Annotated in this window: 50 protein-coding genes, 1 tRNA gene and 1 pseudogene; 26 read left to right on the top strand and 26 right to left on the bottom strand. The window is 67.6% G+C overall.

Features of this window, described 5'->3' with window-relative positions:
• Positions 1-15: 15 nt before the first annotated feature.
• From NV1_RS00890 to NV1_RS00875, 4 genes are all read right to left on the bottom strand, one after another.
• On the bottom strand, positions 16-1185 hold the full coding sequence (locus NV1_RS00890; RefSeq protein WP_067884478.1) for a glycoside hydrolase family 3 N-terminal domain-containing protein: 1170 nt from the start codon (positions 1183-1185) through the stop codon (positions 16-18).
• A 212-nt stretch (positions 1186-1397) separates the two neighbouring features.
• Complete coding sequence (gene gnd / locus NV1_RS00885) at positions 1398-2426, bottom strand: phosphogluconate dehydrogenase (NAD(+)-dependent, decarboxylating) (RefSeq protein WP_067884476.1); 1029 nt, start codon at positions 2424-2426, stop codon at positions 1398-1400.
• A gap of 293 nt (positions 2427-2719) precedes the next feature.
• The gene (locus NV1_RS00880) at positions 2720-3802 is read right to left on the bottom strand and encodes a glycoside hydrolase family 183 protein (RefSeq protein ID WP_067884474.1); all 1083 of its coding nucleotides are present in this window, start codon (positions 3800-3802) and stop codon (positions 2720-2722) included.
• Positions 3803-4124: 322 nt separating this feature from the next.
• Positions 4125-5987 (bottom strand): acyl-CoA dehydrogenase, encoded by a 1863-nt coding sequence (locus tag NV1_RS00875; RefSeq protein ID WP_067884472.1) that lies wholly within the window; start codon positions 5985-5987, stop codon positions 4125-4127.
• A gap of 619 nt (positions 5988-6606) precedes the next feature.
• On the opposite strand from NV1_RS00875, the gene NV1_RS00870 reads away from it, so the two are divergent.
• Entirely contained in the window at positions 6607-7212 is a 606-nt protein-coding gene (locus tag NV1_RS00870; RefSeq protein WP_067884505.1) for an alpha/beta hydrolase family protein, read from the top strand.
• A 6-nt stretch (positions 7213-7218) separates the two neighbouring features.
• Here NV1_RS00870 and NV1_RS00865 read toward each other — a convergent pair whose 3' ends face one another.
• The 4 genes from NV1_RS00865 to NV1_RS00850 form a co-directional block, all read right to left on the bottom strand.
• The gene (locus NV1_RS00865) at positions 7219-7911 is read right to left on the bottom strand and encodes a class I SAM-dependent methyltransferase (RefSeq protein ID WP_067884470.1); all 693 of its coding nucleotides are present in this window, start codon (positions 7909-7911) and stop codon (positions 7219-7221) included.
• A 249-nt stretch (positions 7912-8160) separates the two neighbouring features.
• Entirely contained in the window at positions 8161-9213 is a 1053-nt protein-coding gene (locus tag NV1_RS00860) for a glycoside hydrolase family 183 protein (RefSeq protein ID WP_373864570.1), read from the bottom strand.
• Between the two features lie 269 nt (positions 9214-9482).
• Entirely contained in the window at positions 9483-10226 is a 744-nt protein-coding gene (locus NV1_RS00855; RefSeq protein WP_067884466.1) for a crotonase/enoyl-CoA hydratase family protein, read from the bottom strand.
• Positions 10223-11008 (bottom strand): alpha/beta fold hydrolase, encoded by a 786-nt coding sequence (locus tag NV1_RS00850; protein WP_245713496.1) that lies wholly within the window; start codon positions 11006-11008, stop codon positions 10223-10225. The genes NV1_RS00855 and NV1_RS00850 overlap by 4 nt, the downstream gene beginning before the upstream one ends.
• A 74-nt stretch (positions 11009-11082) precedes the next feature.
• Here NV1_RS00850 and NV1_RS00845 point away from each other — a divergent pair, with 74 nt between their 5' ends.
• The 5 genes from NV1_RS00845 (at position 11083) to NV1_RS00825 (ending at position 15028) form a co-directional block, all read left to right on the top strand.
• The gene (locus NV1_RS00845; RefSeq protein ID WP_067884464.1) at positions 11083-11307 is read left to right on the top strand and encodes a hypothetical protein; all 225 of its coding nucleotides are present in this window, start codon (positions 11083-11085) and stop codon (positions 11305-11307) included.
• The gene (locus NV1_RS00840; RefSeq protein WP_067884463.1) at positions 11294-11590 is read left to right on the top strand and encodes a hypothetical protein; all 297 of its coding nucleotides are present in this window, start codon (positions 11294-11296) and stop codon (positions 11588-11590) included. The genes NV1_RS00845 and NV1_RS00840 overlap by 14 nt, the downstream gene beginning before the upstream one ends.
• A 117-nt stretch (positions 11591-11707) precedes the next feature.
• Positions 11708-12028 (top strand): hypothetical protein, encoded by a 321-nt coding sequence (locus tag NV1_RS00835; RefSeq protein WP_067884461.1) that lies wholly within the window; start codon positions 11708-11710, stop codon positions 12026-12028.
• A gap of 276 nt (positions 12029-12304) precedes the next feature.
• Positions 12305-13591, top strand: a complete 1287-nt coding sequence (locus NV1_RS00830; RefSeq protein ID WP_067884459.1) for a lipase family protein — start codon at positions 12305-12307, stop codon at positions 13589-13591.
• A gap of 321 nt (positions 13592-13912) precedes the next feature.
• Complete coding sequence (locus tag NV1_RS00825) at positions 13913-15028, top strand: alkane 1-monooxygenase (protein WP_067884457.1); 1116 nt, start codon at positions 13913-13915, stop codon at positions 15026-15028.
• 51 nt (positions 15029-15079) lie between these two features.
• On the opposite strand, the gene NV1_RS00820 is transcribed toward NV1_RS00825, so the two are convergent.
• From NV1_RS00820 to NV1_RS00810, 3 genes are all read right to left on the bottom strand, one after another.
• Positions 15080-15397: a DUF732 domain-containing protein gene (locus NV1_RS00820; protein ID WP_067884455.1), complete on the bottom strand. Its 318-nt coding sequence runs from the start codon at positions 15395-15397 to the stop codon at positions 15080-15082.
• 159 nt (positions 15398-15556) lie between these two features.
• A complete protein-coding gene (gene cutA / locus NV1_RS00815) occupies positions 15557-15883 on the bottom strand; it encodes a divalent-cation tolerance protein CutA (RefSeq protein WP_067884501.1) in 327 nt (108 codons plus the stop codon).
• A gap of 94 nt (positions 15884-15977) precedes the next feature.
• Positions 15978-16048: transfer RNA gene (locus NV1_RS00810), tRNA-Gly, on the bottom strand.
• A gap of 824 nt (positions 16049-16872) precedes the next feature.
• On the opposite strand from NV1_RS00810, the gene NV1_RS00805 reads away from it, so the two are divergent.
• Genes NV1_RS00805 through NV1_RS00780 form a run of 6 tightly spaced genes read left to right on the top strand, consistent with a single transcriptional unit; the run spans position 16873 to position 20356 of the window.
• The gene (locus NV1_RS00805; RefSeq protein WP_067884453.1) at positions 16873-17202 is read left to right on the top strand and encodes a WXG100 family type VII secretion target; all 330 of its coding nucleotides are present in this window, start codon (positions 16873-16875) and stop codon (positions 17200-17202) included.
• Positions 17202-17495: a WXG100 family type VII secretion target gene (locus tag NV1_RS00800; protein ID WP_067884451.1), complete on the top strand. Its 294-nt coding sequence runs from the start codon at positions 17202-17204 to the stop codon at positions 17493-17495. Before NV1_RS00805 ends, NV1_RS00800 begins: the two co-directional genes overlap by 1 nt.
• Entirely contained in the window at positions 17476-18573 is a 1098-nt protein-coding gene (locus NV1_RS00795; RefSeq protein WP_067884448.1) for a hypothetical protein, read from the top strand. Before NV1_RS00800 ends, NV1_RS00795 begins: the two co-directional genes overlap by 20 nt.
• A gap of 37 nt (positions 18574-18610) precedes the next feature.
• Positions 18611-18943: a hypothetical protein gene (locus NV1_RS00790; RefSeq protein WP_169813267.1), complete on the top strand. Its 333-nt coding sequence runs from the start codon at positions 18611-18613 to the stop codon at positions 18941-18943.
• Positions 18944-18989: 46 nt separating this feature from the next.
• Positions 18990-19529, top strand: coding sequence for a hypothetical protein (locus tag NV1_RS00785; RefSeq protein ID WP_067884444.1), 540 nt, complete (start codon positions 18990-18992; stop codon positions 19527-19529).
• 35 nt (positions 19530-19564) lie between these two features.
• Positions 19565-20356 (top strand): hypothetical protein, encoded by a 792-nt coding sequence (locus NV1_RS00780; protein ID WP_157116364.1) that lies wholly within the window; start codon positions 19565-19567, stop codon positions 20354-20356.
• 20 nt (positions 20357-20376) lie between these two features.
• On the opposite strand, the gene NV1_RS00775 is transcribed toward NV1_RS00780, so the two are convergent.
• Together NV1_RS00775 and NV1_RS00770 are read right to left on the bottom strand one after the other, a co-directional pair.
• The gene (locus tag NV1_RS00775) at positions 20377-21189 is read right to left on the bottom strand and encodes a hypothetical protein (protein ID WP_157116363.1); all 813 of its coding nucleotides are present in this window, start codon (positions 21187-21189) and stop codon (positions 20377-20379) included.
• A 70-nt stretch (positions 21190-21259) separates the two neighbouring features.
• The gene (locus tag NV1_RS00770; RefSeq protein WP_067884439.1) at positions 21260-21640 is read right to left on the bottom strand and encodes a hypothetical protein; all 381 of its coding nucleotides are present in this window, start codon (positions 21638-21640) and stop codon (positions 21260-21262) included.
• A 145-nt stretch (positions 21641-21785) separates the two neighbouring features.
• Here NV1_RS00770 and NV1_RS00765 point away from each other — a divergent pair, with 145 nt between their 5' ends.
• The 8 genes from NV1_RS00765 to dcd all read left to right on the top strand — a co-directional run bounded on the left by NV1_RS00765 (position 21786) and on the right by dcd (position 29516).
• The gene (locus NV1_RS00765) at positions 21786-22331 is read left to right on the top strand and encodes an SLATT domain-containing protein (RefSeq protein ID WP_067884437.1); all 546 of its coding nucleotides are present in this window, start codon (positions 21786-21788) and stop codon (positions 22329-22331) included.
• A gap of 75 nt (positions 22332-22406) precedes the next feature.
• A complete protein-coding gene (locus NV1_RS00760; RefSeq protein ID WP_067884436.1) occupies positions 22407-23399 on the top strand; it encodes a ketopantoate reductase family protein in 993 nt (330 codons plus the stop codon).
• A 291-nt stretch (positions 23400-23690) separates the two neighbouring features.
• Complete coding sequence (locus NV1_RS00755; protein ID WP_245713495.1) at positions 23691-24683, top strand: alpha/beta hydrolase; 993 nt, start codon at positions 23691-23693, stop codon at positions 24681-24683.
• A gap of 2 nt (positions 24684-24685) precedes the next feature.
• Positions 24686-25594: an SDR family NAD(P)-dependent oxidoreductase gene (locus tag NV1_RS00750; RefSeq protein WP_067884432.1), complete on the top strand. Its 909-nt coding sequence runs from the start codon at positions 24686-24688 to the stop codon at positions 25592-25594.
• Position 25595: 1 nt separating this feature from the next.
• Positions 25596-26516 (top strand): reductase, encoded by a 921-nt coding sequence (locus tag NV1_RS00745; protein ID WP_067884430.1) that lies wholly within the window; start codon positions 25596-25598, stop codon positions 26514-26516.
• Positions 26513-28051, top strand: a complete 1539-nt coding sequence (locus tag NV1_RS00740) for a flavin-containing monooxygenase (RefSeq protein WP_067884427.1) — start codon at positions 26513-26515, stop codon at positions 28049-28051. Before NV1_RS00745 ends, NV1_RS00740 begins: the two co-directional genes overlap by 4 nt.
• Positions 28052-28133: 82 nt before the next feature.
• Positions 28134-28931 (top strand): MerR family transcriptional regulator, encoded by a 798-nt coding sequence (locus NV1_RS00735; protein WP_067884425.1) that lies wholly within the window; start codon positions 28134-28136, stop codon positions 28929-28931.
• A 9-nt stretch (positions 28932-28940) separates the two neighbouring features.
• Entirely contained in the window at positions 28941-29516 is a 576-nt protein-coding gene (gene dcd / locus NV1_RS00730; protein WP_067884423.1) for a dCTP deaminase, read from the top strand.
• Between the two features lie 9 nt (positions 29517-29525).
• On the opposite strand, the gene NV1_RS00725 is transcribed toward dcd, so the two are convergent.
• Genes NV1_RS00725 through NV1_RS00715 form a run of 3 tightly spaced genes read right to left on the bottom strand, consistent with a single transcriptional unit; the run spans position 29526 to position 31893 of the window.
• The gene (locus NV1_RS00725; protein ID WP_067884421.1) at positions 29526-29723 is read right to left on the bottom strand and encodes a hypothetical protein; all 198 of its coding nucleotides are present in this window, start codon (positions 29721-29723) and stop codon (positions 29526-29528) included.
• Positions 29724-29741: 18 nt separating this feature from the next.
• Positions 29742-30290 carry a YdcF family protein gene (locus tag NV1_RS00720; RefSeq protein WP_067884419.1) on the bottom strand — a complete coding sequence of 183 codons (549 nt, stop codon included), beginning with the start codon at positions 30288-30290 and terminating at the stop codon, positions 29742-29744.
• Between the two features lie 22 nt (positions 30291-30312).
• On the bottom strand, positions 30313-31893 hold the full coding sequence (locus tag NV1_RS00715) for a S53 family peptidase (protein ID WP_067884417.1): 1581 nt from the start codon (positions 31891-31893) through the stop codon (positions 30313-30315).
• Between the two features lie 277 nt (positions 31894-32170).
• Here NV1_RS00715 and NV1_RS00710 point away from each other — a divergent pair, with 277 nt between their 5' ends.
• Positions 32171-33493 (top strand): UDP-glucose dehydrogenase family protein, encoded by a 1323-nt coding sequence (locus NV1_RS00710; RefSeq protein WP_067884415.1) that lies wholly within the window; start codon positions 32171-32173, stop codon positions 33491-33493.
• A 133-nt stretch (positions 33494-33626) separates the two neighbouring features.
• A complete protein-coding gene (locus tag NV1_RS00705; protein ID WP_067884413.1) occupies positions 33627-35018 on the top strand; it encodes a DUF7159 family protein in 1392 nt (463 codons plus the stop codon).
• A gap of 867 nt (positions 35019-35885) precedes the next feature.
• On the opposite strand, the pseudogene NV1_RS45410 reads toward NV1_RS00705, so the two are convergent.
• The 3 genes and pseudogenes from NV1_RS45410 to NV1_RS00690 form a co-directional block, all read right to left on the bottom strand.
• Positions 35886-37145: pseudogene (locus NV1_RS45410) on the bottom strand (YibE/F family protein); the annotation flags it as partial.
• A 344-nt stretch (positions 37146-37489) separates the two neighbouring features.
• A complete protein-coding gene (locus NV1_RS00695) occupies positions 37490-38746 on the bottom strand; it encodes a pyridoxal phosphate-dependent aminotransferase (RefSeq protein ID WP_067884411.1) in 1257 nt (418 codons plus the stop codon).
• 289 nt (positions 38747-39035) lie between these two features.
• Complete coding sequence (locus tag NV1_RS00690; protein ID WP_084524942.1) at positions 39036-40373, bottom strand: helix-turn-helix domain-containing protein; 1338 nt, start codon at positions 40371-40373, stop codon at positions 39036-39038.
• A 254-nt stretch (positions 40374-40627) separates the two neighbouring features.
• On the opposite strand from NV1_RS00690, the gene NV1_RS00685 reads away from it, so the two are divergent.
• A complete protein-coding gene (locus tag NV1_RS00685) occupies positions 40628-41077 on the top strand; it encodes a hypothetical protein (RefSeq protein WP_067884406.1) in 450 nt (149 codons plus the stop codon).
• 300 nt (positions 41078-41377) lie between these two features.
• Here NV1_RS00685 and NV1_RS00680 read toward each other — a convergent pair whose 3' ends face one another.
• Positions 41378-44722, bottom strand: a complete 3345-nt coding sequence (locus tag NV1_RS00680; RefSeq protein ID WP_067884402.1) for a heterodisulfide reductase-related iron-sulfur binding cluster — start codon at positions 44720-44722, stop codon at positions 41378-41380.
• Between the two features lie 578 nt (positions 44723-45300).
• Between NV1_RS00680 and NV1_RS00675 the strand changes: the two genes are divergently transcribed.
• Positions 45301-45897 carry a DUF8020 domain-containing protein gene (locus NV1_RS00675; RefSeq protein WP_245713494.1) on the top strand — a complete coding sequence of 199 codons (597 nt, stop codon included), beginning with the start codon at positions 45301-45303 and terminating at the stop codon, positions 45895-45897.
• A gap of 142 nt (positions 45898-46039) precedes the next feature.
• Positions 46040-46759, top strand: coding sequence for a DUF8020 domain-containing protein (locus NV1_RS00670; protein ID WP_067884395.1), 720 nt, complete (start codon positions 46040-46042; stop codon positions 46757-46759).
• Between the two features lie 11 nt (positions 46760-46770).
• Here the strand turns inward: NV1_RS00670 and NV1_RS00665 are convergent, their stop codons facing one another.
• The 6 genes from NV1_RS00665 to NV1_RS00640 form a co-directional block, all read right to left on the bottom strand.
• Entirely contained in the window at positions 46771-47613 is an 843-nt protein-coding gene (locus tag NV1_RS00665; RefSeq protein ID WP_067884392.1) for an NRDE family protein, read from the bottom strand.
• A 362-nt stretch (positions 47614-47975) separates the two neighbouring features.
• A complete protein-coding gene (locus NV1_RS00660) occupies positions 47976-49325 on the bottom strand; it encodes a S1 family peptidase (RefSeq protein WP_067884389.1) in 1350 nt (449 codons plus the stop codon).
• A 111-nt stretch (positions 49326-49436) separates the two neighbouring features.
• A complete protein-coding gene (locus NV1_RS00655; RefSeq protein ID WP_067884386.1) occupies positions 49437-50804 on the bottom strand; it encodes a S1 family peptidase in 1368 nt (455 codons plus the stop codon).
• Between the two features lie 169 nt (positions 50805-50973).
• Positions 50974-52161 (bottom strand): hypothetical protein, encoded by a 1188-nt coding sequence (locus tag NV1_RS00650; RefSeq protein ID WP_157116359.1) that lies wholly within the window; start codon positions 52159-52161, stop codon positions 50974-50976.
• A 44-nt stretch (positions 52162-52205) separates the two neighbouring features.
• On the bottom strand, positions 52206-54740 hold the full coding sequence (locus NV1_RS00645; RefSeq protein ID WP_067884499.1) for a LuxR C-terminal-related transcriptional regulator: 2535 nt from the start codon (positions 54738-54740) through the stop codon (positions 52206-52208).
• 10 nt (positions 54741-54750) lie between these two features.
• On the bottom strand, positions 54751-56445 hold the full coding sequence (locus NV1_RS00640) for an Hsp70 family protein (RefSeq protein WP_067884380.1): 1695 nt from the start codon (positions 56443-56445) through the stop codon (positions 54751-54753).
• Between the two features lie 270 nt (positions 56446-56715).
• On the opposite strand from NV1_RS00640, the gene NV1_RS00635 reads away from it, so the two are divergent.
• Positions 56716-57671 (top strand): IniB N-terminal domain-containing protein (locus NV1_RS00635; RefSeq protein WP_218026895.1); only part of this gene is annotated, 956 nt, incomplete at its 3' end.

Raw genomic sequence — 57671 nt, 5'->3', positions numbered from 1 at the left:
TTCGGGTCAACGCGATCAGCAGTGCGGCGTGATGCCCTTGAACTTGGCCATCCGCAGCACCGAGGCGTCCACCTGGGCCATCGGCAGTCGACCCGAATTCACTTCCTGCTCGAGCTTGTCGAGTACCTGGGGAACAGCCTTGCTGGTCGTCCACAGCGCGTTGTCGGCCCCGGCTTCGAGCGCCGCGGCCACCGCGTCCTCGATATTCATCCGGGCGCTGATCGCGGCCATCCCGCCGAGGTCGTCGGTGAAGATCGGACCGTCGAAAGGTGCGGCGTTGTATCCGGCGCCGTGCCGCAGCAGGGCCATCGCCTGCGGGCTGATACTGGCCGGAACGTTCGGCGTGGTCAGCCCGGGAACGTCCAGGTGGCCGACCATGACCGCCGCGCCCGAACCGATCAGATTGCGGAACGGCACCAGATCATTGTTCTGCAACTGGGCCAGCGGCGGGGTGTGCACCGCGCCGGTGTGCGAATCGCCCGAACCGTGGCCGTGACCCGGGAAATGCTTCATGACCGCGCCCAGCCCCGCATCGTGCATGGCCCGGATGAACGCACCCGCGAAGTTGGTCACGACGTTCGGGTCGTCGGAGAACGACCGATCGCCGATGACCGAATCGGCCGCCTCGTCGCTGACGTCGGCGTCCGGTGCGAGATCGACGGTGATGCCCAGGTCCTTCATCGCCTTACCGCGGGCCAGGCTCTGGGTGTAGAACGCGTCCGCGGTCATGGTCTGCGCGACGGTCCGGGCCGGGGGAACCGCGCCGATCAGGTTCTTCAGCCGCGAGACCCGGCCGCCCTCCTCATCGATGGTCACCATCAGCGGCACCTTCGCCGCCGCCTTGACCTGGTCGATCTGATGATCGGCGAGCAGCGCCTGATCGGTCCAGCTGCCGATGAAGATCCCGCCGACCTGATCGGTGCGCACCACGTTCGCCGCGTCCGCGGTCCCGGTCACCCCGACGGTCAGCAACTGCGCGAGCTTCTGGCGCGTGGTGAACTGCGCGAGATAACTCGCATTGCAGTCCGGTCGCGCCTTGGTGGTGGGGGCGGGCGTGGTCCCGGGGGCAGTGGTCTTGGAAGTCGACGGCTCCGAAGTCGACGGCGCCGAAGTCGTGGAACCGCCCGAACACGCGGTCAAGCCGACGGCCACCACAGCAAGCACGATCCCGCGAACGTTGCGCATGAGTTTCGACGGTAGCCCGCCGGATCACCCCCGACCAAGGCGGGCACGTCGGATGTCGCGAATATGCCGTTGCTGGTCGCCACAGTGCATCCGGTGGGCTCCCCGCCGCGCCCGCCGACGTCGTCCGGCCGGCACCTGCGGACTCGTCCGTTCTCCGGGAAACACGACTGCCCCGCACCGAACAACGATGCGGGGCAGCGGGATCGGCGAGATTACTTCGCCGGAAGCTCGTTGTGCCCGCCGAACCCCTTGCGCATCGCCGAGAGCACCTTGTCCGCGTACAGCGCCTCGCCGCGCGAGGAGAACCGGGCGAACAGGGCCGCGGACAGCACCGGTGCGGGAACGCCCTCGTCGATGGCCGCGGAGATGGTCCAGCGGCCCTCACCGGAATCGGACACCCGGCCGCCGAAGGAGGACAGTTCGGGATCCAGCAGCAGCTGTTGCGCGGTCAGATCCAGCAGCCAGGACGCGACGACCGAACCGCGCCGCCACAGCTCGGTGACCTCCGGAACGTCGATGTCGTACCGGTAGTACTCCGGGTTGTCCATCGGAGTCTCCTCCGCGGAATGCGTAGCCTCGAGCTGCGCGCCGATATTCGCCTTGTGCAGGATGTTCATCCCCTCGGCGTATGCGGCCATGGCGCCGTATTCGATGCCGTTGTGCACCATCTTCACGAAGTGGCCCGCGCCGGCGGGGCCGCAGTGCAGATAGCCCTGTTCGGAACGCGAGGGCTCACCGGTGCGGCCGGGGGTGCGCGGGGCGGCGTCCACACCGGGCGCGATCGAACGCAGCAGCGGTTCGATGTGCGCGACCTGTTCGGCCTCGCCGCCGACCATCAGGCAGTAGCCGCGCTCGAGGCCCCACACACCACCCGAGGTACCGATGTCAAGGTAGTGGATACCCTTCGGCGCCAGCGCCTTCGACCGCTTGATGTCCTCGTGGTAGCGGCTGTTGCCGCCGTCGATGATGATGTCGCCCGGATCCAGCAGCTCGGCGACCTCGTCGATGACCGCGCCGGTCGCACCCGCCGGGATCATCACCCACACGATGCGCGGGCTCTCGAGCTGCTCGACGAAGGACTTGTAATCCGTGGCGCCGGTGAACTTGTCACCCAGTTCGTCGACGAACTCCTTGATCTGGCTCTCGCGCCGGGCATAGCCGACCGCGGTGTGCCCGTCCTCGACGATCCGGCGCACGATATTCGCGCCCATCCGGCCGAGGCCGATCATTCCCAGCTGCATACATTCTCCTCGAGTCGTCTCCGGAGCTCCGGCGGGTCCGAGCTCTCTCACGTGGCGGCGCACTCGGCGAACCCGTCACTTCCACGCCGCAGCCTTCTCGATTGTCCACTCTGTCGGGTCCGGAAATTTTCTCAGGTCCGTCCGCGCGGTGGTGTAACACTCCCGTGTGGGCCGCGATACACAGAACGGCTCCGTGTGGTTGCCAGACCCCCGACCCGGCAACCGCACGGAGCTCTCTGCATTTGGCTGTATTTTCGGCCCCCGCTTCGCGGAGGCCGAAAATTCCAGCAAATTTACAACGGTGTGTGCATGAGTACGACGTTGTATTGACTGTGGATGCCCAGGGCGAAGTACAGGGCGTCGCCGGTTTGGTAGGGGTAGAGCATCGGGGCGTAGGCGGTCGGCAGGCTGCGGGTGTCGATAAGTACCCGAGGCGGGCCCCATGGGCCCTCGGGGTTCGGCGCGGTCCGCATCACCACCGAGTTGAACGGGTCGGTGGTCAGCATCACGAACTGGTGCAGGTACTCGTTCCACATCACCGACAGTTCGCCGACGCCGCCGACGATCGGCTTGGCGGCCATCGGGTCCTTCGGCTTCCAGGTCTTGCCGTCCCAGAACTCGTAGGCGTCGTTGTTGGCGATATCGCCTTCCTTGACCCGGGAGATGAATCCCGGGTTGTTGCGGCCGGACGGCGTGCCGTACTCGTACAGATAGCCGTTGGCCTTCAGGAAGGCGTTCTGCTGGAAGTTGACCCACGGCCCGTCCACCGCGCGGCGTGTCGTGGGCAGCTGGGCCCAGGTCTGCCCGTCGTCACCGGAGGCGGCCAGGGTGGTGAAATTGGTGTGCCACTTCCCGTCGTCACCCCAGTCGTGTACCGACATCATCCGCATGAACTGCACGCCGTTGACCGAGATGCCCGCGGTGGGGATGAAGCTGATCTCGATGCCCGGGATCTTCGGGCTGGGCAGCGGGTTGTCGACGAAGCTCGTGTAGTGGATGCCGTGTGACGGGCTGGCTCCCGCGGGGCTGCGGTACAGCACGTTGGACCGCCAGGCCCACACGCTTCCGGCCAGCAGATTCGGCACGCCGAATCCGGCGGTGTCGCCGTAGGCGCTGATCATGTGCCCGCGCCCGTCGTCCCACATGATGCCCAGATCGGTGCCGAGCACATTCTGCTGGTCGGTGTGGTTCGGGCTGGCCATTCCCGTCAGCTGGAAGATCGCCTTCGTCGGCCCGGGTAGATTGGGCAGTCCATTGCTGCCGTTCAGCACGGGGAAGGGATTGATGTTGTTGGGGTCGGCTCCGGCCGGAGCAGCCCCGACCGCGATTATCGCGACCGCCGCACACGCTCCCGCTAATGCGGACAGTCGTTTCATAGTCTGTTCCCTTCCATGAGTCGCGCCGAGGGTATTGTGCCGGGTTCGTGCCGCGGATGTGCGACTTGCACCACGCAACATCGATTACATCGCGCCGCTCGGCACCGACCGTTACGTGATCGTGATGTTGTATCTTCGGCCTCCGCTTCGCTCCGGCGTGTTCGCGGCCCCGAGATCTCACCGGGCCGCGAGCGTGTTGTCGGCCATCACAACGCGCAGTAGAGGACAACGCTTCGGACTGTAATCGAGCCGGAATACAGCAACGCCCCGCGATCGGGGGTGTGTCCGATCGCGGGGCGTTCCGGTTATTCGATGTACGAGATCAGAAGGCTGCTTCGTCCAGCTCCATGATGTCGTTGTCCAGGTTGGACAGCACCGCGCGGGTCGCGGTCAGCTCGGGCAGCACGTTGCGGGCGAAGAACTGCGCGGTCGCGATCTTGCCCTGGTAGAACGCCTCGTCTGAACCGCCGCTTGCGACTGCTCGCAGGTCGCCCGAAACAACACCGTCCAGCGCCTGGATGGCGATCTCGGCCTGCGCGAGCAACTGCCAGCTGATCAGCAGATCGCCGACGGCGAGCAGGAAGCGGACCGAGCCCAGGCCCACCTTGTAGAGCTCGGTGGCGTCCTCTTGCGCGCCCATCAGGTGCCCGGTCAAGGTCGCGGCCATGCCCTGCACATCCTCGAGGGCGGTGGCGAGCAGCTTGCGCTCGGCCTTGAGCCGACCGTTGCCGCCTTCACGCTCCAGGAACTTGCTGATCTGGCCGGCCACGTGCGCCAGCGCCACACCGCGGTCGCGGGCGATCTTGCGGAAGAAGAAGTCCTGCGCCTGGATCGCGGTGGTGCCCTCGTACAGCGAGTCGATCTTCGCGTCGCGGATGTACTGCTCGATCGGGTAGTCCTGCAGGAAGCCCGAACCGCCGAAGGTCTGCAGCGAATCGGTCAGGTACTGGTAGGCCCGCTCCGAGCCGACCCCCTTGACGATCGGCAGCAGCAGATCGTTCACCCGGGCGGCCAGATCGGCATCCGCGCCGGAGACCAGCTCGGCGATGTCCGCGTTCTGGTGCGCGGCGGTGTAGAGGTAGACCGCGCGCAGACCCTCGGCGTACGCCTTCTGCATCATCAATGAGCGGCGCACGTCCGGGTGGTGCGTGATGGTGACGCGCGGGGCGGCCTTGTCGGTCATCTGGGTCAGGTCGGCGCCCTGCACGCGGGTCTTGGCGTACTCGAGGGCGTTCAGGTAACCGGTCGACAACGTCGCGATGGCCTTGGTGCCCACCATCATTCGCGCGTTCTCGATGACGTCGAACATCTGCGCGATGCCGTTGTGCACCTCGCCGACGAGCCAGCCCTTGGCCGGCACGCCGTGGCCGCCGAAGGTGACCTCACAGGTGGCCGAGACCTTCAGGCCCATCTTGTGCTCGACGCCGGTGACGAATACGCCGTTGCGCTCGCCCAGCTCACCGGTCTCGTGGTCGAAGTGGAACTTCGGCACGAAGAACAGCGACAGGCCCTTGGTCCCCGGGCCCGCGCCCTCGGGACGCGCCAGCACCAGGTGCACGGTGTTCTCGAACAGGTCGTCGGCGTCACCGGAGGTGATGAAGCGCTTGACGCCCTCGATGTGCCAGGAGCCGTCCTCCTGCTGGATCGCCTTGGTGCGGCCCGCGCCCACATCGGAACCGGCGTCGGGCTCGGTCAGCACCATGGTGGCGCCCCAGTCGCGGTCGACCGCGATCTTGGCCCACTTCTTCTGCTCTTCGGTGCCGTTGTTCCAGAAGATCGCGTTGAATCCGGGGCCGGCGGCGTACATGTACGCGGCGGGCTGCGCGCCGAGGATCAGCTCGCTGATCGCCCAGTGCACGGTGCGCGGCACGGCGAGACCGCCGAGCTCCTCGGGCAGGCCGAGCTTCTCCCAGCCGCCCTCCTGCATGGCGCGGAAGGACTTCTTGAACGATTCGGGGATCGAGACGGTGTGTGTCTCGGGGTCGAAGACCGGCGGGTTGCGGTCGGCGTCGGCGAACGATTCACCCAGCGGGCCCTCGGCCAGCCGGCGTACCTCGCGCAGCATCTCCTTGACGGTGTCGGTGTCCAGGTCGCCGTAGGCGCCGCTATCGAGAATCGAACCGAGGCCGAGCACCTCGAAGAGGTTGAACTCCAGGTCGCGGACGTTGCTCTTGTAGTGACCCATCTGTCTACTCACTCTCCATCGAGTTTGGTGCGGTCGGACGTTGCCCGTTCCCGCCCGCGGTCTCCGCCGGGTCGTCTCGGGCATGCGCCGTCAACTACCCGCGGGTAACTTACAGCGTATATTACTCGCGAGTAATCCGCCGTCAAACAGCTGGCCGAGCACTGTGATGCGATGAACAAACCGCCGCTGGCGTCGGGTGTGTCTACATGGGGGCGGTGACCCGGTCGCAGTAAGCCGCGAGGAAAGCGGGTCGCGGGAAAAGCGGGTCGTGCGATCGCCGTGCGTGTGGACCGGCTGCCGATCCGGCGGCAGTGATCACGGCGGCAAGGTGCTTCTCCGGTCGCGAATCTCTTGCGCTACGCAGGGACCGGAGGGAGCCCACGGCGACAGCCGGTTCGCGGGGTGCTCGAGGGAGGGCGGCCCGCGCGCTTTGCGCGGATGTGATCCCCCGATGATTGCGTTCCGGGCCGGAGGCGCCGGAAGCCCAGCGGGTCGACCGGTGCGACAGGCGATTACTGTCCATGCTGGAGGGTGACAGCCGGTGGATGCGGCCCCGAGCCGGGCCGGGCAGGCGGCCGATAGCGGCCGAGGTGAGATCGGGGTGAGAGAGGCGGCGATCGTGCGTATCGAGACGAGTGCGGGACCCGCGGAGGTCGAACTCGACAAGCCGCGGTCGGCGAAGTTCCTGCTGCTGTTGACGCACGGGTCCGGCGGCGGGGTGGAGGCGAAGGACCTGCTCGCGGTGCGGGATCGTGCGGTGGAGTTGGGCGGTGCGGTCGCGCGGGTGGTGCAACCCTATCGGGTGGCGGGGCGGCGGGCTCCGGGATCGGTGACCGTGCAGGATGCGGCCTGGACGGAAATCGTTGCGGCACTGCGCAAGAAGGTGCGGTCGGTGCCGTTGATCCAGGGTGGGCGCAGCAACGGCGCGCGGGTGGCGTGCCGGACCGCCGTCGATGTCGGCGCGAAAGGTGTTCTGGCCCTGTCCTTTCCGCTGCATCCGCCGGGTAAGCCGGAGAAGACGCGGCGAGACGAGCTGCTGGCCGCATCGCAGGCGATCGATGTCGTGGTGGTAAACGGTGCGCGCGACCCGTTCGGAATCCCCGATCCGGCCGACGCCGCCGAGGTGACAGTTGTTCCGGGACAACCACATTCGTTCCGCAGCGGATTCGACGTCATCGTCGGCGCGGTCGAGCCGTGGCTACGCCGGTGGGCCGCGCTGGACTGAGCTGTTTCAGTCGGTCACGGCCTGCTCTGCCAGATCGGGGCCGATCTTCGTGGCCACGACCAGCGCGTCGATCGCATCGCGACCCTCGGTCCCGCGCAGCACCCGATCGGCGATCCGGATGCGGATATCGGGGACCCCGGCCAGATCGGTCACCACGTCGTCGGGAGTGAACAGGATCGACCGATCCTGCGGCCCGCCGAACCCGTCGGTGATGTTGGTGGTGTCGTGGCCGAGTACCAGCAGCGTGCCACCGGGGGAGAGCAGTTCGGCGGCGCGGGTCAGCATCGCGCGGCGCTGCTCGGCGGGCAGATGCACGAAGACACTCAGCACCAGTTCGAACGGCCCGGTGATCCCGGCCGCGTCGAGATCGGTGACGTCGGCGCACTGCCAGTCGATCCGGCCGCGCACCGATCGCGACAACCGCGACGCCACCGTCCGCCCCTTATCGATCCCGACCTGGGAGAAATCCACCGCCCGGACCTGCCACCCGTGCGTGGCCAGCCACAGCGTGTTGCGCCCCTCCCCGCACGCCAGATCCAGCGCCCGGGGCAGCTCCGGAACCGGTTCCCCGGGCGCGTCGGGCTGCAACACCACCCGCCGCTCGAGCCCGTACACGTGCTCGACCACGGTCGCGTTCGGCGGTGCGCCCCACACCAACTCGCTCTGCGTGTACCGAGCATCCCATTCGGCCGCGTCCATAGTTGTATTTTCCGGCCTCGGCTTCGCGCCGGCGCGACCGGGCCCCGGAACGGCCTGACAGCAGAGAAACCACAACAGGCCGCCTGAGTTCCGCCCACCCCGGGCAACGCCCACCCCGAGGCTGGGGCCCGCCCCGGTCCTGGACCGACTGAGCGCAGGAGGGAAGGACCGGGATCAATAGGGCCCCGGCCCGCCGCAGCGAAGCGGAGGCCGAAGATTCACCCCGCCGGAGCGAAGCGGGGGCCGAAGCTACAGCGTGGTGTGCATCAGGACGACGTTGTACTGGCTGTGCACCGTTGTGAGGAAGTACAGGTCGCGGCCGGTTTGGTACGGGAAGATCGACGGGGCGTAGGCGGTCGGCAGTTCGCGGGCGTCGATCAGGACCTCCGGTGCGCTCCAAGGGCCCTGTGGAGAGGAGGACCGGCGCATGACGACCGAGTTGAACGGGTCGGTCGTCAGCATCAGATATTGCCCGAGGTATTGGTTCCACATCACCGACAACTCGCCCACTCCGCCGACGATGGGTGCGGCGGCGTTCACGTCGCCGCGGCGCCAGCCGCCGCCGTCCCAGTATTCGTACGCGCCGAGATTCTGAATATCCTGTTCGCGCACCCGGGCCACATAGGCGGGGTGGTTGCGCCCGGACTGCGTGCCGTACTCGTACACATAGCCGACGGATTTGGTGAACGCGTTCATCTGGAATTTGGTGTTCCCACCGGAATTGGGCCGTCGGGTGAACCCGAGATCCGCCCACGTCTCGCCATTGTCCGCCGATGCGGCCAGGCCCGAGAAATTGGTCGTCCACTGCCCGACGTTGTCCCAGCTGCGCACCGACATCAGGCTCATGTACTGGACCCCGCCGACCTCGATGCCCGCGGTCGGAATCCGGCTGATCTCGATGAACGGGATCTTCGGGCTCGGTATCAGATCCCGGGCCTGACCGAACATATCGCGCACCACGCTGTCGAAATAGATGCCGTTGGCCGGATTGCGGGTATGGCTGCGCAACAGGATATTGCTGCGCCAGGCCCAGGCGCTGCCGGCCAGAAGATTCGGCAGTCCCAGTCCGGCCGAATCGCCGAACGCGGTGAGCATCTGGCCTTTGCCGTTGTCCCACATGATCCCCAGATCGGTGCCGAGGACGTTGTAATTCTGGGTGCTGTTCGGGCTCATCATGCCGGTCACCTGGAAGATCGCGCGGCTGCGACCGTTCAGATGCGGCAGTCCGGCGGTACCGTTCAATACCGGAATGGGGTTGATGGCGTTGGGATTCGCGTCGGCGGGCGCGGTCATGGTCAACATCACCGCTGAACCCGCGGCTACCGCGGCCAGCAGGATCGAAACTGCTCTGGGCAACGTAGGTCGGCCTTCCCGAGTCGTGTCGAGAAACGGGCGGCCGATACCGGGTGGAGACTCAGGGCGGCCACACACGATCATCGACTGGCTGGCAAAATGTGAAATACAAACTGCGCACATTCGGCACGGGTTTAGCTACCCCGGTGACGGGGGTACCACAGATATCGACCGGTGTGAATTGCCACCGGCTTCGTAGCGTACAGCCGGTACGCAGATTACCTGCGAAAACGGGCTCGGCGAAGTATCAAAGGCAGCTGAGTCGCGCGTTCGATGCCGAATGCGCGTCGCGCCGAGACGTGCCAGGTCCGGTCGAACAATCGTTTGGCGGCGGCCACCGCGTGCGGTGAGCGTTCCGCGATCCGCTCGGCCAGCTGCCGGGCGGACTCGATCGGATCGTCGCTGATCTCGGTGATCAGGCCGATGCGCGCGGCATGGGCGGCATCGATCCGATCCGCGGTCATGGTCAGCAGCAGCGCCTTGTCCAGGCCGACCAGTCGTGACAATGTCGCCGCGCCGGTCATATCCGGAATCAGGCCGTGCTTCACTTCCATCACCGAGAAATCCGAATCCGGTGTGGCGAAACGAAAGTCGGCCGCCAATGCGAGTTGCAGCGCGCCGCCGTAACAATGGCCGTGCACCGACGCGATCACCGGCTGCGGAAGTCGCCGCCACGCCCAGCAGGCTTCCTGGTAAGAATTGGTGCCGCGCAGCGGATTCGGCACGAAATTGCGCGCGACGCCCAGCGGATTGCTCATCGTCCCGGCGATGTCCAGGCCGCTGGAAAAGCTCGGACCGTTACCGCGCAGGATCACCGCGCGAATATCTTTGCGGCTTTCGATGAATCGCGCTACGCGGGTGAGCTCGCGCATCATCTCGATGGTGAGGCCGTTGTGTTTGCCGGGCCGGTCCAACGCGACGTCGGCGAGGTTTCCGTCGACGGTCAGCGCGACCGTGCTCATCGGTCCGTCGCGGCGAGTTGCTCGAGGATGACCTGCGCGCAGCGCTCGGGATCGTCGTAGAACGGGGTGTGCCCGCTGCCGGGCAGGGTGAGGTGCCGCGCCTCGGGCAGGCGCACGCGAGCGCGGCGGCTCTGCGTTCCGTAGGTGAGCAGCACGTCGCGGTTGCCCCAGGCGATGGTGACCGGAATGCGAGCCAGGCGCCCGGAGTCCTGCAGGCGAGCGTGGTCGAAAGAAGCCAGCGCGGGTGCGAATCCGAGGGATTCGATCGCGCCCAGCGCGGTGGCGAGTGCGACGTCGCCGCTCACGGCCCACGCCTTGCCGAAGACCAGGCTCAGGAATGCGGTGCGTCCAGCGGGGGTGCCCAGGATCGCGGGCAGTGCGGGGCGCAGCAATCGGCCGAGCGTCGCGGACTGTCCGAGCGATTGCTGACACCAGACCCGTCCGGCGGTGGCCCAGAATCCGATCGGCGAGAAGGCGGTCACGGAACGGGCCAGCCCGCGCGCGGCCAGGTTCAGCACGATCAGACCGCCCATCGAGTTGCCCGCCAGATGTGGTGTTTCCAGGCCGTTCTCGGTGAGGAAGGCGGCCAGCGCGTCGGTGAGCGTATCGACGGTGGTGTGCGGGAGGGGTGCGGATTCGCCGAATCCGGGCAGGTCCACGGCGTAGACCTCGAACGATTGCGCCAGCCGGTCGATTACCGGCTCCCATACCTGCCAGCGGCTGCCGACGCCGTGGACCAGGACCAGAGGCGCCCCGCTACCGACGCGGTGGTGATTCAGCACGGGCACAGGGTAGCAACGGTTGGCGTTATGCCAACAGTGTTCGTTTCGGGCGATTCGGCGGTACGATAAATGGTATGGCTACCCGTAAGGTGACGTTGTCACTCGATGCGGCGGCCTGGTCGTTCGCCGAGCAGGCCGCGGAGCGTGCGGGCATGTCCCCGTCCGCGTGGATATCTCGCGCCGCCCGGCGCGAGGCGGTGCGCACCGGCTGTGGTCCGGTGCCCGATCCGGCCGCCGCCGCGGCCGCCGACGAGGCGGAACTGGCGGCCGCCGAGGAGTTGATGCGTGCGCAGGGGTGAACTGTGGAGCTACAACCCGCACGGTTTGCCTCGGCGGCGCAACGTCGTCCTGATCTCGAGTGACGGCATCAACGAGTCGCCGCGCCCCTGGCTGATCGCCGCCGAACTGCTCGACGAGGATCCGCAGGACATTCTGGCCGTGTCGATTCCCGGCCACGGCTGGGTGCACGCGGGCAATCTGGGCCGCATCTATCGAGGCTGGCTGGCCGAACGCATAGATTCCGTCGAGGACGACACGCTGGAGCGTCTGGATACCGCACTGCGTGCCGCGATGGATCTGTAGCGGCCCGGATTGTGGATTGTCACCTCGGACTGTCCTGAAGCGGTGGGATACGGCAGTATCACCACGGCGGTTGTGTGTTGCCGCCGTAGCCGTATTTGACGAGAATCGAGGAATCAGTTGAGGATTACGCTGATCGCCGCCGCGTTGGTCGCTCTGCCCCTGCTGGCGGGCTGTGGTTCCAGCAACGCCCAGCCGGAGGTTACCCAGGCGGATCTGTCCAAGGCGTTGCAGAGCAGCGGTCTGAACGACCCGAAGCTGGCCGACTGTGCCGCGAAAATCTATGTCGGCGAAGGCATCTCGCAGGACGGCCTGCGCCTGATGACCAAGCCCGGCACCGACACCAACAAGCTCGACTCCAGCACCATGGGTCTGAGCAAGGACGACGCGGCCAAGGCCAAGTCCGCCACCCAGAAGATCCTCACCGACTGCATCAAGTAGTTCGAATCCTCCCGGCCGGGCGCGTTCGGTGCGCGGCCGGGTGGCGCGCCGGTTGCTTTCCATTGGGAGGCAACCGGATTAAATCTCCCCCATATTCGATTCGACGGCTGCCCGGCTCGAACGGCGATCTCCGGAGCCGCGGGCCCGAGATGTCCTAAGCTGTGACTTCGGTAACCCCTATAGCGGGTGTGCCTGATTTCTGCGCTCGAACACGGATTCGGTATCCGATCTGGATCCAGCTCGTTCTGGACAACTCAATCGCAGAAAGGATCGAATATGAGGAGCGGTAAACGCGCCTGGGTCGCGGCGCTGGCAGGAACCATCATCGTGGTCGGCGGCGGGGCGATCGTCGCACCACAGGCGTGGTCCGCGCCGACGACACCGCAGTCCAGAGGGACTCTGGGCTCCATCATTCAGGCCGACACGTCGCAGGTGACGTTGTCGGCGCCGGGATTGCCGGGGACCGTCGCGGCGAGATCGACCCGCCTCACCTACGCCAGCAGCACCACCAACGACTCGCCGACCACGGTGGTCGGAACATATCTGGAGCCGATCGCTCCGTGGACCGGCCCGGGGGAGCGCCCGCTGATCGCGTACGCGGGCGGCACGCAGGGCCAGAGCGATCCGTGCGCACCCTCGGCGATGCTGTCGCAGGTGGTGCGGTTTCAGCCGCCCGCCGACGCGATCGTGGAATACGACATCCTCCCGATCTACCAACTGCTGTCCCGCGGCATGGCGGTGGTGATGACCGACTACCACGACATGGGCGCACCGCCGATCCACGACTTCCTGAACCGCAAGACACAGGGTTACGCGGTGCTGGACTCCGCGCGCGCCGCGTTGCGGTTGCCCGGCAGCGGCTTGAATCCGCGCTCGCCGGTCGTGCTCTACGGCTACTCCCAGGGCGGTATGGCCTCCGGCGCCGCGGCCGAACTGCAACCGAAGTACGCCCCGGAATTGAATGTGCGCGGCGCATATGTCGGAGCGCCCCTGGTGGATCCGGAGTCCTATATCGGACACGCCGACGGCCGCCCGGGCGTCGCACCGGCCATCGCGTGGATTCTCAACGGTATCGCCGCCGATTATCCGGACACCCGCCCAGCCCTCGACGCCGCGCTGAACGATACGGGAAAGGCGATTCTGCGCGACTCGATCGGCAAATGCGGCGGGGGCCTCGGCAGTTCCTTCACGCAGCCGCAGGACACGTCCCGATGGACGACCAGTGGACAACCGCTCACGGCCGTGATCGACCGCACGCCGGCATTGAAGAAGGCATTCGACGAGCAGCGGCTGGGCGGACTCGCCCCGGGGGTGCCGGTGCGCGTGTACGCGGCTCGGAACGACGATGGCATGCCCTACGCGCCCGTCCGTGGTCTGGCCGCGAGTTGGTGTGGTCGCGGCACGGCCGTGCAGTTGCAGGCGGACCCGTCGCTGCCGCCGATTACCGGCGTCCTCGGCACTCACGACCTGGCCTTCTTCCCGTCCATCGCCGACTCGCAGCAGTGGATCACCGATCGCCTGGCCAACGTCCCCGCCCCGGTCAATTGTGCAGCGCTGCCGTAGGTACCCGATCGCTTTCGGCATGTCGATATTCCGGTGCGGGTAGCGGAGACCGCTGACCGCACCGGATCACGCCGGGCAACGGGCCGGTCCACGGGCTGAATCGCCGTGGCCCGGCCCGCCGCGCGTCCAGGGTGGAAAGTCTTCGGTTCCGCATCGAATGAATTTCCGTCGCACAACGAAAAATATTCGGTCGTTCACTTTTCCGGCTATTCGTTGGCAGGCGTCAGCGGGGCGGATACCGTCTGGGGACTCGGAGCGCTACCGCTGTCATCGGGCATGTCTGGGAATGATCGGTTGCCGGTTGGGTAAAGCGAGACGGTTATGACGGATATCGAACGCACATCTGTGCGCGATCGTAAACGTTATCTGTGGGTGCTCGGTACGATAGCGCCCGCATCCGCGCTGGTGCCGGCGCCGCTGGTGAGCCTCACGGGATCCGAGCTGTTCTGGTGGATCGGACCGATCTTCGTGCTGGTGGTGGTACCGATACTGGATGTCACGGTGGGGTGTGACAGCGGCAATCTGCCCGAGCAGGATTACGAGGTCTTGGCCAACGATCGTTACTACCGTTGGTGTACATACCTTTTCCTGCCGATCCAGTTCAGCGGGCTGGCTGTCGCGGGATATCTGTGGGCCGGCCCTCAGCTGAAATTCGTCGACAAAGTGGGGTTGACCGTGACGTTGGGGGTCGTCTCGGGTATCGGCATCAATGCGGCCCATGAGCTCGGTCACCGGGCCGAACATCTCGAACGGTGGCTGGCCAAGATCGCACTGGCACAATCCGTGTACGGGCATTTCTATGTCGAACACAACCGCGGGCACCACGTCCGCGTCGCCACCCCCGAGGATCCGGCGAGCGCGCGGTTCGGTGAATCGCTGTGGGAATTCCTGCCGCGCAGCATTCTGGGCGGCTTCCGCTCGGCGCTGTCCTTGGAGCGCGAACGCCTGTCCCGCAGGGGGAAGCGATGGTTCAGCTACCAGAATCATCTGCTTCAGGGTTGGTCATTGAGCGCCGTGCTGTTCGGTGCGTTGATACTCGCCTACGGGTACGTCATCATCCCGTTCCTGCTGTTGCAGGCCTTGATCGGCATCGGATTGCTCGAGACGGTGAACTACCTGGAGCACTACGGGTTGAAACGGGCCCGTCGCGCGGACGGCCGGTACGAGCGATGCTCGGTACGCGACAGTTGGAACAGTGACCGCCTCGTCACCAACGTCTTGCTGTTCCACCTCCAGCGCCATAGCGACCACCACGCCAACCCCGGCCGCCGCTACCAGACCCTCCGCAGTCCCGAACAAGCTCCGCAGCTGCCGTACGGCTACGCCACCATGATGCTGCTTGCCGCCATTCCGCCGCTCTGGCGCGCGGTGATGGATCACCGCGTGCTGGCTCACTACGGCGGCGATATCGCGTTGGTGAATATGAAACCGCGATGATGAACTGCGGAAGGTGGCCTCGACACCGGTGCCGATGCCCGGTCGGCGCCGCTACCGATACTGCGGGCAGAGCGCGTCGGCGGATGCGACGACCCAGGCGGCGGCCTCGGAGCCGGACAAGGAGGGGTCTTTGCGCTCGAGAATCCCCATCGCATCGGTCTTGCTGTTGCCCGCCGCGAGATCGTCGCAGATGCTGTAGCCCCGCTGGACCGCGCTGTCGCGCTCCGCGGGCGTGTTCTGGCTGTAGCCGAGTTTGTTCAGATCACCGAGAAACCGGCCGGGATCCGCGGACGCCGCTCCGGCCAGGGCGACGACAGGACAAATGACAGCGACGGCGATCGCGGCGATACGCCCGGTAATGCGATTCATAATTCCCCTTGTGCGGTGGAGCTTCGATTGTCTCGGCTGCTGCGGCCGCGCGGGACGCGCCTGATTCGTGCTCCGACCGCCCCACCGACTCTGGTATGCGGCGAACCGGCCCGAAAGGGACTTTCGTCGTCGATCCAGGGGAGGTAAGGAAATCTACCGCTACTCGCCCGTGGCGCGCTCGACCCATTCGGCGTAGCTGTCCGAACACCATTCGATCGGCGTCGCGGTGACTTCGGGGCTGTCCCACGGGTGCAGTTCCGAAATGCGCGATGCGAGGCGATCACGAGAACTTGCCGAAGTACGCAGTGACACACGCCATTCGATTCCCTCGCCGATTTCGCCCAGATGCCGGAACACCGAAAAGGCGGGCCCGATTATTTCCGCGCCCGCGGCGAGCCGCTCGGCAACCGCGGCCCTCCCGATATCCCGCGCGTCCTCCCGAGTGGGCGTTGTGGAGGTAACCGTCCATACCCGCGCTGTGGCCATGGCCGCCACGATAGGTCACAGTGCCGGCCACACCGGCCTTCGAGGGTAACTGACCTGCGGGTGTATCGAAGCTGGTCGAAGAAGGTTTTCGGAGAGCCGGTGACGGGAATCGAACCCGCACTCTCAGCTTGGGAAGCTGATGTTCTACCACTAAACTACACCGGCGTTCGGGGCCCATTGGGCCCGGTGAGAAGATAGCAGACGGGCTCGGCGGATGCCCAACCTCCCAGGTAGAAGGAGTGGCCGGGCGGGCGCGGGGATGTATGCGGCTGGCCGTTGCTTGGGAAGGTGATGTCCGACTTCCGAACTGCGCGACTGCGTTGTCGCCGTCGCCGCGGTGGCGCGCTGAGCGCGGCTCGGAATCCGAGTCTCCAGTTAACGGCGTTGACCTGACCTTATGAGCGGGCGCAGCGTGGTTTGTGTGGCTCTTTGCGGTTCCGACGCCATTCGCCGTCGATCGGTGTGGACTTGTCCAAGTGCGTTGGGGCGCGCAGTTTTCCCCCGATTTCACCTGAATTCGAGGTCGCTCGACGTCTTCGAAGTCAAGGGTGTACCTATAGCCGCGGCTTGTGACTGCTGTCAGCGATCGGATGGCAAGTCCAGTGACCGGACGCCATCGGGGACCGGTCTGTCGATGGGGCATGGGTTGACCAAATCCAGAATTTGATTGGGGCGCAGTCGGTTTCGCGTGGCGGTGCGGGGTGGGCCGCTAGCGGCGGCGCTCTCCATGACGCTGATGGTCTCGGAAGTTGACGATCGCCTCGGGACGGGCGGGGGGTTTCCTCCGCGGATAGGGCGGCTGCGCAGTGCCACCACTGCCGCGTTTGCTGGTGAAGTAGGCCCTGAGCGGCGCTACGTGCATGGTGGCCCGGTTTCGCCGGGAACCACGCTTGATGGCGGCTCGTACCGATGGCGGCTCGTCATGTCGCGGCACCATTAGCGTCCTATAGTCGAGTCTGTGCGCTCGCACGATCGAGAGGGGGAGGCAGATGGCGGATCGTGTCGATGTGGGTCCTGATACGTTGCGTGCCACAGCGGATTGGGTGGACAGGCAGGCCGAGGACTTGATCAACGCGGTGGACACCCACATGCGTGCGGTTCACGCATTCCTCGGAAGTGACTGGCAGGGCACCGCCGGCGGTTCCCATGAAAGTCCTTGGGCCGATTGGGAAGACGGCGCGCGCCGGATCATCGCCTCGTTCACCGCCGATGCTGGTGCTCTCCGGAGCGCGGCTGGTGGCTATATGACTACCGATGACAGTTCGGCGCAGGCGATCGTACGGTCTGGTTCGAGCCTGGATCTTCCCGAGGTGTCGTAGTGGCGGCCGAATACCGTGTGGATCTAGACGGCCTGCAACGCCTGATCGACGATACGGCCAAGCTGGAAACCACGATCGAGGATCTGGCGGCCGAGATCGATAAGGGCATCGAACAGCTGCATGTCAGCTGGACCGGTGCCGCCGCCGAAGCTCACCGAGCAGCCCACACCAACCGCATCGCGGCAGCAACCGAGATGCGAGAAGCGCTGAGCGCGCTGCGGGGCAAGCTCGCTGCCGCTCACGCGGCGTATCACCAGGTCGGGCCGACCAACCATGAAATGTGGCCTCAGTGAGTCCGGCCCCGACATCGCCGGTGATCTGCTGGCCCTCGGCCACGGCCACATCGCCCTCGTCGTGGACGAGTACAGTGCCACCGACGACAACGGCGTCGGCGCACATGCGTACCTGATGGTCAACGAGTCCGGCGCGATCAATGTCGTGGATCCCGGATTCGATGTGACACACGGGTTCCCGCCGCAACCGCGGCGCGGACTGTCGGCTACCCACGCTGCCTTCTACAGCCCCCAGGGGTATCCCGCCTATCCGATCGCGCACCAGCAGGATCCGGCAGTCCCGCCCGGCTCCCATCACGGGCTCGTCGGCGGCGACGGCGTTCGACGCTTCCACATCGACGAGCAGGGGGATGCGTTCGGGCACAGCCGTCTGCGCACCTGGCACCGGCAGCCCCCGCAGGTGCGCGCCGCCCTGCATGCCTACGAGAAGGCGTCCCTGGTCGATTCCGTTCTCCGGCAGAACCTCTCGGATGCCGAACTCGCCGACCTGGTCGTCCGGCTCCGCTGGAGCAGCGCGATCCTGCGGACACTCGCCGGGCCCGAGGGGGGTCCGCCCGAGCTGACCGCGCTGTATGCCCGGCGAGGCGAACTGCTCGCCGATGGACCCGGAACCCGCGCGGCGACAAGGGAACTGCAGGCGCTGAACATCGTCCCGGACGATCCGCGGCCGGCGGCCCGATGGGAGCAGATCCAGCAGGACGCCGAAACCTTCGACGAGATCGCCGCGGTGCACAGCGAACACTTCGGCCGGAGCTTCGGCCCGGAGACGATCCGCCATCAGATCGCCCAGCTCGATCTCGCGACCACGCACGTATTGCCGCTGACCGAGCCGATCCGAGTCATCCGGGGGCTCGACGACATCGGCTTCCTCGCGACCGACGCGCACGGCGGTTACCTCAACGTTCCCCAGCGCGAACTCGGCTTCCTGTCTACCTCGGTGGCATCGTGCGCGAGGCCGCTGGTTGACCGAGCATCTGACCGCGATCCACGAGAGCAGCCAGCAGATGCGGGCGCTGCGGCATTTCGCGGAGGCGGAGCCGACTGTCGAATTGTTCGAAAGTCGGCTGGCAGAGCATGACCGGACGCTCGAGCGGGTCATTCCCAACGGGCCCATCGTGGGGACGTTCGGGGTCGAGGATGTGTCGTCGTGGATCGCCGTGGACGGGAAGCCGCTCGGCAGCCGTGGTCCGTGGTTCCTGATCGGCAGTGAACAGCGGGAGCCGGGATATCTGGAGTTGTCTCTGGGGTCGGACTATCTCCAGGGTGATTTCCTCGTCCATGTCGCACTGCCCGCGGGATCGCACGGGCTCTGGTTGAACGACCCCACCTCCGGCCACCTGCCGTGGCTGCGGCTCCCGCGCGGAAGCTCCCTGCGCGTCGAGCGGATTCGGCCCGACGATTCCGAATCGGTCCTGTTCCACATCGACGCCGTACTGGTGTCGCGGTGATAATTCACGGTAGGCCGGAAACTCGACGACGGAAGAGGCGGGCTCGATGCAACTGGAGACCGAGGAGCAGGTTCTCGCGTATTTGGCCGAGGTGTTCCCCATGCCCCGCGAGGTGTCGCTGTACCCGGGCGAATTCTGCTGGGTGTTCCAGGAGGTGCTCACGCGGGAGGAGACAGCGGCCGGGCTGGGATTCGGGCGGGAGAACCGTGTGGTCGACAAGCGCACCGGGGTGATCACCGCACACCCGAGCCTGCACCCGATCACGATCGGCGAGCGGTACGACGAGCAGGTCCGCGAAACCGGTGCGGCACAAGGATTTCAGGTCTACCCGCCGCAGTGGGCAATCGAGGTCGAGCGGATCACACAGCAGCCGGACGAGGTCCGGTACCGGGTGCGCGGTCGTTCCCTGCTCGATGCTCCGGCCGGTCCGCCGGTCGAACATCTGCTGACGATCGATCCGAGGACCCATCACTACCGCACCGACACCGAGACGATCCACGACATCTGCACGCACGCCGTGACGTGGGCCTTCGAGTTGGAGCGCACTACCGGACAGTGGCCGCCGGCAGCGAACTTCCGGATCTGATCACACGCAAGGGACACAACAGGTTCGGAGTAATCATGACCAGCGGCACACCTACCGGCTATCAGCACTGGACCCGCCTGCCCGTCGTTTACCTGCCGGTGTACCGGCGCGGTGCGTTGATCGGCTGTCTGTGGGCGTCCCCGAATCAGCACGCCGCGGGTTTCGAGCGGCGACTCGCGGTGGCCGGTGCGGATCTGGACTGCCTGATCGCCTGGGAGACGAGATTGACCGAGTCGGCCGCGACCGGGCTGACGCCGCGTGCCGCGATCGAGCGGTGGATCGGCGCACCCGAGGATACTGTCGCCGGAATCGTTCCGGCACAGAGCATTACCGCCGAATCGCCGAGCCTGACCTGGTTGTGGGAGCAGCTCAATCCGGACGGCCCGCCCCTGGGCGAGGGCCCGTTGATCCAGGACGGCACATATCCCGACGGCACGCCGGTGGATCGGGAGCAGGGCTGGGGTCCGCTGGTGAGCGCCCCGCTGGAGAGCTACCCGTCCGAGACCGACGCACCGGTCCGATATCTGCCGGTTCGGCTGAATTCCGTTGTGGTCGGGTATGTCTGGGCCGCGGTCACCGACGATGCGGCCGGATATCTGCCGCGCGCGCAGGCCGGGCGCACCGGTGAGATCGCGGCGGGCCTGTGGCAGTTGCGATTCAGCGATGCCTACCGCGCCGGACAGCCGGCCACCGACGCGTTGCGCAGGCTTCCCGGATTCGCCGCGGATCGGCTGTCCGGCATCGCCGGCCCCGGCGCCGCCGAGGACCTGGCCTCCGGCCTCACCGAGCTACGACGACGCGCCGCGGCGGCAACGACGGAGCCGTAGCAGCCCGAACCCGTGGATTCTCACCAGGTTCCGGTCAGACCGTAGGCCGACAGGATCGCCTCCAGCGGGGGATTGAGTGCCGGTTGCAGGACTTCGGTGCCGTCGTCGGCGGTGGTGATGAGACCTTTCGGGTGCGACCGCCTGGATCGGCGCAACCAGACGGCCCAGCAGGTCCACTCGCTGCCGTATCGCGATCCGTACATCACTCCGTGAGCGAGCGTCCCGTCGTAGAGAGTCACCGGCCAGATGCGGGTCGCGATCGCGGTGGTGATCCAGCGGGCGGGGCCGCGCAACTCGGCGACGGTGAGGTCGGTGACTCCGTTTTCGATGAGCGTTCTCGGTGCATATGTGGTGCTGATGGCCGAAAGGCTCGCCGCGGCTTCGATGTCGATGAACCATCCCCTGGCGGGCAGGGTGATTCGATAGAGCCGCAGTGCGGTCAGCCACATCAGGTCGACCTCGCCGGGGGAGCGGTATCCGGAGCTCCGCCATTCCTCGCGGATCAGTGATTCGAGCTCGTCGTTCTCGCCCACATCGTCGAAGTAGGCGATCGCCCGCCGCGGCAGCTTGGGGCGCAACGGCGCCAGCAGCTCACCGTAGGCGCCTTCCATCGTGCCGGCCGCATATATGGTCTGCTGCCCCTCGACGTCGTATCTGTTCCAGTCGTCTCGTTCGTCCGGACCGGACGGAATGCGTCTGCGCGGATTGAGCGGGCCGTACACGGGTTTGGCGAGGCGGAACACCTCGCGGCGGGAGGAGGAAACGAGCGCCAGGCCCGTCTTGGGGCATCTGCGATTGGTACCGGCGCCGGAGTGGATATCGCTGACGGACACCACCATTCCCCCTTCGTCCGAGTCGACACCGATAAGGGGATGGTATCGAAGGGGGAATCGCGGGTATCCGTCAGTCGTCCGAGTGGCCTGCGAATGTCACTGCGGCAGTGATCACTTCACGATACCGACCGTCCCGGATCGCGATGGCGGGCGAGTCCTCTCCCAGATGCGGGTTCGCGCCGATGAACCACGCTCGCGTCACGTCCGCACCTTCGGTGCGCGACAGAATGCTCCAACATCGGTGGGCCACCTGTAGGCGAGTGAGCGCGGCGTCGCGGGGACGCGGCCCGTCCGACTGCGACCACTTGTAGGGCAGTTTGCGATCGCGCACGCCGGCGACGAGCGCGACGAGTGTCGGCCCCAGATTGTGAACGAGCTGACGCGACAACTCCGAGGTGGGCAGCCGGGACGCCGCCACATGACTGGCGACGGCTTCGTGTGGTGCGCTCATCGCCCTCACAATCCTCGATGGGTGAGCCTGCCTCACCAGAAATGCGTTCCTATCAGGATAGCTCTGAATGCCACCCAAATGCAACCATTTGTGCTACTTTCAGTCCACTGTACAGCACCGTGTCACTCTTCTGAACAGGGAATACATGTTCAAGCCTCGCCGGCCCGACCGTGAGCCGAGCAGAGCTCGCTCCTCCGGGCTGCACAGCCCCGAGTCCCCGCCGGCGGGGGCCGACACGCTGGCGATCAGCCTCCACTATCTGACGTTCTACCGGAACGAATACCAGCGCTCCCGTGTCGTGGTGAAGACCCGGGCCAAACGCGTCGTCGTGTGGACCGCGGTCGCCAACGGCCTGATCGCCGTGGTCGGCGCGGCGGTGGCGGTGTTCCAAGCCCCCTGGCTGGGCCTGGCCAGCACCGCCCTGGCCGCCTCGATCGGGGTGCTCACCGCGTGGGACGGCCTGTACCGGCATCGTGAGATGTGGGTGCAGCGCAGCGTGATTCTCGGCCAGCTCCAAGCACTCCTGCGGACCACGGAACTTCGTCGCGCGGAAGGAGGCGACCACGACGCACTCGCCCGCGAGACCATGCGGCACCTCAACGCGATTCTGGAAGAGGATCTCGAGGCGTGGACCTCGCTGCGCCGAACGCAGTCGGCGCCGCATGAACGCGACACTGCCCCAGCCGAATAGCCATCCGCGCGGGTCCGATGGCCGAACACCCGGCCGGAGCCGCCCTGGGGCTCGATCGCACCTAGCATCGCCGATATGCGATACATCATCATCGGGGCGGGTGCGGTCGGCGGTGTCATCGGCGCGCGACTGATTCAGGGCGGCAACGACGTTGTGCTGGTCGCCCGCGGCGCGCATCTGGCGGCCCTGCGGGACAACGGGCTGCGCCTGGTCACGGTCGAGGGCGCCGAGACGCTGCCGGTGCACGCCGTGACCGATCACGCCGAACTCGGCGAATTACGGGCCGACGACGTGTTGCTGCTCGCGGTGAAATCGCAGGACACCGCGGCGGCCCTGACACAGTGGGCCGCCGCGCCCGTGGCGGGCGGCGGGGTCGCCGCGGACCGGCTGGCGCTGGTGTGCGCCCAGAACGGGGTGGAGAACGAGCGGGTCGCGCAACGGATCTTCCGCACCGTGTACGGGATGTGCGTGTGGTTGCCCGCGACGCATCTGGAACCGGGTGTGGTGGTCTCGCATACCGCCCCCATGAGCGGCATCCTGACGCTCGGCCGCTATCCGCACGGAAGTGATTCCACGATAACGGAATTCGGTGAGCATCTGGCGTCGACGGCTTTCCTCGCCCCGGTCGTCGAGGATGTCATGCGCTGGAAGTACGGCAAACTCCTCAACAACCTGGGCAACGCCCTGATGGCCCTGCTCGACGACAGCGGCGAACCGGCGCAGGACCTGTGGCAGGGCGCCCGCGCCGAGGGCGAGGCGGTGCTGGCCGCGGCCGGGATCCGCTATGCCGACGAGGCGGAACGTCAAGAGATACAAGGCGATCGGATGCAGTTGCGGCAGATCGAGGGCGTCCCGCGACTCGGCGGCTCGACGTGGCAGAGCCTGGCCCGCGCGACCGGCTCGGCCGAGGTCGACTACCTCAACGGCGAGATCGCGCTGCTCGGCCGCCTGCACGCGGTACCGACCCCGATCAACGACCTGCTCCAGCGCCTGGTCACCGAATACGCCCGCGATCGTCGCGAACCCCGCGACCTGGCCCCGAGCCGGTTGCGCGCGATGCTCGGCTGAACGAGCCCGGTCGCCGAGAGCCCCCGGCGGCCGGCCACGAGTCCGACTGCGGTCCCTGCCGCATCGGCTGGATCACCCATGCCCAGCGCATCGGACAGAACATGTTCGCGCAGGCGCACCCCTGGTGTGAGTCGACCGTCGGCTGCCTCGCCGCGCAGGGCGTCGGCTACGCGTTCGGCTGTCGCGGGGACGAGTTTCGGCGCCGGCCGCGCGATGAGGGCCGCTGGCGCGGAAAAAGGAGGGCATGAATGTGCCATTGACAACTGGCACATTCGCTGTGATGCTCGAAGTATGACGAGTACAGGGTCAATGGGGACCCCTGGCGCCGGACTGCCGAGGGCTGCGTCGATGCGGGCGCAGGTCGCGGCGGTGGCTTCAGTGGCCGGGTTAAGGCAGGTCAATGGGCTGTTGCCCGCGAATCGGGCGGGGATCTGGGCGGGACGCGGGCTGATCGCGGCGGTGATGGCGGCATTCGGGCCGACGTTGCCGGGCACGTCGGTGGTCGAGGTTCGCTCCGGTGGCCTGCGCGGGGAATGGGTGCGGGCGGCCGGGGTGGAGCACGGTGAGCGGGCGATCTACTACATCCACGGCAGCGGGTACGTGGTGTGTTCGGCGCGCACCCACCGCGGGCTGGCCTCGCGGCTGTCCAAGGCGACCGGACTGCCGGTATTTCTCGTCGACTATCGACTCGCGCCCGAACACCGGTTCCCGGCGGCGGCCGACGATGTCGCGGCCGGATATCGGTGGCTGCTCGAAAAAGGCTACCGGGCAGAGGATCTGGTGATCGGCGGTGATTCCGCGGGCGGGCATCTGGCCCTGGATCTGTTGCTGCACAACGACCGCACGGGCATCGTGCAGCCCGCGGGGGCGTTCATGTTCTCCCCACTGATCGATCTGACGCTCGCGCTCGCCGAACAGCAGGACCGCCGCCGCCCCGACCCGATGGCTCCCGCGCGGGCCGGTCGTCGGCTCGTGCGGCTCTACACCCGCGGGCAGTCTCCGGCCTCGCCGCGCCTGCGGTTGGACATCGTGGCCGGTACCGCGCTGCCGCCGCTGTTCGTGCAGGCCAGCGCGGAGGAGATGCTGTCCGGCGACGCGCGACGGCTGCGCGAGATGGCCGTCGCGGCCGGGGCTCGCTGCGAGCTCGAACTGTGGCCCGGCCGCATTCATGTCTTCCAGGCGTTGCCGCTGCTGGTTCCCGAAGCCGGGCCCGCACTGCGCCGCACCGCGAATTTCGTCAGCTCCGCACTCGCGGAGACTGCTGTCCGGGAACGGGTGAGCTGATCATGTGGATACTCGACGATCTGATGGCCGCGCTCGGCGGCGGCCGCCGCTCGCACGGCGCCAAGGCCGTGGTGACCGGTGCGGGCAGCGGTATCGGTCGCGCCTTCGCCCTCGAATTGTCTGCTCGCGGTGGGGAAGTGGTGTGTGCCGACATCGACGAGGCGCGTGCGCAGGAGACGGTCCGGATGATCCGGCGCAGCCACGGACGCGCGGCGCATGCGGTCGGGTGCGACGTCTCCCGCCGCGAGGACGTGGAGAGCCTGGCCATGCACGCGGAGCTGATCTTCGGCGGACCACCCACCCTGGTGATCAACAACGCGGGCGTGGGCATCGGCGGAAAACCTGTGGGGGAGATAGGTTTCGAGGATTGGCAGTGGGCGCTGGGCATCAATATGTGGGGTGTGGTGCACGGCAGCGAGATCTTCGTCCCGAGGCTGCGCGCGGCCGGACGCGGCGGTGTCATCAACGTCGCCTCGGCGGCCGGATTCGCCGCCGCGCCCTCGATGGGCCCGTACAACGTGTCCAAGGCCGCGGTCATCTCGCTGTCCGAGACGATGGCCGCGGAACTGTCCGGCAGCGGCGTCGCGGTGACGGTGCTGTGCCCGACCTTCGTGCGCACCAACGTCGCCAAGGACGGCCGCATCACCGCGGCCTCCCAGCAGTTGGCCGAAACCCTCATGCGCTGGACCGGTTTCACCCCGGAACAGGTGGCGCGCACCACCCTCGACGCCAACGACCGCGGCCGGCTGTACGTCCTGCCGCAGCTGGACGCGCAGCTGATCTGGCACCTCAAACGCTACTTCCCGGCCCTCTACACGCACGCCCTGGGTGTGCTGAACCATCTTCTGCCGCAGGATGTTCCGACATCGAGCCGGGCGGCGGACGCCAATGATACGAAGACAGGAGTCTGAGATGTCCTTCGACTTCGACGATATGCTGGTCAAGATCAAGTCCCGGCAGTGGGCGCTGGTCGATATCGATTGGGACGCACCGGGAGCCGAGCTGATCGAACCCGATCTGCACGCCCGGTTGAAGCCTTTCATGGCCGATCTCATGTGGATCGAGAACGTCGGCGCACGGGGTTTCGCGGCCATGGCCAAGAAGGCTCCGACCGAAACGCTGAAGGAGATCTACCGGTACTTCCACGCCGAGGAGCAGCGGCACGCCAATGCCGAACTGGCCCTGATGCGGCGCTGGGGCATGCTCGACGGTGACGAGATTCCGGAGCCGAACGTCAACGTCAAACTGGTGATCGACTTCCTGGACAAGTATTCCGACGGGATGTCGCTGTCCTTCCTGGGCACCGTGATCCCGATGCTCGAGGTGGCCCTGGACGGCGCGCTGATCAAATTCATCACCGACGAGGTCGCCGATCCGGTCGCCCAGGAGGTGTTCAAGAAGATCAACAATGACGAATCACGCCATCTGGCAACCGATTACGCCGTCATGGACCTGCTCGGGCACGCGCCGATCCGGAAACTGGCGATCGACATGGTCGGCGGATGGATGAAACCTTCGCTCATCGTCGGAACGCTGAGTTACATTCCGCTGCTGAACAAGATGCGCGACAACATCGTCGCGATGGGCGTCGGCGAGGAGAAGCTGTACGGCGCGATGCGCCGGTACGCGAGTGTGGGTGAGCGCAGCGCCTTCGCGCGGCGACTGCCGATGTACCAGTTCGTCAGGATGCACAGCGGCTGGGTCGTCGACCGTTCCCACCCGTATCACCTTCTCGCCGACGCCATGGTGAAGCTGACCGCGCACTACCCCAGGGTGTTGCTTCGGCCACAGCCGACGTGGTCGAAGGAACTGACCTACGAGCCGGTCGCATGAGCGGGTCGAGCGGGTCGCCGCGGGGCGAGGCGCAAACCCTGGACGTGGCGATCATCGGGGCCGGTTTCGCGGGGATCGGCACGGCGATCAGGTTGCGGCAGAAGGGGATCGGCAACTTCGCGCTCTTCGAGCGGGGTGACCGCGCCGGCGGTACCTGGCGGGACAACACCTATCCGGGCGCGGCGTGCGATATCCCCTCACGGCTGTACTCCTACAGTTTCGCGCCCAATCCGAACTGGTCGCGGACCTATTCCGGCAGTGCGGAAATTCTCGGGTACATCGACACCATGGTCCGGGAATTCGGGATCGGGCCGCGAATCCGGTTCGGCCACGACGTGACCGGCGTCGACTACGACGAGAGCAGCGGCACCTGGACGCTCGGCTTCGCCGGACAGCGCCGAAAGGTCCGGGCGCGCAGCGTCGTTCTCGCCTCGGGCCCGCTGGCCAATGCGAGCCTGCCCGCCATCGACGGTATCGAGACCTTCCAGGGGCACAAGATCCACAGTGCCCGTTGGGATCACGACTACGATTTCACCGGTAAGCGGGTGGCCGTGGTGGGCACGGGCGCCAGTGCGGTGCAGATCATTCCGGAACTCGTCCGGCAGGCCGGATCGGTCAAGGTGTTCCAGCGCACGCCCGGCTGGGTGTTGCCCCGCGTCAACCGGGAGATCAACGCGCTGACCAGGCGGCTCTACCGGCAGGCGCCGATCACTCAGTCGCTGGCCCGCGAGGCGTGGTTCTGGGGGCACGAGTCCGTCGCGCTGGGCGTGGTGTGGAATACCCCGCTGACCCGGGTGGTCGAATCGGTTGCCTTGCTGCACTTGCGAACTCAGGTGCGCGATCCGTGGCTGCGTCGGCAGCTGACCCCGGACTTCCGGGCCGGATGCAAACGCCTGCTGATGAGCAGCGATTACTATCCGGCGTTGCAGCGGGACAACTGCACGCTGGTGACCTGGCCGATCGCCGCGATCAGCCCGCGGGGTATCCGGACCGCCGAGGGGATCGAGCACCGCTTCGACTGCATCGTGTTCGCCACCGGTTTCGAGGTGTCCAAGACCGGTTCGCCGATACCCGTCACCGGCCGGGACGGCCGGGGGCTCGCGGATGAATGGCGCAGGGGCGCATACGCATACAAGAGCGTGACGGTCGCGGGGTATCCGAATCTGTTCCTCACCTTCGGGCCCAACTCCGGTCCCGGACACAATTCGGCCCTGGTCTACATGGAGGCCCAGATCGATTACCTGACCGATGCCATCGGCCTGATCCTGGACCGGGATCTGCGCGCGCTCGAGGTGCGGCGGGATCGGCAGGACCGCTACAACGCCCGGCTGCAACGCCGCCTGACCGCTACCACGTGGAATTCCGGTTGTCGCAGTTGGTATCTCACCGATGACGGGTTCAACGCCACCATGTACCCGGGCTTCGGCACGCAGTTCGCGCGGGAGCTGGCGCGGGTGGATCCGGACGACTTCGTCCTGACACCGGCGGCGCACGCGCCGGGTGAGCGGCGGCCGGTGACCACGGCCACCGGTTAAACTCGACGGAGTACGACGCCCGCGCCGCGACCGCGGTCCGGGCGTTCCGATGCCTGGCAGCGAAGGGAATGGAGATCCTCGGATGGCGGAATACCGCATCGACGATCTCGCCCGGGCCGCCGGGACGACCTCCCGCAATGTGCGCGCCTACCAGGAGCGCGGACTGCTGCCGGTGCCGGTCAAACGCAGCGGCCGCGCCTTCATATACGACGATTCCCATCTCGAGCGGCTGAAGATCATCGATGCGCTGTTGCAGCGTGGCTTCACCACCGCGCATATCGCCGACTTCATCACCAGCTGGGAGACCGGAAAGGATCTGACCGAGATCCTCGGCCTGCAACACGCGGTGACCGCGACATGGGGTAAGGGCGAGACGCTCGAGGTGCCGCGCGAGCTGGTCTCCACCGTGCTCGGCGAGCAGGACACCGGGATGCCCGATCCGGATCTGCTGGCCCGCCTGAGCGAACTGGGCCTGGTCCGGCTGCACGAGGAGACCGTCGAGTTCACCGAACCCGAACTGCTCACCACCTTCGCCGAGCTGCACGGATACGGTATCGGCCTGCGTCGCCTGCTGGATCTGTACTCGGCGGTGATCAGCCGGGTCGACGATATCGCCGAACTCATGGTCACCGCGGCGAAGGACCACCTGGTCGCCGAGCACGGCCCCGGCTGGCTGCCGGAGACCAACGCGGAGATCGCCGAGACCACCCAGATGCTCAACCACCTGCGCGAACTGGGCGTCACCGCGGTGCACACCAGCCTGGCCCAGTCCCTGGACCGGGTGTTGCCCTCCGAACTGGGGGACTACCTCGCGACGGCGGCGCTGCGGCGCGCAGCGGTCTCCAGCACCCTCAACCCGGGCGCGGTGGGTCGCGACTAGGATTCCAGCGTGCTGCTTTCCGATCGCGACATTCGTGCCGAGCTGGCCAGTGGGCGGCTGGGGCTGGAACCGTTCGAGGAGAGGCTGGTGCAGCCGTCGAGTATCGACGTGCGGCTGGACCGGATGTTCCGGGTGTTCAACAACACTCGCTACACCCACATCGATCCGGCGCAGCGCCAGGACGAGCTGACCAGCCTGGTCGAGCCGACCGAGGGTGAGCCGTTCGTCCTGCATCCGGGCGAATTCGTGCTCGGGTCGACGCTGGAGGTGTGCACCCTGCCGGACGATCTGGCCGGGCGGCTCGAGGGTAAGTCGAGTCTGGGCCGCCTGGGGCTGCTCACCCACTCCACGGCCGGATTCATCGATCCGGGATTCTCCGGCCACATCACCCTCGAACTGTCCAACGTCGCCAATCTGCCGATCACCCTGTGGCCGGGGATGAAGATCGGGCAGCTCTGCCTGCTGCGCCTGACCAGCCCCGCGCAGCACCCCTATGGAAGCAGCGCGGCCGGATCCAAATACCAGGGTCAGCGTGGTCCCACACCCTCGCGGGCCTACCTGAACTTCCCACTGCCCAAGCCCTGAGTGACCGGTTCAGTGCCCGATCAACGACAGACATACCCCCGCGGCCGGCAGTGAGCCGGTGAGGCTCACGCCGCCGCGGTACAGCCCGTTGGCGCCCTCCGGGAATGGGTCCGACCCGCCCGGTGGTGACGTCGGGTAGAGCGCGGGCTGGATCAGGCCGACGCGGGTCTGCGGCAGGTCGGTGATCCGGGTGCCGCACGAGGACACATGCGAACGGCGGGACCATCAGCAATTCTCGGTGACGGCCTTGACATATCCGGCCGATTGATAGAAGAAGTTGTACGCCCACCGCCACAACGAGATGGGGGGATGCGTGTCGACCATGAGAATCCGGCCGCCCCAACACTTTTCGAGCACATAGCGGGCCCGCGAGAGGTGCGGGGTGAACGTCACCACGATCACCCGCCGCCAGTGCTCCGCCCGGGCCCGTTCGGCCAGCGCGCGCCCCTCCCCGAGCGTGGTGCGCGGATCCGGGTCGAAGCACTCCACCTCGACCCGGTACCCGCCGTGACAGATCCGGTTCATCAGCGGGCTGTGCTCGTACGGGTCCGAGAACAGCACCAGTGGCGCGTAACCCTCCCGGGCCAGCCGCAACCCCAACTCCTCGCGCCCGTCGTGCGCACCGCCGAGGACCAGGATCGCATCGGCCCGCGCGGGCGAATCCACCTGCGGCCGAACGTATACCGGCCACAGCGCGGCCACCGCGACCGCGACGAGAACGAGCACGGCGAGCACGACCCGCCTCGTTCCGGCTCCGCCGCGACGCTGTGACATCCGCCGATCGTAACCAGAGCGGTCAGTCGGTCCCGTAGATCAGGTACTCTCGCACGACCTCGAGCAGCTCCTCGCCATGCGGGACGCCCAGCCCGGTGCACGCGTCCCATCCCGCACCTGCGCGGTACAGCCCGTTGGTGCCCTCCAGGATGTCCCGGAATCCGGGTGCGACCCGCCCGGTGGTGACGTCGCGGTAGAGCGCGGGCTGGATCAGGCCGACGCGGGTCTGCAGCAGGTCGGCGATCCGGCAGATCAGGGCCGCCCACAGCGGTGCCGAGGCGCTCGTGCCGCCGAAAACCGCGTTCTGACCGGCGAACCGGACGATATAGCCGGTGATCGGGTCGGCCACGGCCGCGACATCGGGGACACCCCGACCGGTGCGGCCCTCGCGCGGCGGCACACCGGCACGGGCCTGCCAGGCGGGCAGTCCGAAGGTCGCGCTGACCCCGCCGCCTCCGGCATTGCGGAAGCCGGGGCCGTGCCACACCGACTCGCTGTCGACCACCCGGGTGTGCTGGTCGGCGAACAGCGTGGTGCCGCCGACCGCCAGGACGTGCGGGCTCGACGCGGGAAAGCTGACATGTGGGCCGGGGTCGGGGTCCTGCGAACGGCTACCGTCGTCGCCGGAGGAAACGCAGACGGTGATGCCCAGCGCCGCCGCATCGGCCAACGCCGCGTCGATCGCGGCCAGCGCCTGCCCGGTCCAGGACTCCTCGGGCAGTCCGTAACTGATGCTGATGACGGTGGGGGTGGACTCGGCGAACGTGGCCGCGGCGAGCGCGTCGAGGATGCCGCTGTCGGACCATGTCGAGAAGTACACCCGGAGTTCGGCCCCCGGCGCCACCGCGCCCAGCACCTCGATGTCCAGCGCCGTTTCCCCGGCGGCCGGTGCGGTGTTACCGCCGTTCTGCGCGCCGTCGACCGACACCGAGGTGATCTTCGGCTCCGCGATGCCGAGTTCCTGGAAGTAGGCGGTGATATCGGCGGGATCGAAACCGCCGTCGAATTCGAGGATCGCGGCGCTCTGCAGCTGCCCCTGCGCATCGGGGAAGTGGTAGATCTGAGCGAGCAGGGGTGGTGTGTACTGCGTGTGGTCCGCCGTGGTCGTATCGGCGGCCCGCAGATGCGGCCGCAGTTGGGGGCGGTCGTCGAGGCCGAGCACGGCGGTGACGATGCCTTCCAGCGCGGCCGGCGTGTACAGCTCGCCCGTGCGCATCCGGTGTTCGATCCGTCCCTCGCCGATCGGATGCGGTGCGCGCACCCGCACCAGCTCGGTGTCGAACAGCCGCTGCGCCACCGCCGCCGGCGCCGCGGCCCGGATGCGCCGCGATCCGGGATCCTGTTCCAGGATCGTGGCGCCGGCCGATTCCAGCGTCGAGACGACCAGTTCCAGATCCGCGGGGTCCGCACCGTACTGTTCGGTGAGTTCGCGGGCGGACACGGCACGCGGGCCGGCGACCAGGTCTGCGGGCAGGGCCGCGCGGCGGCGCAGCACCACCGTGAATTCGACGGTCGAGGCGGGATCGACCGGGCCGAGGGATTCAGCTTCGGTGAGTGCGGTACGCGCACTGCCGGGTAGTGCGGCGGGGGCGACAGCGGGCATCAGCGGATTCTCCGTTCACACGAAATATGAAGGAGTAAAGCCATTTTCGGATCCCCCCTCACGACAGGACCTCAGGGTAGCGCAACCGGCGGCAGGTGCGGCCCCGATCGGTGACCCGGGTTCGGTGCGCTCGTTTCGGCCGGATTGCCGTCCCGTGTCCACCCGGATTCCGTCGCGGACGGCGGCGAACTGGTGGTTTCCGCCTATACATCTGATGTTGCCCGGGCACTTGCCTCGGCGATGCGGCGCGGCCACGAGGGGCGCTTACCAATGGAATATGCGTCTCACGGTTTTCGGGACTGGGTATCTGGGGGCCACACATGCCGCGTGCATGGCCGAGTTGGGGCACGACGTGGTGGGCGTCGATGTCGACCCGGGGAAGGTCGCCAAGCTCTCGGACGGGGTGACCCCCTTCTACGAGCCCGGACTCGAGGAGGTGCTGCGCCGCAACCTCGACGCGGGGCGGCTGCGCTTCACCACCTCCTATCCGGAGGCGGCCGATCACGCCGACGTGCACTTCCTCGGCGTGGGCACCCCGCAGAAGAAGGGGGAGTACGCCGCGGATCTGAAATATGTTCACGCCGTGGTCGATTCGCTAGCCCCGCTGATCGAGCGGCCCGCGGTGATCATCGGCAAATCCACGGTTCCGGTGGGTACCGCGGCCGAACTCGGCGCCCGCGCCCGGGCCGCGGCGACCGCCGAGGTCGAGGTGGCCTGGAATCCGGAATTCCTGCGCGAGGGCTTCGCTGTCCAGGACACCTTGCGCCCGGACCGGTTGGTGCTCGGCCTGGACTCCGCGCGCGAACGGGCCGACTGGGTGGCCGGACTGGTCCGGGAGGTCTACGCGGATCTGCTCGAGGCCCAGGTGCCGTTCCTGCAGACCGACTTGGCCACAGCGGAATTGGTGAAGGTATCCGCCAATGCCTTTCTGGCGACGAAGATCTCGTTCATCAACGCGGTCTCGGAGGTGTGCGAGGCGACCGGCGCGGATGTCACGGTCCTGGCCGACGCGCTGGGCTACGACGCTCGCATCGGCCGACGATTCCTCAACGCGGGCTTGGGATTCGGCGGCGGCTGCCTGCCCAAGGACATCCGCGCGTTCATGGCTCGCGCCGGTGAACTCGGCGCGGATCACGCGGTGGCGTTCCTGCGCGAGGTCGACAACATCAACATGCGCCGCCGGACCAAGGTGGTCGACATGGCGGCGCAGGCCTGTGGCGGATCGCTACTCGGGGCGAACGTCGCCGTCCTCGGCGCGGCATTCAAACCCGAATCCGACGACGTTCGCGATTCACCGGCGCTCAATGTCGCCGGAATGATTCAACTGCACGGCGCGGTGGTGAGTGTCTATGATCCCAAGGCTCTGGAGAATTCGCGTCGAGTATTTCCGACATTGAATTACGCGACTTCCGTGGCGGATGCCTGCGATCGCGCGGATGTGGTTCTGGTGCTGACCGAATGGAAGGAATTCACCGCATTACGCCCCGAGGATCTGAATCCGGTGGTTCGTTCCCGGTCGATCATCGACGGTCGCAACTGTCTCGAACGCGCCAGGTGGCGTGCGGCCGGATGGGTGTACGCGGGGCTCGGCACGCCGTAGCCTGTCTTCAGGGGCAAGGTACAGTGGCCCGTACCGCGTGACGTGAGTGACAAGGGTTGGAGCTTGCGTAGAACCCAGCTTGCGTAGCGGTCCGCCGCGCACGTCGTGGAGTGTGAGACGAGATGGGCAGCAGATGAGTTCGGTATTGGGAATATCGGTGGGGGCGAGCGCCATTCGCATTGCGCGTCCTCAACCCGGTAATTCCGCCGAACATTTCGCGCCGGACCGTTTCGAAGTGCGGGTCGCCGCGGTGGATGACCAAACCGTGGCGGACGCCGCCGTCGAGGCGATCGTCGCGGCGCTCGGTCCCGAGATCAGCGCCACCGCGATCGCCTATCGCAGCGAACCGCATGCGCGGGCGGTGCGCGCGGCCCTCGCGCGTCGGAAGATCATCAACTACGAATTGGTGCCCGAGGTCGCCGCTGCGGTCGAATTCCTCCAGGCCGGCGGCGAATTGCAGGGTAAGACCACGATCGCGCTCTACGATCTGGGCAGTGCGGGCCTATCGATCAGCGTGGTCGATATCGCCACCCGCCAGATCCACTACAGCGAGCGCACCAGCGATATCAGCGGCGACTATCTGGATGCGCTGATTCGCGAGCAGCAGATCGCCTCCGGCCGCATCTCCCATCCGCCGGACCCCGAGGGGCTCGAGCTGCTCGATCGGCTGTGCCGTTCGGCCAAGGAACAGTTGACCGGCAGCAGCGCCGTCGCCCTGCCGTCGGAATACGGGCTGGTGCTGCTTTCCCAGGAGAACTTCGACGCGCTGATCATGCTCGCCGTGGAATCCTCGGCCCGGATGACGCGCGATGTGATCACGCGCTCCGAACGGTCGGTGCAGGCCGTTGTCGCGATCGGCGGCTGTGCGCAGATTCCGCAGGTGGCCAAGGTACTCGAACGGTGGCTGGGCGTTCCGGTACTGGCGCCGGCGCATCCGGAAACGGTGATCGCCCGCGGCGCCGCGCTGCTGGCTCGCCCGTCCCGAGGCGCCGCGCAGGCGCGCGCGGCCTTCGAGGCCGAGACCGAGATACTGCCGGTGGTCCGGCCCGACCGTTCGGTGCTCGGCGGCCGGCTGAGCCGTGGTAAGCGGCGGATGATGCTCGGCGGCCGGGGGTCGCGGCTCGTGGGCCGCGAATTCCGCTCGGGCGCGGTCCGCCCGCCCGGAGCCGAACGCGCTCTGAGCGTCGCGGGGGTCGCGGTCGGCGCGCTGGTCGTCGTCGCGGCGCTGGGAATGGCCCTGGGCTGGGGTCCGCAAGTACTGCAGGGTGATTCGCAGAGCACGAAGTCGACCCGGAGCGCGGTGCCCACCAGCATCCCGCGCACGGTCGCACCCACCACGACGGTCACGCCCCCGCCCGTCGATTCCACCAATGCCTCGGTGGCTCCGGCCCCGGCGTACCGTCAGCACACCCAGAATCCGGCTCCCACGCCGCCCGGGCCGAATACGATCATCGTCGTGCCCGGCCTGCCCGCCATCGTGGTGCCGACCCTGCCTCCGCTGCTCCCGCCCGGGCCGCACCGGTAGTCATTCGTCGTCCGACCGGTCCCTGCGGTAGTGGCGGCCCGAGGTATCGGTGTTCTCGGGGAGGCCGGACAGGCGAGGTCTGGGTCGCGGCGGGTATTCGGCGGGGCCGTTGTCCGGATCCTGTTCGCCGGTCCATTGATTCGAATAGGCGCCGCTCGAATAGGCGCTGCTCGAATAGGTATCGCTCGCGTAGGGGTCACTCGCATAGGGATCGGCGGGCCACGGTTCTCGGTACGGTTCACCGGAATGGCGGCTCGGCGCCGCGTCGGCGAACCAGTCGGGCGAGGAATTCGCGCCGGTGTCGTAGCCGGAATTGGCGTCGTAGCCGGTTTCGTAGTTCGGCGACGGTTCGGCGGACATACGGTTCGCCCGGCGTGGCCAGTGCTCGACGCCGGTCGGATCGGGCGTGGAATAGCCGGTTTCGGCCCGGTCCGGCCACTGGTTCGAGTACGGATCGGCGCTGGGCACGTAGGGTTGCGACCCGGTGTGCGGCGGTTCCGCGCTCAGACGTTGCCGCGGCGCGATCGGCTGCTCACCCGAATATGCTTCGGCGGGTTGCTGATTCGCGGCCGGGCCGTTCGCGCGGCGGCGCGGATACGCGTCGCCGGACCGGCTCGCGTACTCGTCGGGGTCGCGTTCCGTCGCAGCGAAACCACCGCTCGCCGAATCATTCTCGGGATTTCGGCGCGGCTCGGGCCGCCCCGGCCGGTACTCCTCCTGGGAGAGACTGTGCAGATAATTCTCGTCGTCATCGTCGTCCGGGACGGCTTCGGCCCCCGAACGTCGCTGTGGTTCGGCCGGCCGCCGCCGCGACGGGGCGCCCGCCACGCGGCGCGAGGTCTGTTTGCCCGCAACGGCTTTCGTGGTCCGGGTGCGTCGTGGCGGGGGTTCGGGCTCGGACTTCAGCGCGAACGGCCGGGCGAGCAGGACCGCGATGAGAGTGGTCAACGGCACCGACAACGCCAGGCAGATACCGCCGACGGCGGATCGCACGATTTCGATGGCCACCGAATCACCGGTGATCACATCGCTCAACGACCGCCCCGCCACCGAGAACATCAGCAGCAGCGGCAGCGCCCCACCCGCGTAGGCCAGCACCAGCGTGTACACCGTACTGGCGATATGGTCCCGGCCCACACGCATGGCGGCGGCGAAAACCTCACGGCGCGTGGCCTTCTCGTCGATCGCGGCGAGTTCGAAGGCCGCCGATGCCTGAGTGATGGTGACGTCGTTGAGTACACCGAGCGAGCCGATGATGAATCCCGCGAGCAGCAGTCCGGTGATGCTCACATGCTGGACGTAGGTGGCGACATTGGTGTTGTCCTCCTGGGACAACCCGGTCACGTGGGTGAGTTTCAGTGCCGCCCAGGACAATACCGTCGCCAGCAACATCGCGCTCAACGTGCCCAGCAGCGCCGAGCTGGTGCGCAGATTCACCCCGTGTGCCAGATACAGCACCGCATAGAGAATTATCGCCCCCGCCACCACCGCGACCGGCAGCGCGGGTTTGCCGTCCAGTAGCGCGGGCAGCATGAACATGACCACCACCCCGAAGGCGAAGACCAGCCCGATTACCGCGCGCAGCCCCCGCCAGCGCGCCACCACGACGACCACCACAACGAAGATCAGCACCACCAGCGTCAACGGGAAGCCGCGGGCGTAGTCCTCGAAGGAGTAGGTGGGCTGGCCGGTCGGATCGTTCTGCCGCAGGATCCGGATGTGATCGCCCTGATGCAGTACGGGCTGGCCGGGGCCGGGGGCGATCTCCAGCAGGGTGTGCCGGCCCGCGGCCGGTCCGGATTCGATGGAGACCAGGCTGCGCGCGCAGATGTAACTGTTGGCGGGCGGCGGCTCGGGCGTATCGGCGAACACCTTGCCGTTCGACGGACTGCCGCAGGGGCCGGTGTCCTGCATGGTCACCGTACCGGCCTCGGTCTGCACCGCGCCGCCGCCGCCGTTCTGCATCGGCAGCGGGATATCGATGTGCTGATGACTCGGCCACAACACCACCGCGCCGATCACCACGAGCACGCCGATGCCGGTCAGCAGTCCGACGACGATTCGGGCCGCGGTGGCACCGATCGCGATCGGACCGGAGTGGTCGTGGTGATGATGGTGGTCGCTCACCGGGCGAGCGTAAAGGATGAGGCCGCAACCGGCACCGGCAGTGCTTCGGCACGTTCACCCCTGGCATGCCGAAAAACCGGACGTACCAACTGAATCCGAGGAGATGCGAAGAATGTGGGAGGGGGCGGCGGAGAGCAGGGGGATGTCTCCGCCGCCCGGGGTCTCAGCGGCCCAGGGGGGTAGGCGGCTGAACCCGGGGCCGAGCGGCCCAGGGGGGTAGGCGGCTCGGCCGGGGCACTTTCGGTGCCGAAAACCACTGTACACAAACCGGCGAACTTTGCGCTAGCCAAGTCTTCAAAAACCAGACTTCTCGTACTTCTGGTCTGTTTTGTGGGATGCGGGTCCTACTGTCGATAGCTCGCCAGGAAGTTGCCGAAACGCTCGATCGCCACCGCCAGATCGCGCGCCCACGGCAACGTCACGATCCGCAGATGATCATGCTGCGGCCAGTTGAAACCGGTGCCCTGCACCATCAGGATCTTCTCCTGCAACAGCAGGTCCAGCACGAGTTTCGCGTCGTCGTGGATCTCGTGCACCTCGGGATCCAGTCGCGGGAACGCGTAGAGCGCGCCCTTGGGCTGCACACAGGACACACCCGGAATGCTGTTGAGCTTCTGCCACGCGATATCGCGCTGCTCGAGCAGTCGCCCGCCCGGCAGGATCAGATCCTCGATACTCTGATGTCCGCCGAGCGCGACCTGAATCGCATGCTGCGCAGGCACATTCGGGCACAGGCGGGTGGAGGCCAGCAGATCGATACCCTCCAGGAATCCGCTCGCATGCTCCTTCGGGCCGGTGATCACGACCCAGCCGGAGCGATACCCGGCCACCCGATACGCCTTGGACAGGCCATTGAAAGTCAAACACAGCAGGTCAGGCGCCAACGTCGCCAGCGAGGTGTGTTTGGCGTCGTCGTAGAGGATCTTGTCGTAGATCTCATCGGCCAGCAGCAGCAGTTGATGTTTGCGGGCCAGATCGACCACCTGCTGCAACACCTCGGCCGAGTACACCGCACCCGTCGGGTTGTTCGGGTTGATGATCAGCAGCGCCTTGGTCCGGTCGGTGATCTTGGACTCGATATCGGCGATATCGGGCTGCCAGCCGTTGGACTCGTCGCACAGATAGTGCACCGGCGTGCCACCGGCCAGGCTGGTCATCGCCGTCCACAACGGATAGTCCGGCGCCGGGATCAACACCTCGTCACCGTTGTTCAGCAGGGCCTGCATGGTCATGGTGATCAGCTCGGATACACCGTTGCCGAGGTAGACGTCGTCGACGTCGAATTCGGGGAATCCGGAGACCAGCTCGTAGCGGGTCACGATCGCGCGCCGCGCGGGCAGGATGCCTTTGGACTCGGAATATCCCTGCGCGACCGGCAGCGCCGCGATCATGTCGCGCATGATCACATCGGGCGCGTCGAAACCGAACGGCGCGGGATTGCCGATGTTGAGCTCGAGAATGCGATGTCCCTCGGCTTTCAGCCGTGCCGCATGTGCGTGTACCGGGCCCCGGATCTCGTACAAAACGTTCTGGAGCTTCCTCGACTGCTCCAGCGGGCGCGGGCGCTGCGGTGACTGGCTGGTAGGACTCACCCGTCCCATGGTGCCACCCCGGGCAACTGTGATTTCGCGCTCGCCCGGGATATCGCTGCTGTATCTTCGGCCTCCGCTTCGCTCCGGCGGGTTCGCGGCCCTGAAGGTCTCACCGTTCGGCCCCGTGTCGGGCACTCGTGCTTGCGCCCTTGGCCTGCGCTTCGCTCCGGCGGGTTCGCGGCCCCCGAAGGTCTCACCGTTCGGCCCCGTCCGGCGAGACGGGCCGCGAACTGTGCTGGATTGCCTTCGCTGCGCTCCGGCTGTTCGCGGCCGCTGGGGTCTCGAACTGTGGAGCAGGTCACAGAGCCGGGTCGATGTGCAGCATCCCCCGGGCCGCGGTGACTCCGCAGAATTCCTCGATGCGCTCGTCCAGCGCGCGGGCCTCGACCGCGGCGCGGAAGCGGGGTCCGGCGATGCGGTGCCGCAGCCCGGTCAGGCGTTCCTCGAGCTGGGCGATGCGCTTGTCCTCGGCCAGTTCCAGGACCGGCCGCACCGAATCGGCGGCGCCGTCGAGGCTGCCGTTGATCAGGTGTGCGGCCGCGTTGTCCACTCGGGCCAGCGCCTCCGCGCCGTACGAGCGCTGCTCCTGCGGACCGTTGGCATACAGGTCGATGGCGCGATCGGTCGCGGTCAGAGCCGGTTCGGCCTGGCCCAGATGGATATAGGTCGCCCCGGCGTAGTAGTGGCTCTTGGGTTCGTCGAAGCCGAAGACGCCGCCCATCTCGTCGTGCAGTTCGTCGGCGCCGGTTCCGGAGCGGGCCACGTCGGCGGCGCGGATACAGCGTTCGGTATCGCTGATCGATCCGAGTTTGGACCAGATGCGCGCCTCGATATTGAGCAGCCGCACCTTCGCGGTCACCGAATCCGCGTACTGCTGCCCGCTCTGGGCCAGCTGCACCGCGCGGCGCGGACGTTCGGACCAGTACTCGATCAGCGCCTGCATACCGCGGGTCCAGGCGCGTAATCCGTTGTGCCCGCAGAGTTCCGCATAGGCCCAGGCCGCGCGGGCCTGCTCGCCCGCGGCGTCGTGATAACCCAGATCGGTACTGGCGTTGGCGAGCAGCCCGGACAGGGTTCCGGCCAGTAGATACAGATGACCGGTGTCCGCGGGGCTCTGATGTCCCTCCAGGAACCGGTACACCCGCCGCCGCACCCGCAGCATCTCGATCATCATCGGGACCGGCGAGGCGTGGACGTAGTCGTTGGCGATGCGGGTGACATCGGCGTCGAACTGCTCCAGTGTGGTGGCGCCGATATTGGTGGACTCGGCGCGTCCGGCATGCTCGCTGGCTTCGTGGGCGGCCGCCATGATCAGATCCCTCTCCGAAATCGTTCCCAACGCATCACCTCTCATCGCACCGTTGTCGACGAGTGTCAGCAGTTCCGCGTCGCTCGAATACTGGGTGCGCGCCGAATCGTCCGGCCGCGCATCGAATTCAGGTGCGGGCCGATCGATGAGGGGCTGATCGATCATGGCCGCGAACCGTGCCCGCACAACTTCGTCGGACCTGGCCAGGGAGGTGTCCAGTGCGGCCTGGTTGACCGGCCGGGGGTGGACACGTGTACCCCCGGCCTCCCATTTCGAGACCAGTCGTTCGTGTACACCCAAATGGGCAGCGAACTCCCGGATACTCATCCGCTTGGCATCGCGGAGGGCACGGGCTTCCCTGCCAGACCACTGCCGGACCACGACGTCACCCTTTCCACACGAACTCAGAACTCCAGAGTACGAGCGTGAAGTGATCACGGCCACAGCCGAAATCGAGCTGGTATCGGTGAAACAGCAGGTCGTGTGTCAAAGGCAGCGGAAGGGCAGCGCAAGGCTGGTGAGCGGACGTTACCCCGCGGGGTACGTTCGCGGGAACCTTGGAGGGACCGAGGGAGTTCGCCGTGAACGTCGAAAAACTCAGGACCGCTGAGGATTGGGTCGCGTTGTACCGGTACGAGTTCGCCCTGCCGGTGATCGAACGTGGCGGATACGTCATGTTGCCGATCACGAGCCGCATCGGCGTTCTGCATCTACCCACCGTTCGCGGCGAGCGGGTCAGCGATTCCTTCGTCGCACAAGGTGTGTCCGCTCCGGTTCTGGCCCGCCAGGTCCGCTGGAGTTTCGTTGTCACTCCGGACGATCCGCCCGCGCCGAAGGTGATGGACGTGCTCAACCGTCTCGATATCGGCATTCCGGCCATCGGCAGCGCGATCATGCTGCCGACCGGCCTCGGTCGCTGGACCCGGGAGGGCTGCCACTGGGCGGTCCCGCCGACCGGCGCCGACCTCACACTCCCACCCCTGTCGGCCGTCATCACGACAGCGTTGGCGGTGGGTGGCGGCGAGGACTGACCGCAGACCGGTCCTCGCCGCCCCGCACCGGGTCCGCCCCCATTTCACCCGGCAGTCGACGGGGCGGGCCCGGCTATGCGGCCCTCGTCCGTCCCGCCCGAATCCCTTGTACCAGACAGTGGTCGACGCGAATGATCTGGTCACGGGCATGGGCTGGGCTGTGTGTGACCGCTGATTGCCGCGGTGCGCCATCTCGCCCATGCGGCAAGCTCGCCGCCCGGCATGCAAACCACGCGGTATGCATGACGAAGGGGGGCGTAGCCGGAATCGGCTACGCCCCCCTTCGGAATCAGGAGCTGGTCAGCTCTTGCGGCCCGGAGCCTTTGCGCCGGACTTGAAGCCGAGGCCGCCTGGTTTGGCGGTGGGAGGCTTCGGGGCGCCGTTGCCGGACGCGTCCGTCTCGGGCGGCGTAGATTCCGCTGCCGGTGAGGTGGATTCGCTTACCGCCTCGGTTTCCGGGGTCGACGCGGCGGTCTCCTGGGGTGTGGCGTCCGCGGCGGGCTCTTGCGCCTCGGCTGCTGGAGCGGACTCGGCCGGTTTCGCCGCGCCGGGGGCCTTCGGGCCGGGGCGTTTGAAGCCGGACTTCATCGCCAGGCCCTTGGCGGCCACGGTCGGCTTGGACTCCGACGCGGTGGTTGCGGCGGGAGCCGATTCGGTTGTGGCAGAGGTGGATTGCTCTGCGGCCGAAGCGGATTCGCTTGCCGGGGCGGACTCGGTCGGGGCCGCCGCGCCGGGGGCCTTCGGGCCGGGGCGTTTGAAGCCGGACTTCATCGCCAGGCCCTTGGCCGCGACCGTCGGCTTGGACTCCGACGCCGCGGGGGCCGATTCGGTTGCGGTGGAAGCGGATTGCTCAGGGGCCGCAGTGGAATCGCTTGCGTCGGAATCGCTTCCGGAGGGCTTGGCGCCCGGAGCCTTGGCTCCGCCCTGCATGGCCAGACCCTTGCCGCCGGGAGCCTTCGCGGCGCCCTTCATCGACAGGCCGCCGGGCTTGGCCGCGGGGGCTTCCGCGGCGGATTCGGCGGCTGCGCTCTCGGCAGTTTCCGCAGCGGGAGTCGCCTTGGCGCCGGGGGCTTTCGCTCCGCCCTTCATGGACAGGCCCTTGCCGCCGGGAGTTTTCGCCGCGCCCTTCATGGACAGGCCCTTGGCGGGGGCGGGAGCGGCCGGGGTCTCTGCCGAATCCGCCGCGGCCGGTTCGGCCTTCGCGCCGGGCGCCTTGGCCGCGCCCTTCATGGACAGCCCACCACCGGGCGCCTTGCCGCCGCCCTTCATGGCCAGTCCGCCGCTGGTGGCCTTACCGCCACCGGTCGCCGCAGCAGGTTTCGCCTCCGCGGCCGCGGGTTCGGCGGCCGGTACGACCTCGGCGGGCTCGGGTTCGGCCTTCGGCTGCTGGATCACCTTCAGGTTCTCCGACAGCGTCGCCGGTTCGACCCGGTCGATGGACTGCAGCATCAGCTGCGCCACGTCGACCACCTCGACGCCCTGGCCGACCTCGCCCGAATCCTTGCGCGCGGTCACACCATCGGTGAGCATCACGCGGCAGAACGGGCAGCCGGTGGCGATCATCGAGGGAGAGTTGCCGCCGTCCAACGTCGACAGCGCCTCGTCCACCCGGTCCAGGTTGATGCGCTTACCGAGCTGCTCCTCCATCCACATGCGCGCGCCGCCGGCGCCACAGCACATGGAACGTTCGCCGTGCCGCGGCATCTCGGTCACCTTCGCGCCCGAGGCGCCCATCAGCTCGCGGGGCGCGTTGTAGATCTTGTTGTGCCGGCCCAGGTAGCACGGGTCGTGATAGGTGACCTTCTCCGACACCGGCTTGACCTGCACCAACTGCTTGCCGCGCACCAGGCGGTTCAGCAACTGGGTGTGGTGCACGACCTCGTAACTGCCGCCGACCTGCGGGTATTCGTTGTTGAGTGCGTTGAAGCAGTGCGCACAGGTGACGACGATCTTCCGCTTGGACGGTTCGACACCCTCGAACACCGAGTTGAACGTCTCGATGTTCTGCATCGCCAACTGCTGGAACAGGAATTCGTTACCCGCGCGCCGCGCCGAATCGCCGGTGCAGGTCTCCTCCTGGCCGAGCACCATGAACTTCACGCCCGCGGTGGCCAGCAGTTCGGCGACCGCCTTGGTGGTCTTCTTCGCGCGGTCCTCGTACGCACCGGCGCAGCCGACCCAGAACAGGTATTCGTAGCCTTCGAAAGAGTCAGCATCTGTTCCATACACCGGGATGTCGAAGTCCAGCTCGGAGATCCAGTTGAGCCGGTCCTTGGCGTTCTGCCCCCAGGGGTTGCCCTTGTTTTCCAGATTCTTGAACAGACCCGCCAGCTCGGAGGGGAACTCCGATTCGATCAGCACCTGGTAGCGGCGCATATCGATGATGTGGTCGACGTGCTCGATATCCACCGGGCACTGCTCGACGCACGCACCGCAAGTGGTGCAGCTCCACAGCACCTCGGGATCTATGACGCCGCCGCTGTCGTTTCCTTCGCTCGAGCCGACCAGCGGCCGCTCGGCCTCCGCGCGCGCGGCGTCCGAGATCTTCGCCAGCGCGGCCTCGTTCGGCTTGCCCTCGGCGTCGACCAGGCCGATCTCGTCCCCGCCCATATCTTTCCGGCCACCGGCCAGCAGGTACGGCGCCTTGGCCTGGCCGTGGTCGCGCAGCGACATGATCAACAGCTTGGGGGACAACGGCTTACCGGTGTTCCACGCCGGGCACTGCGACTGGCACCGGCCACATTCGGTGCAGGTGGTGAAGTCCAGCCAGCCCTTCCAGGAGAAGTCCTCGACCTTGCCGACGCCCAGGGTGTCGTTGTCCGGATCGATCTCCTCCATGTCCAGCAGGGCCTTGCCCTTCGAGGTCATCGGCTTGACCGCACCCAGCGCGACGCCGCCGTCGTCCTCACGCTTGAAGTAGATGTTGAAGAACGCCGCGAACCGGTGCCACGCCACACCCCAGTTGATGTTGCGGCCGACCAGCAGCAGGAAGGTGCTGCCGGACACCATCTTGACGAAGGCGAACACCGCGACCAGCGCCACGCTGCTGGGCAGCAGCTTGGCCACCTGCATGGTGAAGAAGTCGGTCCACGCGGTCGACTCGTGATAGGTGGCGATCTTGCCGGCCTTCACCAGGACCATGCCGATGCCCTCGATGAACACGATCGCCTCGATCGCGTAGGCGGCGCCGAACGCCGACCCCGAGAAGCGGGACAGCCGCGCGGGCACCCGGGGATGGTTGAGCTGGCGAATCACGATCAGCACCACGATGCCGATCACGGTGGCGATGCCGAGCACCTCGTCCATGAAGTGGTAGATGTGCCAGTTGCCGAAGATCGGCCAGTGGAACTCGGGATCGAAGGTTTGCCCGTAGGCCTCGAAGTACAGGATGAAGCCCGCCAGGAAGCCGATCATCACCAGCCAGTGCGCCCAGCCGACGGTTCTGAACTTGACCATCCGGGTATGCGCGAGGAACTCGACGATCATCGTCTTCAGACGGGGCAGGAACGGCCGCCAGCGGTCCGGTGCGGATTGTCCGAGCCGGATGGCACGGACCATCTTGCCGACGCCGCCAAAGAATGATGCCCAAGCCAACAGGCTGAACACCACTCCGATCGTGCCCAGCGTCACTGTCAGGGCATTCATGTCGCGACCTTCCTTCGGTTCAACGAGCATTCGGCGGCAGGGCTGTTGCCGCCAGGGTTGTCTCGCATACTAACTGCCAGTAAGTTACTCGCCGGTAACTTATCTGTCCACTCTATGATCGCAAGTTGGTATACCCCAGCTTGGCGGGGTCGGCTCGCCGCCGGGTGTGAGTCGGCTCACGTAGTATCCTGGGCGTTTGCCGTGGTGTGAATGTCGATAACGGCAAATCCCGGCAATTTCGCTCTGCGGTACGGACGCGCTTACTCCATTGGTGGGAAATGGATGTCGCTTCCGGGGGGTCGTTCGATTAGGCTCAGCGCGTCCTGCTTGTCGTGTAAATCTTCGCTCTGCTCGGGGAGGGTTCCTGTAGGCCGCGCCCATCGGCTGTGCCGATGTGGCAGCGACACTAGGGATGCGCGAGCTCTCGCGGAGAGAAGGTGCACGGCAGTACCTGATGATGATTGGAAAACCGAATGAAGTTCCGCACCGCTACCGCGAGTGCCGCACTGGTCATCGGTGCGATGACCGCTACTCTCGGTACCGCGCACGCCGCTCCCGCCCCGAAGCCGGCCAAGGACGTGATCGACTACTCGGTCAAGCTGGTCGACAAGGCGGTCGTGGCCACTTTGCAGGGGGGAACGTTCCAAGTGGTCCAGAAACCCGGCGCCACCCCGCAGGCCAAGCCGCAACAAATTATCAATGTGAAAGACAAGGCCGGGAAAATCGCCATGGAAATGCCGGTGGATTACCGGATCTCCGGCAAGCAGATTCCCGTTGTGCCGGTCGTGAAAGACAACGGCAAGGTGCTGCAGCTGACCCCGCAGAAGCCCACCGGAGCGGAAATCACCAAGCAGACCGTTGTCGCGACGCCGATCGCCTCGCCGGAGGAGGACAACGCCGCGATGAGTGATTTCGCGACGAAGTTCGGCCTCGCGACAGGTATCGGCAGCTTCGTCGGCCTGGCCATCGGCGCGGTCGTCGGCTGCATCCTCGGCCTGCCGCTGTTCGGTGTCGGCTGCATCGCCGGTATTCCGATCGGCGCGACCCTCGGTGGCATCATCGGCACCATCGCCTTCGGTGGCCCGACCCTGGTCGCGGCGGGTATGGAGCTGGTCAACACGATGCAGGCCAAGCCCTACACCACCAAGTGGAAGCAGGCCGTGTCGCACCACTGACCGCCCCTTCCTCGCACCGGCCCGCTCTCCGTTCGGAGGGCGGGCCGGTGTGGTTCGGGGTCGAGACCTGGTGCGAAGCCCGGCCCGATGTGGGCCGTTCGGCTAAGATCACGGCCGAAACTGATGAGGATTGGAATACCGAATGACGTTCCGCAGAAGCGCTGCGGCGGCGGCCGTGGTCATCGGCTCGATGACCGTGGCGCTGGGTACCGCGCACGCCGATCCCGCACCCGCCCGGCCGCAGATCGAGTATTCGGCCGCGAAGGTCGGCAAGACGGTCGTCACCAAGCTGAAGAACGGGACGTTCCAGCTGGTCGACAAGCCCGGTGCGACACCCGGGCAGATCCGGCGGGTCGTGAACGTCAAGGATTCGGCCGGGGCCGTCGCCCTGGAACTGCCGCTGGACTTCCGCGTATCCGGGGTACGGATACCGGTCACCCCGGTGCTGCGCGCGGACGGTCGCGAACTGGATCTGACCCCGGTCCGCCCCGCCGGTGTGGATCTGAGCAAACCGATCGCCCCCCGGCTGATCGGCGCGACGGTCGACGGGAAGCCGCTGCGCGCCCAGCCCGTCGCCTCGGCGGTCGAGAATCAGCGCGCCTTCAACGATGTCGCGACCAAGGCCGGGCTGGCCTTCGCGGTCGGCGGTCTGATCGGCGCGGTGATCGGCGGTCTGGTCGGCTGCGTGCTGACGTTCTGGATCGTCTGCATTCCGGGGCTGATCCTGGGCGGAATCGGCGGCGGTGTGCTGGGCACGATCCTGGCGGGCGGTCCGGCGTTGAATCAGTCGGCCATCGAACTGCAGAACACGTTGAACGCCAGGGACGGCACTACCCAATGGGCGAATCCGGGCACGCGGTGAGCGTTTCCGGCTCAGTCCGGTAGTTCGACGCGGCCGCTGAAGCGGGCCACACCCAGATCGCGCCCGAGTGTGGTGAAAGATCGCTCGGTGATCGTGAATTCGCCGTCCTCGCGAACCAGGAGCACTGTGCTGCAGCGGGTTCCGTGATCATTGCTGGGGATGAAGCGTGCCGATACCGTACGCTCGCGTTCGAGAGTCAGTCCGGTGGAAGGTAATTCATCGTCAGGTGCGATGGTGCGGTCGGCGAGGACGGCGAGATAGCCGTCCACATCGCTCGGATCGCGTTCGATGACCGCGCCGAGCCCGCGCAGCCCCGCACGCACCTTCGGCCAGGCCGGTGCGCCGGTATCGGTGCGAATCGGGTTGTCGCGCACGGTTTCCGCCGAACCCAGCAGCGCGCCGTTGGACAGTCCGTGCAGGCCGGGCGGTAGTTCCAGCGGGGTGTGCGCGCTGCGATTGCTGTGCCACCACAGTGTTTGCAGATCCGAGGCGATCTGGTTGTACCCGTTGTAGTCGTCCGGAGCCGCCGCGATCGCGGTGAGGAACTTCTTCGGGGAGGCGTCGCCGCGCAGGAAATCCATCAGCAGCGCACCGCGCGAACGCACATCGACGCGATCCTCACCCGGCCCGCGCACATTCGTCACCGCCGCGAACCTGTGCGTCCCGCTCATCAGCCCCAGCCACGTCCCCGGAACCGGCCCCGGCGCACCCAGATCCCGCCCCGCCAGCAACCCCGCCACCTCGGGCCACCACCGCATGGATTCCGTGGGCCGGGTATAGAACTCGTCCCGGTTGGCCGCCACGATCAGCCGATACTCCGGGTGCGCTCGCCACCCCGTCAAAACCAGACACACTGTTTCTGCTCCGCTTCGCTCCGGCGGGCCGGGGCCCTGTCAACCCTGGTCCTGCCTTCCCTCCGCTCCCCCGCTTCGCTCCCGGCGCACCGGTCGGTCCAGGCCCGGGGCGGGCCCCGGCCTCGGAGTCGGCCATTCTCACGGCGGGCGGCACTCGGGTAACCCGGTGCTCCGGTGACTCCGTACTTCCGTCCGGGTGTGGGCATTTGCTGGGGTTGGCGGACGCCTACCTTCAGGATGCCGGATGCACTCCCGCGAGGTAACCACTCGGCACCGCCGTTGGACTGCCAATCGGCGCCATCGGCGGCCACAGCGTGCGAAAGGGCCGACAGCGCAACGTGTCGGCCCTTCCGGCGGTGCGATCAGTTGGTGCGTACGCGCAGGCCCGGGTTGGCGGACAGGACCGCGTTGAGGGGCTGAGCGAACAGCTGAGGAGCGTTGCCGGTGAGGGCGCCGATCAGGTTGGGGATATCGCAGATCGGGTAGTCGGCCACCGACGACGCGCTGGACACGCCCAGCGCCTTCGTGCCGGAGACCAGCGGACCGCCGGAGTCACCGGGCAGCGCGCAGATGTTCGCCGAGAACGAATGCTCCAGGTTGTGATCGCCGACCTGGACCTCCTGGTCGACCGCGTTCACCACGCCACAGCTGAAACCGGTGCGCGAACCCGACTTGCAGACCGGTGCGCCGACGACCGGATCCGCCACGCCGGTGATGGCCAGCGGCGCCTGCCCCGGAACACGAACCAGGTTGTTGCTGAAACGGTTTCGCGCCGCGCTGTTGATCGTGACGATCGAGTAGTCCTGTGCGCCGAGCACCGACTTCTGGAAGGTGCCCAGCTGTGCGCCCAGGTGCTCACCCGGCGCTACCTCGAACATGCCCGGGGCATTCGCGGTACCGGCGGCGGGGATGTTCGGGTCGCAGTGGCCGGCGGTGATGTTGACCACGTTGCCGCGGCTGTCGGTGCCGTTGAAACCCGAGGAGCAGATCAGCTGCATCTTGCCCGCGACCGAGGCGTACGCGTCACCGGCGGCGACCTGGGTGTTGCGCATCTGCCCCGCGACGGCCGAAGCCTTGGCGATATCGGACTGCTGCGGGCCGGTCGGCGCGGCGGCCATCACGATCACCCGCGCCGGGTCGATGAATCCGGGCATCGGCAGTCCGGCCTTGTCGACGCGGACCGCGAGCGCGTTGTTCACGGTGTCGATCACCGCGCCGCGCACCTTCTCCGACACCGACTTCGGCTGTCCGGACAGCCACTGCTGGAAGGCGTTCTTCTCGCTGCGCAGCGCGGTCTCGGTCTTGGCGACCTGCTTGACCTGGTATCCGGCCTGGGTGGCGGCCTTGCTCGCATCGTCGTGACCGGCGCCGGGAGCCAGCGCGATCACGGCCTTACCGGCGTCGCTCAGCCATGCCCCGGCGAACGTCTGCGGGTACTGCCGCTCCGCGGTGGTGGCGAAGGCGCTCACATGCTGAGCCAGATCGGCCCGGCGCAGGTACTCCTGCGGCGAAATCTTCAGATCCCGCTGCACCGCGGTGGCCAGATCGACCGGCAGGTTCGGCGTGGGAGCCTTGGCCGGATCCGCAGACGCCGTCGCCGCTAGCGGGCCCAGGACCAACATCGCCGCCGAGGCGGCGACCGCTGCGTTGCGGAAACGGTTGCGCGAGCCGCGTCGGGCAGCGCGCGAGGGCAGGTGGCGTGGCAGGAGCATGTGCCGACTATATGGGTTTCGCACTCTGATGCCTACTTATCACGTCGGGTAAGCGGACACGCGAGGGCGCGCGCCCACATCGTTCGGAAAGAATTCACGGACAATCCACACTCATCCGGCATTCGGGCGTACTCGGACCGAGATCCCCGAACCGAGGCCGCCGCCGGACTTGGCGTCGATATCGGCGAGGATCGACCGGATCGGGATGCCCAGCGAAGCCGTGCCGCCGTACTGCGCGAGGTCGATATTGGCCTCCTTGCAGTCCGGGGCGTCGGCCGCGTTCGAACCGCTGGTGATGCCGAGGGCGAGCGTTCCGGTCACGATCGCGCCGCCGCTGTCCCCGCCCAGGGTGCACGCCGAACTGGCGAAACCGCGCACGGTCTTGGATTCGCCCTCCGCCGTGTACAACTGCGTCTCCACCCGGTCCGCGACGACGAAACCGCAGGTGAACGTCGAGGATTGACCGGACTTGCACACCGGTGCGCCGGTCACCGGCTCGGCGGTGCCGGTGAGGGTCAGAGTGGTGCCGTTCGCGCCGCGCACCGAGGGCTTGTCCATTCCGGCCCGCACCGCGCGATCGGTCAGCTTGATCACCGAGTAGTCCAGGCCGCCGGCGCCGCCCAACTGGGCGTTCACGAACGAACCCGCCTGCGGGCTCGATTTGAGGTTGCGCGGATCGGGCACCCACACCCCGGCCTGCTGATTGCCCTTGCCCAGATTCGGATCACAGTGCCCCGCACTGATGTTCAGCGCGGTGCCGTGCGAGTCGACGCTGTTGAAGCCGAACGAGCACACATCCACGGTCTTGAGTGCGGAGTCGTTCAGCGAGGTGGGCGCGCTGATGTAGGTGTCCCCGCCCATCGGGTGATGATCGACCGGGCCGCCGTTGTCGGGGGACAGGATCACCTTCACGTTGGCGATCAGCGTCGGCAGGTTCAGCAGATGTCCGGCCGGTGTGTTGGCGACGGTGAGCACCAGCTGACTGTTCAGGAAGTCGATCGCCACCGAGTTGATCGCCGAGGAGACCTGACGAGGCAGGGTGTTGATCCACTGGGTGAGCTGGTCGAGCGAGCCCTCCAGTTTGTCCGCCGAGATCGGCGCCAGCCGGGTCTGATATCCGGCCGAGGACGCGGTCTTGGCCGCCTCGAGCGAGGTGACGGCCATGGTCGGTTTGCCGTCGCGCGTCATCCAGGCCCCGGCGAACTGCTCCGGATGCGCGGACCGGAACTCGCGGGCGAAGTCGCGCAGCTGCTGAGCCTTTGCGGCACGCTCGAGATACTGCGCCGGCGTCATCTTCAGATCGCGTGCGATGGCCTGTACCAGCGAGGGCGGTAACTGATCGGCCTTCAGCTGCGCTGCCGTCGGAGCGGGCGCGGCGCTGGCGGGTGCGGTACCGAGCAGGGGACTCAGGAGCAGGGTCGAGGCGATTGCGACGGTGGAAGCTTTGACCGTTGCGCGACGGCCCGTCAACTTGCGCATGAAGTCCCTTCGTAGGGCACCCGATTGTGCCGGTAGATCCGAGTGCCGTGTTTCGTTGCGCGACAACGACCCTCGCTCTGCAGTCGACCGCACCGCCCGGCCGGCGCCGGATCACTACGGTCAGCGCATCACTTTAAGGCACAAACGCGTGAAGTTCGCTACGAACCGATCAGGGAATGTTCGCGGAGGGGAAACCGTAGGTCGGCGGCATCGGGAAGGTCGGGTAGGGATCGAAAGTATATGGAAAGTACGGCGATTGGCTCGGTGCGGTGCCCCAGGGGTTGTCCGGATCGCTGGTGACGCTCGGCTCGGTGGTGATGGCGGTGGACGGAGCGGATCCGGGCGGGGTCGTCGCGGGCGGCGGCGTGGTGGCCGGCGGCGGGACCACGGTGCGCCGGACCGGGGTGCGCGGGGCGACCGTGATCGGGGCGCGCGTGGTGATGACCGGCCGCGGTGTCGTGGTCGGTCGGCTCGTCGCGGGGAGGTCGGAACGCGCGTCGTGCTCCGACGGCGCGGGTGTGGCGTCGCCGCCGCCCAGCAGCAACGCCACCGCGATGCCGCCGAGCAGCAGGCCGATCGCCGCGGCCGCCGCGATCAGCAGCGGGGTGCGCCGGGCGCTGGAGGCGGGGGCCGCGACGACGGCCGGAGCCAGCTTGGTCGCGGTCGGCTCAGCGGCGGGCGCGGGCGACGGCTGCGGTTCGGCGGCGCTCGGCCGGTTGATCGGGATGGCCGCGGAATATGCCTGCGCCACCGGTTCGGGGGTGCGGATCGCGGGCAGTACGTCGGTGGCCTCGAGCGGGTTCTCCGCGTGACTGGGATCCGGCGGAGTGGTGCCCGCCGGTGTGGACAGCACCGCGGCCAGCGCGCCCTGCGCGGCCGCGGCGGCGATCTCCCGGCCCGTCTCCGCGCCGGGCAGAATGGCCTCGCTGATCAGTACCACCGACCGCAGCCCCAGATAGTCCAGGGCATCGCGCAATGCCAGGACCTGCGCGGCGGGCCAGTCCGCGGGATGAACGGCATAGAACTCGGCGGGACCGCTCAGATGTTCGGCGGCCAGATCGATCAGGCAGAAGACGGCCGTGGCCATCAGGTCCTCGCCCCGATAGGCCTCGCCCTCGTCGACGCTGATACCCGCGGGGTCACCGACGGCCGCGGTGAATCCGGTGATGGAATGCGACGATCCGGCCGGGGGATCCCCGCCCAGTGCGGTATCGCCGTCGTCGGACATGTGCAGAATCGCTTCGCGCACGACGAAATACGGCTCGGACGACTCTTCTCCGGGTTCGCCGCCTCCGCCGGTGACGATCGCCGCCAGGCATTCGTCGTCGGCGATTCGCAGGCCCACCCCTGTGGCCATCCTGGTTACCTCGCTCCGGTCCATCGGGTACGTGTTCGCACCGCCTACACGAGCAGCGAACCGTGCCCCATGGCGCGAAGCATCGACAATAGCTCCGAACGCGATCCGGCTCCGATCCGACGCCGGATGCGCGCGACATGATGCTCCACCGTCTTCGCCGAGATGTACAGTCGAGCGCCGATCTCCCGGTAGGTCATCCCGAGCAGGACCAGCTCGGCGACCTCGCGTTCCCGGTCGCTCAGCACCGAGCCCGGAGCGGGGGTGGGTTCGGGGCGTTCGGGCTGCGCCGGGACGGCCGGGTCGGCGGGGCGTTGCGGCGGCCGGGCGTCGGCTCGGATGGTGCGGGCCAGTTTCAGCAGCGCGGTCGAATCCGCCGGATCCTCGCCCGCCAGCGCCGCCTCGCTGGCCAGCCGGGCGGCATCCCAGCTCAATCCGATCTCGGCGAGTCTGCGCACCGCTGCGGTGACCCGGTCGCGGTCGACCTCGCCGCGCAGCACCAGGATCCAGGTGCGGCCCGCGTCGGCCAGGACCGCGGCGTGCGGGTCGCCGGTCTCGGCGGCGGCCTTGAGCTGATGGGCCGGCGGCAGCAACTCGTCGGGACAGCTCCGGGCAATCGCCGCCTGAATCGCGTACCAGTGGAACGCATTCGCCCACGCGGGCGGATTATTCAAGCGGCACAACAACTCCCGGGCCGCCTCGACCAGAGCGGCGATCCGGCCCTCGTCGTTCAGCCGGATACCGGCCAGCCAGAGTTCGCCGATCGGCAACAGCGCCAGCAGATCCGCGCCGACGTCGTCGAACAGGGGGTGGGCGGCCTGCCAGGCGAGAGCGAGTGCGGTGTGGTCGCCGCCGCGGCGGGCCAGCCCGACCCGGACGCCGTGTGCGAGTAGGCGCTCACGCGGGGGCAGTGCGGCGAGGTCCAGATCGGCGACGAGCGTCGCGGCGGTGTGTTCATCGCCGCCGAGCATCGCGGTCCAGGCCGCCAGCACCGGGTATCGAGTGGTATCACCGGGCAGCGTCTGGGTGGAACTGTTCCGCAGCGCGTCCGCTGCCCGATTCGGTTCACCCATACTCAGGCACAGCAGGGTCGCGATGGAGGTCGCGGGGTAGGGGACGAAGCGGCCGGTCTCGGGGGAGGCGTTATCGGCGCGGGCGGCCTGGATCAGTGCCGATGCGGCGGAAACCGCTGCGGCGCGGCCAGATTCGCCGACCGTGCGGGACAGGGCGTCGGCGATCAAGCCGGAGCGGGCAGTGGCCTCGGTCGGCGGCCACAGGTCCGCCGAGGCCGAGAGTGCGGCGGCGGATTCAGGGTGGCCGGACAGGTACAGCACGCTCGCGCCGAGTGCCCAGTCGACGCCGACCCGGTCCGGTCCGAGCCAGGTGTACAGCCGCGCGGCGCGTGCGGCGAGCCCGCGCCGGGTCCACACTCCGGCGCAGATCCGCACGGCTGCAGCCAGATCCGGGCTCGCTGCGGCCGGATCGCCGAGGACCGGCTCGACCAGGCGCAGTGCGGTGTCACCGTCGCCGGTGCGGGCGGCGGCCTCGGCCCAGCGGATCGCGATGGATCGCCGGTCCGCGCCGCTGTGTTCGGCCGCGGCGTAATAGCGGACCGCCTCGTTGCCCGCCTTTTCCGCGGCGGTGCAGAGGAATTCGATGAGGCGGCTGTCGTGTACGCCGGATTCGGCGAGCAGCAGGGCGGTGTGATCGCGCAGCAGTCCGGCGTCCAGGCGGGCGTGCAGCAGTCGTCGCTGCACGGCCAGGAAGCGGCGGTCGCCGACCAGGGTGCGCAGCGGGGCCTCCGCCGCGGCCAGCAGCAGGTCGGCGTCGGTCACCAGGGCCGTCGCGCGGGCCCGATCGATGAGATCCCTTGCGGCGGAATAGTTCGTGCCCAGGATCTCGGTGAGTTCGTCGGGGTCCAGGCCGGTACCGCTGGTGGCGACGACGAAGACGTCCAGCAGATCCGGATCGGCGTCCTCGAGCATCGAGCGAGCCCAGGTGGTTGCGGACCGGTCGACCGCGGCGATTCCGGCGTCGAGCCGGGTGGCGCTGGCAGCGGACAGCGTGGCGACCACGCCGCCGTGGATTCCGCCCGTCCGGCGGTGGACGTGTTCGACGATCACACGCGGGGCCATCATGCCCAGTTCGCGGGCGAAGGGGGGAATATCGCTCACGCCCAGCGGGCGCAGATCGGTCACCCGGCCGCGGCGGGACACCGCGTCGGTGAGTGCGCGCAGGGCGCTGTCGTGCGGGCGCGGCCGGGTCGCGACGATGATCGTGCCGCAGTCGGAACTGATTGCGGCACTGAGCTTTTCCAACTGGATCGGATCGAGGGTGTGTGCGTCGTCGAGGATCAGCGCGGGCCGGGAGCCGGGCGCCAGTGCCTCGGCGACGGTGTCGCAGGTGGGAATGCCGCGGGCGCGCAGTCGCGCCCGAATGGCGCCGAGCAGGGTGGATTTGCCCGTCGCCGCGCGTCCCCGGATCAGGTGCACGAACGAGTCGTCGCTGTCGGATTCCAGTTCGCGCAGGATATCTCGGGTTCCGGGCAGCGATTCGACAGCGATGGGAGAATTTCCGGCCACCGGCGTCACCTCACTTGCCCGTCTGCGGGAGTATCCGGCCCGGCGCCTGCAATACGGTGCCCAGGGTGCTGCCCGCCTGGTTCAGCGGGCTGGTGCCGGAATTACCCAGTGGCGCACTGGGCACGGTGGGTGCGGCGGGGATTGCCGGTGCGGCGGGCGGCTGAACCGCCGGGACGGTGATCACCGTGACCGGTTGCTGCGCGGCGGTACTCGGCGACTGGGACGAATGGGCCTGGGCCGCCGGCGCTTGCGCCTGGGATGCGACCGCACCTGCCGCGGGTGCGCCGCTCGCGGCGGTGGGCACTACCCCGTGTCGCGTCGTGCTCGAATTCGCCGCCGGCGCTGCGGACGCGACGGCCCTGCCCGATGCCGCGCTGGGCGCCGGGCTGCCCGAAGAGGTGTTGCTGCTCGTACTGCTCACGGCCGCGGGGGAACTCGTGGTCGGGGTGGTGGTGCCCAGGGCCAGCGTCCCGGTGGCCAGCGCTGCGGCCGCGATCGCCGCGGCGGCGATCAGGATCACTCGCCGCCGCGAGCTGGACCGGTCGGAGGTGGTGTCCTTTGGAAGTGCCGGTAGGACAGGGACTTTCGTTACCGGCGGGAGATCCGGGACGGCATCGGAGGCGAGCGATCCCCCCGATGCGGACAGCACCGATACCTCCGGTGCGCGGTGCGCGGCCGCATCGCGCGCGGCGAGCGAGACGGCGTGCGGGGCCGCCGACTCGGCGAGCAGTTCGGCCGCCAGCAGCGCCGCGCCCGACGCACTGGTGTGCGCCGGATCGTCGGCGGCGACGACCGGAATGCCGAATTCGGTCGAGATCAGCTCGGTGACCAAGGGAATCGATGCGCCGCCGCCGGTCAGCAGGATGCGGCCGACCGAGTCGCGAGAAACTCCGGCCCGCCGCATCGCCTCGTGGATCAGCTCGAGCGAACTCAGCAGGGGGTCGCGGAACAGATCCTCCAGTTCGTCGCGGACCACTCGGACGTCGCGCTCGATACCCGGCAACCGGACCGGGATCGATGTGGCGGTATTTCCGGACAGTACTTCTTTGGCGTTTGTACTGCGCTGCCGGACAATGGCCAATTCCTGCTCGGCGGCCGGATCGAACGGGTCGAAATCGCTATCGCCCACAGCATTTGCCAGCACGTAGCGCATGATCAGCAGATCGAATTCGTCACCGGCGACCGCGGTGGAGCGCAGCGATTCTCCGCGCGGGCCGCCGCCGGGGCCGGTCCCGGCCACCGAGACGGTCAGGCCGGTCGCGCCCAGGTCGTACACCACCACGGTCGTGCCATCGACGATCTCGTGCGTGGTCTCGAGCCAGCGCATGGCCGCCGCCGGCTCCGGGACCAGGACGACATCGCCGAGCCCCGCGCGATCGAGTGCGTCTCGCTGGGTCCGCACCGCGTGCGGGGACCACCACGCCGGAAATGCCGCCACCGTGTTCGCGGGCTCGATATCGCGCACCGCCGCGGCGATGGCCTCGGCAAGCAGATCGGCGGCAGCCAGTGCCCGGCCGTCGTCGGTGCGGATGTCCACCGGATCCCCGACCCGCGCGGGCAGGGTCCGGGCCAGATCCGGCGCCAAACCGGGTGCGGTCGGCCGGGTGCGGACGGCGAGTCCGTTCGTCCGGCCGGAATCCGCCGTGGTCACGGCGACCGTCTGTGACGACCCGGCGGTGATGCCGAGCGTCAGGTCCTGAGTCATGCGGGAGCCCCTGTCGTTCTGGACACGCGGTGCGGTGAATCGGCGAGTTCGGCGGTCTGCCGACTAACGAGCCTGTCGGTTGCTGGGGAGCCCCCGTTACCGGTGTCCGGGCAATTGCGGGGAAATTCCCCTAATCCTTGACAAACCCCCAACGCGACCGGTCTCGACAGGAGGGGGTTTCACCCCGTTTCGCGTTGTCGTGGGGGTTTCTAGCGTCGAAGGCAATTCGACTACCGCGGATCGCCAGGGTCCGCCGATCCAGGAGGCGCGATGACCCCCAACGCCATTCTCGAATTCATCCTCGCCCTGCTCCGCGACCACGAGGCCGCGACGGGCTACTGCATCAACCCCACCGAGGCCCTCAGCAATGCCGGTCTCGGTGCGGTCACCCCCGAGGACATCGCCGCCGTCGCGCCCATGGTCGCGGAATCGGCCCTGGTCTCCGGCGGTGATCAGCTCGCGGCGATCGTCGCGGCGGGTTCCGGAGCGCAGGCCGGCGGGAGCCTCGGTGCCGGTGCCGGTGCCGGTGCTGGTGCCGGTGCAGGTGCTGGGATTGGGGCCGGCGCTGGATTGGGTGGCGCTATCGGCACCGGTGCTGACATCGGTGCGGGACTCGGTGCCGGCGCCGGGCTTGGTGCCGGTGCCGGCGCCGGACTCGGTGCCGACGTCGCGGGGGGCCTTGGTGCGGGTGTCGGCGCGGCACTCGGAGCCGGTGCCGCGGCCGGACTCGGTGCCGCGGCGGGCCTGGCTACCGATCTCGCCGCTGGACTCGGCGCTGGTGCCGGTCTCGGGGCCGGTGCCGCCGCAGGGCTGGGCGAAGCCGCGGGCGCAGCTCTGACCGCAGTGGCTGCCGACCTCGGCCTGGGTGCCACAGCCGCCGCGAACACCGCCGCACAGTCCGCCACCGCGCTACATCTCGGCGCCGACACCGCCCTCGGAACCGCAGCCGGGCTCGGCACGCAAGCAGCAGCCGACCTGACCGCAGCGACCGACCTCGCCGCAACCCTGGCCCCCACCGGAACCCTGAACTCAGCCATTGATACCGGCCTCGAAACCGCCGCGAACCTGGGTGCTGAGTTGGGCGCTGGTGTGAACTCGGCCGAGAATCTGGGTGCTGAGCTGGGCGCTGGCCTGGGGTCGGCGGCGAATCTGGGTGGCGAGTTGGGTACTGGTCTGGAGTCGGCTGGGAATCTGGGGGCGAACTTGGGTGGCGAGTTGGGCGCTGG

Origin of the sequence: Nocardia vaccinii NBRC 15922 (assembly GCF_001613305.1) — a bacterium.
Lineage (GTDB): Bacteria > Actinomycetota > Actinomycetes > Mycobacteriales > Mycobacteriaceae > Nocardia > Nocardia vaccinii.
This window is presented reverse-complemented; position numbering and strand designations above follow the sequence as displayed.

Bases quoted from the DNA above. Each gene is read 5' to 3' on its own strand.
- NV1_RS00740 (WP_067884427.1), top strand. From the start codon at position 26,513: ATGAGCGGGTCGAGCGGGTCGCCGCGGGGCGAGGCGCAAACCCTGGAC.
- NV1_RS00865 (WP_067884470.1), bottom strand. From the start codon at position 7,911: ATGGACGCGGCCGAATGGGATGCTCGGTACACGCAGAGCGAGTTGGTG.
- NV1_RS00705 (WP_067884413.1), top strand. From the start codon at position 33,627: ATGAGTTCGGTATTGGGAATATCGGTGGGGGCGAGCGCCATTCGCATT.
- NV1_RS00760 (WP_067884436.1), top strand. From the start codon at position 22,407: ATGCGATACATCATCATCGGGGCGGGTGCGGTCGGCGGTGTCATCGGC.
- NV1_RS00880 (WP_067884474.1), bottom strand. From the start codon at position 3,802: ATGAAACGACTGTCCGCATTAGCGGGAGCGTGTGCGGCGGTCGCGATA.
- NV1_RS00650 (WP_157116359.1), bottom strand. From the start codon at position 52,161: ATGGCCACAGGGGTGGGCCTGCGAATCGCCGACGACGAATGCCTGGCG.
- NV1_RS00670 (WP_067884395.1), top strand. From the start codon at position 46,040: ATGACGTTCCGCAGAAGCGCTGCGGCGGCGGCCGTGGTCATCGGCTCG.
- NV1_RS00785 (WP_067884444.1), top strand. From the start codon at position 18,990: ATGCAACTGGAGACCGAGGAGCAGGTTCTCGCGTATTTGGCCGAGGTG.
- NV1_RS00820 (WP_067884455.1), bottom strand. From the start codon at position 15,397: ATGAATCGCATTACCGGGCGTATCGCCGCGATCGCCGTCGCTGTCATT.
- NV1_RS00660 (WP_067884389.1), bottom strand. From the start codon at position 49,325: ATGCTCCTGCCACGCCACCTGCCCTCGCGCGCTGCCCGACGCGGCTCG.
- NV1_RS00745 (WP_067884430.1), top strand. From the start codon at position 25,596: ATGTCCTTCGACTTCGACGATATGCTGGTCAAGATCAAGTCCCGGCAG.
- NV1_RS00770 (WP_067884439.1), bottom strand. From the start codon at position 21,640: ATGAGCGCACCACACGAAGCCGTCGCCAGTCATGTGGCGGCGTCCCGG.
- NV1_RS00860 (WP_373864570.1), bottom strand. From the start codon at position 9,213: ATGTTGACCATGACCGCGCCCGCCGACGCGAATCCCAACGCCATCAAC.
- NV1_RS00780 (WP_157116364.1), top strand. From the start codon at position 19,565: ATGACCAGCGGCACACCTACCGGCTATCAGCACTGGACCCGCCTGCCC.
- NV1_RS00720 (WP_067884419.1), bottom strand. From the start codon at position 30,290: ATGTCACAGCGTCGCGGCGGAGCCGGAACGAGGCGGGTCGTGCTCGCC.
- NV1_RS00715 (WP_067884417.1), bottom strand. From the start codon at position 31,893: ATGCCCGCTGTCGCCCCCGCCGCACTACCCGGCAGTGCGCGTACCGCA.
- NV1_RS00855 (WP_067884466.1), bottom strand. From the start codon at position 10,226: ATGAGCACGGTCGCGCTGACCGTCGACGGAAACCTCGCCGACGTCGCG.
- NV1_RS00735 (WP_067884425.1), top strand. From the start codon at position 28,134: ATGGCGGAATACCGCATCGACGATCTCGCCCGGGCCGCCGGGACGACC.
- NV1_RS00755 (WP_245713495.1), top strand. From the start codon at position 23,691: ATGACGAGTACAGGGTCAATGGGGACCCCTGGCGCCGGACTGCCGAGG.
- NV1_RS00640 (WP_067884380.1), bottom strand. From the start codon at position 56,445: ATGACTCAGGACCTGACGCTCGGCATCACCGCCGGGTCGTCACAGACG.
- NV1_RS00890 (WP_067884478.1), bottom strand. From the start codon at position 1,185: ATGCGCAACGTTCGCGGGATCGTGCTTGCTGTGGTGGCCGTCGGCTTG.
- NV1_RS00695 (WP_067884411.1), bottom strand. From the start codon at position 38,746: ATGGGACGGGTGAGTCCTACCAGCCAGTCACCGCAGCGCCCGCGCCCG.
- NV1_RS00805 (WP_067884453.1), top strand. From the start codon at position 16,873: ATGGCGGATCGTGTCGATGTGGGTCCTGATACGTTGCGTGCCACAGCG.
- NV1_RS00795 (WP_067884448.1), top strand. From the start codon at position 17,476: ATGAAATGTGGCCTCAGTGAGTCCGGCCCCGACATCGCCGGTGATCTG.
- NV1_RS00750 (WP_067884432.1), top strand. From the start codon at position 24,686: ATGTGGATACTCGACGATCTGATGGCCGCGCTCGGCGGCGGCCGCCGC.
- NV1_RS00710 (WP_067884415.1), top strand. From the start codon at position 32,171: ATGCGTCTCACGGTTTTCGGGACTGGGTATCTGGGGGCCACACATGCC.
- gnd (WP_067884476.1), bottom strand. From the start codon at position 2,426: ATGCAGCTGGGAATGATCGGCCTCGGCCGGATGGGCGCGAATATCGTG.
- NV1_RS00875 (WP_067884472.1), bottom strand. From the start codon at position 5,987: ATGGGTCACTACAAGAGCAACGTCCGCGACCTGGAGTTCAACCTCTTC.
- NV1_RS00765 (WP_067884437.1), top strand. From the start codon at position 21,786: ATGTTCAAGCCTCGCCGGCCCGACCGTGAGCCGAGCAGAGCTCGCTCC.
- cutA (WP_067884501.1), bottom strand. From the start codon at position 15,883: ATGGCCACAGCGCGGGTATGGACGGTTACCTCCACAACGCCCACTCGG.
- NV1_RS00690 (WP_084524942.1), bottom strand. From the start codon at position 40,373: ATGAGTATCCGGGAGTTCGCTGCCCATTTGGGTGTACACGAACGACTG.
- NV1_RS00655 (WP_067884386.1), bottom strand. From the start codon at position 50,804: ATGCGCAAGTTGACGGGCCGTCGCGCAACGGTCAAAGCTTCCACCGTC.
- NV1_RS00825 (WP_067884457.1), top strand. From the start codon at position 13,913: ATGACGGATATCGAACGCACATCTGTGCGCGATCGTAAACGTTATCTG.
- NV1_RS00680 (WP_067884402.1), bottom strand. From the start codon at position 44,722: ATGAATGCCCTGACAGTGACGCTGGGCACGATCGGAGTGGTGTTCAGC.
- NV1_RS00830 (WP_067884459.1), top strand. From the start codon at position 12,305: ATGAGGAGCGGTAAACGCGCCTGGGTCGCGGCGCTGGCAGGAACCATC.
- NV1_RS00845 (WP_067884464.1), top strand. From the start codon at position 11,083: ATGGCTACCCGTAAGGTGACGTTGTCACTCGATGCGGCGGCCTGGTCG.